General features: G+C 42.3%; 51 protein-coding genes and 1 rRNA gene. 25 read left to right on the forward strand and 27 right to left on the reverse strand.

What is annotated here, in order from left to right:
• Both JZ787_RS16735 and JZ787_RS16740 read right to left on the reverse strand, forming a co-directional pair.
• Positions 1 to 120 (reverse strand): 16S ribosomal RNA (locus tag JZ787_RS16735); the annotation flags it as partial.
• Positions 121 to 547: 427 nt separating this feature from the next.
• Positions 548 to 1117, reverse strand: a complete 570-nt coding sequence (locus tag JZ787_RS16740) for a peptidylprolyl isomerase (protein WP_005402030.1) — start codon at positions 1115 to 1117, stop codon at positions 548 to 550.
• Between the two features lie 96 nt (positions 1118 to 1213).
• Between JZ787_RS16740 and JZ787_RS16745 the strand changes: the two genes are divergently transcribed.
• Positions 1214 to 1882 carry an acetoacetate decarboxylase family protein gene (locus JZ787_RS16745; RefSeq protein ID WP_346312911.1) on the forward strand — a complete coding sequence of 223 codons (669 nt, stop codon included), beginning with the start codon at positions 1214 to 1216 and terminating at the stop codon, positions 1880 to 1882.
• A gap of 47 nt (positions 1883 to 1929) precedes the next feature.
• On the opposite strand, the gene JZ787_RS16750 is transcribed toward JZ787_RS16745, so the two are convergent.
• Positions 1930 to 3003: an alpha/beta hydrolase gene (locus JZ787_RS16750; RefSeq protein WP_218289442.1), complete on the reverse strand. Its 1074-nt coding sequence runs from the start codon at positions 3001 to 3003 to the stop codon at positions 1930 to 1932.
• A 198-nt stretch (positions 3004 to 3201) separates the two neighbouring features.
• Between JZ787_RS16750 and JZ787_RS16755 the strand changes: the two genes are divergently transcribed.
• Positions 3202 to 3729, forward strand: coding sequence for a hypothetical protein (locus JZ787_RS16755; RefSeq protein ID WP_346312912.1), 528 nt, complete (start codon positions 3202 to 3204; stop codon positions 3727 to 3729).
• A gap of 90 nt (positions 3730 to 3819) precedes the next feature.
• On the opposite strand, the gene JZ787_RS16760 is transcribed toward JZ787_RS16755, so the two are convergent.
• On the reverse strand, positions 3820 to 4047 hold the full coding sequence (locus tag JZ787_RS16760; RefSeq protein ID WP_346312913.1) for a hypothetical protein: 228 nt from the start codon (positions 4045 to 4047) through the stop codon (positions 3820 to 3822).
• A gap of 921 nt (positions 4048 to 4968) precedes the next feature.
• On the opposite strand from JZ787_RS16760, the gene grpE reads away from it, so the two are divergent.
• From grpE to JZ787_RS16785, 5 genes are all read left to right on the forward strand, one after another.
• Positions 4969 to 5517 carry a nucleotide exchange factor GrpE gene (gene grpE, locus JZ787_RS16765; protein WP_058951459.1) on the forward strand — a complete coding sequence of 183 codons (549 nt, stop codon included), beginning with the start codon at positions 4969 to 4971 and terminating at the stop codon, positions 5515 to 5517.
• 119 nt (positions 5518 to 5636) lie between these two features.
• Complete coding sequence (dnaK, locus tag JZ787_RS16770; protein ID WP_062031141.1) at positions 5637 to 7577, forward strand: molecular chaperone DnaK; 1941 nt, start codon at positions 5637 to 5639, stop codon at positions 7575 to 7577.
• Positions 7578 to 7691: 114 nt separating this feature from the next.
• Positions 7692 to 8516 carry an OXA-211 family carbapenem-hydrolyzing class D beta-lactamase gene (gene blaOXA / locus JZ787_RS16775; protein ID WP_346312914.1) on the forward strand — a complete coding sequence of 275 codons (825 nt, stop codon included), beginning with the start codon at positions 7692 to 7694 and terminating at the stop codon, positions 8514 to 8516.
• An 82-nt stretch (positions 8517 to 8598) separates the two neighbouring features.
• Complete coding sequence (locus JZ787_RS16780; protein ID WP_346312915.1) at positions 8599 to 9510, forward strand: matrixin family metalloprotease; 912 nt, start codon at positions 8599 to 8601, stop codon at positions 9508 to 9510.
• Between the two features lie 114 nt (positions 9511 to 9624).
• A complete protein-coding gene (locus JZ787_RS16785) occupies positions 9625 to 9999 on the forward strand; it encodes a hypothetical protein (RefSeq protein ID WP_005401765.1) in 375 nt (124 codons plus the stop codon).
• Between the two features lie 60 nt (positions 10000 to 10059).
• On the opposite strand, the gene erpA is transcribed toward JZ787_RS16785, so the two are convergent.
• The 4 genes from erpA to JZ787_RS16805 all read right to left on the reverse strand — a co-directional run bounded on the left by erpA (position 10060) and on the right by JZ787_RS16805 (position 14020).
• Positions 10060 to 10395 (reverse strand): iron-sulfur cluster insertion protein ErpA, encoded by a 336-nt coding sequence (gene erpA / locus JZ787_RS16790; protein ID WP_004697409.1) that lies wholly within the window; start codon positions 10393 to 10395, stop codon positions 10060 to 10062.
• Between the two features lie 118 nt (positions 10396 to 10513).
• On the reverse strand, positions 10514 to 11527 hold the full coding sequence (locus tag JZ787_RS16795; protein ID WP_058870658.1) for a putative solute-binding protein: 1014 nt from the start codon (positions 11525 to 11527) through the stop codon (positions 10514 to 10516).
• Positions 11528 to 11745: 218 nt separating this feature from the next.
• A complete protein-coding gene (locus JZ787_RS16800) occupies positions 11746 to 12756 on the reverse strand; it encodes a putative solute-binding protein (protein ID WP_058951454.1) in 1011 nt (336 codons plus the stop codon).
• Positions 12757 to 13009: 253 nt separating this feature from the next.
• Positions 13010 to 14020: a putative solute-binding protein gene (locus JZ787_RS16805; RefSeq protein WP_346312916.1), complete on the reverse strand. Its 1011-nt coding sequence runs from the start codon at positions 14018 to 14020 to the stop codon at positions 13010 to 13012.
• A 230-nt stretch (positions 14021 to 14250) separates the two neighbouring features.
• On the opposite strand from JZ787_RS16805, the gene JZ787_RS16810 reads away from it, so the two are divergent.
• On the forward strand, positions 14251 to 16191 hold the full coding sequence (locus tag JZ787_RS16810; RefSeq protein WP_346312917.1) for an ATP-binding cassette domain-containing protein: 1941 nt from the start codon (positions 14251 to 14253) through the stop codon (positions 16189 to 16191).
• Positions 16192 to 16827: 636 nt separating this feature from the next.
• On the opposite strand, the gene JZ787_RS16815 is transcribed toward JZ787_RS16810, so the two are convergent.
• The 5 genes from JZ787_RS16815 to dnaA form a co-directional block, all read right to left on the reverse strand.
• Positions 16828 to 17196 (reverse strand): hypothetical protein, encoded by a 369-nt coding sequence (locus tag JZ787_RS16815; RefSeq protein ID WP_346312918.1) that lies wholly within the window; start codon positions 17194 to 17196, stop codon positions 16828 to 16830.
• A 169-nt stretch (positions 17197 to 17365) separates the two neighbouring features.
• Positions 17366 to 19837: a DNA topoisomerase (ATP-hydrolyzing) subunit B gene (gene gyrB / locus JZ787_RS16820; RefSeq protein WP_346312919.1), complete on the reverse strand. Its 2472-nt coding sequence runs from the start codon at positions 19835 to 19837 to the stop codon at positions 17366 to 17368.
• Between the two features lie 52 nt (positions 19838 to 19889).
• Positions 19890 to 20972 carry a DNA replication/repair protein RecF gene (gene recF, locus JZ787_RS16825; protein ID WP_078390109.1) on the reverse strand — a complete coding sequence of 361 codons (1083 nt, stop codon included), beginning with the start codon at positions 20970 to 20972 and terminating at the stop codon, positions 19890 to 19892.
• A 15-nt stretch (positions 20973 to 20987) separates the two neighbouring features.
• The gene (dnaN, locus tag JZ787_RS16830) at positions 20988 to 22136 is read right to left on the reverse strand and encodes a DNA polymerase III subunit beta (RefSeq protein WP_159127930.1); all 1149 of its coding nucleotides are present in this window, start codon (positions 22134 to 22136) and stop codon (positions 20988 to 20990) included.
• A 110-nt stretch (positions 22137 to 22246) separates the two neighbouring features.
• Positions 22247 to 23626 carry a chromosomal replication initiator protein DnaA gene (gene dnaA / locus JZ787_RS16835; RefSeq protein ID WP_004697428.1) on the reverse strand — a complete coding sequence of 460 codons (1380 nt, stop codon included), beginning with the start codon at positions 23624 to 23626 and terminating at the stop codon, positions 22247 to 22249.
• 672 nt (positions 23627 to 24298) lie between these two features.
• Between dnaA and rpmH the strand changes: the two genes are divergently transcribed.
• The 5 genes from rpmH (at position 24299) to mnmE (ending at position 28411) form a co-directional block, all read left to right on the forward strand.
• Entirely contained in the window at positions 24299 to 24433 is a 135-nt protein-coding gene (rpmH, locus tag JZ787_RS16840; protein WP_000831329.1) for a 50S ribosomal protein L34, read from the forward strand.
• 33 nt (positions 24434 to 24466) lie between these two features.
• Positions 24467 to 24856 (forward strand): ribonuclease P protein component, encoded by a 390-nt coding sequence (gene rnpA / locus JZ787_RS16845; RefSeq protein ID WP_039890852.1) that lies wholly within the window; start codon positions 24467 to 24469, stop codon positions 24854 to 24856.
• A gap of 9 nt (positions 24857 to 24865) precedes the next feature.
• Complete coding sequence (gene yidD, locus JZ787_RS16850) at positions 24866 to 25186, forward strand: membrane protein insertion efficiency factor YidD (RefSeq protein WP_004977726.1); 321 nt, start codon at positions 24866 to 24868, stop codon at positions 25184 to 25186.
• 5 nt (positions 25187 to 25191) lie between these two features.
• Complete coding sequence (gene yidC, locus JZ787_RS16855; RefSeq protein WP_004697434.1) at positions 25192 to 26955, forward strand: membrane protein insertase YidC; 1764 nt, start codon at positions 25192 to 25194, stop codon at positions 26953 to 26955.
• Positions 26956 to 27055: 100 nt separating this feature from the next.
• Complete coding sequence (gene mnmE, locus JZ787_RS16860) at positions 27056 to 28411, forward strand: tRNA uridine-5-carboxymethylaminomethyl(34) synthesis GTPase MnmE (protein WP_234950931.1); 1356 nt, start codon at positions 27056 to 27058, stop codon at positions 28409 to 28411.
• Between the two features lie 158 nt (positions 28412 to 28569).
• Here mnmE and JZ787_RS16865 read toward each other — a convergent pair whose 3' ends face one another.
• From JZ787_RS16865 to JZ787_RS16880, 4 genes are all read right to left on the reverse strand, one after another.
• A complete protein-coding gene (locus JZ787_RS16865; protein WP_346312928.1) occupies positions 28570 to 30264 on the reverse strand; it encodes an NAD-dependent malic enzyme in 1695 nt (564 codons plus the stop codon).
• A gap of 213 nt (positions 30265 to 30477) precedes the next feature.
• Entirely contained in the window at positions 30478 to 31086 is a 609-nt protein-coding gene (gene ttdB, locus JZ787_RS16870) for a L(+)-tartrate dehydratase subunit beta (RefSeq protein ID WP_062031160.1), read from the reverse strand.
• Positions 31083 to 31982: a L(+)-tartrate dehydratase subunit alpha gene (ttdA, locus tag JZ787_RS16875; RefSeq protein ID WP_062031161.1), complete on the reverse strand. Its 900-nt coding sequence runs from the start codon at positions 31980 to 31982 to the stop codon at positions 31083 to 31085. The genes ttdB and ttdA overlap by 4 nt, the downstream gene beginning before the upstream one ends.
• A 59-nt stretch (positions 31983 to 32041) precedes the next feature.
• A complete protein-coding gene (locus JZ787_RS16880) occupies positions 32042 to 33343 on the reverse strand; it encodes an MFS transporter (RefSeq protein ID WP_346312920.1) in 1302 nt (433 codons plus the stop codon).
• A 247-nt stretch (positions 33344 to 33590) separates the two neighbouring features.
• On the opposite strand from JZ787_RS16880, the gene JZ787_RS16885 reads away from it, so the two are divergent.
• The gene (locus tag JZ787_RS16885) at positions 33591 to 34514 is read left to right on the forward strand and encodes a LysR substrate-binding domain-containing protein (RefSeq protein WP_159126916.1); all 924 of its coding nucleotides are present in this window, start codon (positions 33591 to 33593) and stop codon (positions 34512 to 34514) included.
• A gap of 74 nt (positions 34515 to 34588) precedes the next feature.
• Here the strand turns inward: JZ787_RS16885 and JZ787_RS16890 are convergent, their stop codons facing one another.
• Together JZ787_RS16890 and JZ787_RS16895 are read right to left on the reverse strand one after the other, a co-directional pair.
• Positions 34589 to 35740, reverse strand: a complete 1152-nt coding sequence (locus JZ787_RS16890) for an MFS transporter (protein WP_346312929.1) — start codon at positions 35738 to 35740, stop codon at positions 34589 to 34591.
• Between the two features lie 166 nt (positions 35741 to 35906).
• Entirely contained in the window at positions 35907 to 36173 is a 267-nt protein-coding gene (locus JZ787_RS16895; protein ID WP_004697473.1) for a metal/formaldehyde-sensitive transcriptional repressor, read from the reverse strand.
• A gap of 56 nt (positions 36174 to 36229) precedes the next feature.
• Here JZ787_RS16895 and dmeF point away from each other — a divergent pair, with 56 nt between their 5' ends.
• Positions 36230 to 37219 carry a CDF family Co(II)/Ni(II) efflux transporter DmeF gene (gene dmeF, locus JZ787_RS16900; protein ID WP_346312921.1) on the forward strand — a complete coding sequence of 330 codons (990 nt, stop codon included), beginning with the start codon at positions 36230 to 36232 and terminating at the stop codon, positions 37217 to 37219.
• A gap of 106 nt (positions 37220 to 37325) precedes the next feature.
• Positions 37326 to 38027: a DsbC family protein gene (locus JZ787_RS16905; protein ID WP_183174401.1), complete on the forward strand. Its 702-nt coding sequence runs from the start codon at positions 37326 to 37328 to the stop codon at positions 38025 to 38027.
• Between the two features lie 57 nt (positions 38028 to 38084).
• On the opposite strand, the gene JZ787_RS16910 is transcribed toward JZ787_RS16905, so the two are convergent.
• The 3 genes from JZ787_RS16910 to guaD all read right to left on the reverse strand — a co-directional run bounded on the left by JZ787_RS16910 (position 38085) and on the right by guaD (position 40578).
• On the reverse strand, positions 38085 to 38336 hold the full coding sequence (locus JZ787_RS16910; protein ID WP_159126918.1) for a GlsB/YeaQ/YmgE family stress response membrane protein: 252 nt from the start codon (positions 38334 to 38336) through the stop codon (positions 38085 to 38087).
• Between the two features lie 172 nt (positions 38337 to 38508).
• Positions 38509 to 39036 carry a hypoxanthine phosphoribosyltransferase gene (gene hpt, locus JZ787_RS16915; protein WP_004697480.1) on the reverse strand — a complete coding sequence of 176 codons (528 nt, stop codon included), beginning with the start codon at positions 39034 to 39036 and terminating at the stop codon, positions 38509 to 38511.
• 225 nt (positions 39037 to 39261) lie between these two features.
• Positions 39262 to 40578: a guanine deaminase gene (guaD, locus tag JZ787_RS16920; RefSeq protein ID WP_062031172.1), complete on the reverse strand. Its 1317-nt coding sequence runs from the start codon at positions 40576 to 40578 to the stop codon at positions 39262 to 39264.
• 328 nt (positions 40579 to 40906) lie between these two features.
• Here guaD and JZ787_RS16925 point away from each other — a divergent pair, with 328 nt between their 5' ends.
• Positions 40907 to 41380, forward strand: a complete 474-nt coding sequence (locus tag JZ787_RS16925; protein WP_346312922.1) for a hypothetical protein — start codon at positions 40907 to 40909, stop codon at positions 41378 to 41380.
• 381 nt (positions 41381 to 41761) lie between these two features.
• On the opposite strand, the gene JZ787_RS16930 is transcribed toward JZ787_RS16925, so the two are convergent.
• The 3 genes from JZ787_RS16930 to JZ787_RS16940 form a co-directional block, all read right to left on the reverse strand.
• On the reverse strand, positions 41762 to 42922 hold the full coding sequence (locus JZ787_RS16930) for a glutathionylspermidine synthase family protein (protein WP_346312923.1): 1161 nt from the start codon (positions 42920 to 42922) through the stop codon (positions 41762 to 41764).
• Positions 42923 to 42925: 3 nt separating this feature from the next.
• Entirely contained in the window at positions 42926 to 43288 is a 363-nt protein-coding gene (locus JZ787_RS16935; RefSeq protein ID WP_346312924.1) for a hypothetical protein, read from the reverse strand.
• Between the two features lie 184 nt (positions 43289 to 43472).
• Positions 43473 to 44438, reverse strand: coding sequence for a TerC family protein (locus JZ787_RS16940; RefSeq protein ID WP_004697489.1), 966 nt, complete (start codon positions 44436 to 44438; stop codon positions 43473 to 43475).
• 398 nt (positions 44439 to 44836) lie between these two features.
• Here JZ787_RS16940 and JZ787_RS16945 point away from each other — a divergent pair, with 398 nt between their 5' ends.
• The 3 genes from JZ787_RS16945 (at position 44837) to JZ787_RS16955 (ending at position 45917) form a co-directional block, all read left to right on the forward strand.
• On the forward strand, positions 44837 to 45121 hold the full coding sequence (locus tag JZ787_RS16945) for a GNAT family N-acetyltransferase (protein ID WP_062031177.1): 285 nt from the start codon (positions 44837 to 44839) through the stop codon (positions 45119 to 45121).
• Between the two features lie 39 nt (positions 45122 to 45160).
• Positions 45161 to 45445: a GNAT family N-acetyltransferase gene (locus JZ787_RS16950; RefSeq protein ID WP_062031180.1), complete on the forward strand. Its 285-nt coding sequence runs from the start codon at positions 45161 to 45163 to the stop codon at positions 45443 to 45445.
• A gap of 94 nt (positions 45446 to 45539) precedes the next feature.
• Complete coding sequence (locus JZ787_RS16955) at positions 45540 to 45917, forward strand: hypothetical protein (protein ID WP_160362281.1); 378 nt, start codon at positions 45540 to 45542, stop codon at positions 45915 to 45917.
• Between the two features lie 57 nt (positions 45918 to 45974).
• On the opposite strand, the gene mpl is transcribed toward JZ787_RS16955, so the two are convergent.
• Positions 45975 to 47342 (reverse strand): UDP-N-acetylmuramate:L-alanyl-gamma-D-glutamyl-meso-diaminopimelate ligase, encoded by a 1368-nt coding sequence (gene mpl, locus JZ787_RS16960; RefSeq protein WP_159126923.1) that lies wholly within the window; start codon positions 47340 to 47342, stop codon positions 45975 to 45977.
• A gap of 255 nt (positions 47343 to 47597) precedes the next feature.
• Here mpl and JZ787_RS16965 point away from each other — a divergent pair, with 255 nt between their 5' ends.
• From JZ787_RS16965 to JZ787_RS16980, 4 genes are all read left to right on the forward strand, one after another.
• Complete coding sequence (locus JZ787_RS16965; protein WP_004977754.1) at positions 47598 to 47936, forward strand: DMT family protein; 339 nt, start codon at positions 47598 to 47600, stop codon at positions 47934 to 47936.
• 192 nt (positions 47937 to 48128) lie between these two features.
• Complete coding sequence (gene purE / locus JZ787_RS16970; RefSeq protein ID WP_004697498.1) at positions 48129 to 48641, forward strand: 5-(carboxyamino)imidazole ribonucleotide mutase; 513 nt, start codon at positions 48129 to 48131, stop codon at positions 48639 to 48641.
• Positions 48642 to 48656: 15 nt separating this feature from the next.
• Positions 48657 to 49778, forward strand: a complete 1122-nt coding sequence (locus tag JZ787_RS16975; protein ID WP_346312925.1) for a 5-(carboxyamino)imidazole ribonucleotide synthase — start codon at positions 48657 to 48659, stop codon at positions 49776 to 49778.
• A gap of 790 nt (positions 49779 to 50568) precedes the next feature.
• The gene (locus tag JZ787_RS16980) at positions 50569 to 51852 is read left to right on the forward strand and encodes a lytic murein transglycosylase (RefSeq protein WP_346312926.1); all 1284 of its coding nucleotides are present in this window, start codon (positions 50569 to 50571) and stop codon (positions 51850 to 51852) included.
• Positions 51853 to 51963: 111 nt separating this feature from the next.
• Here JZ787_RS16980 and JZ787_RS16985 read toward each other — a convergent pair whose 3' ends face one another.
• Positions 51964 to 53091 carry an anhydro-N-acetylmuramic acid kinase gene (locus tag JZ787_RS16985; RefSeq protein ID WP_346312927.1) on the reverse strand — a complete coding sequence of 376 codons (1128 nt, stop codon included), beginning with the start codon at positions 53089 to 53091 and terminating at the stop codon, positions 51964 to 51966.
• A 63-nt stretch (positions 53092 to 53154) separates the two neighbouring features.
• Between JZ787_RS16985 and tyrS the strand changes: the two genes are divergently transcribed.
• Entirely contained in the window at positions 53155 to 54387 is a 1233-nt protein-coding gene (gene tyrS, locus JZ787_RS16990) for a tyrosine--tRNA ligase (RefSeq protein WP_101495492.1), read from the forward strand.
• The last annotated feature ends 1239 nt before the right edge of the window (positions 54388 to 55626 follow it).

Here is a 55626-nt window from a genome sequence, read left to right on the forward strand (position 1 = left end):
TAAGCATTACTCACCCGTCCGCCGCTAGGTCGTATAGCAAGCTATACTTCCCCGCTCGACTTGCATGTGTTAAGCCTGCCGCCAGCGTTCAATCTGAGCCATGATCAAACTCTTCAGTTAAAATCATTAGTAGCTTATGGCTACAAATCTTGGCTCATCAATTTTCTGACAAATATTTCTCAAATAAACTTCGAGTAATTCTTACCATTCAATCAATGAAATATTTTCGATCGATCAATCAGTAAAAATCCACACAAGTTGTTCTTCATAATCTCTTAATGATCTTTCTAACACCTCGTCAGTGCTAGAAGCTGGACTCAATATACTTAACAACTCAGCACTTCGTGCTTCGTTCATTTCCGTCTATCTCGTCGGTATGGGGTGCATTCTAGACCATTACGAAATCTTTGCAAGTGCTTTTAACTGGTTGTTTTATCGAGTGTTGTATTTTTATGCACTAAAAAGGTTCAAAAACAAACAACCATGAACTTAACTCAATAATTTTAAAGCAGAAATATAGATTTAATATTTCTGCTTTCTTTTTTCATTACTTTTGCACTGCTGCTGCTTTAATATTCACACTGAGAATTTTAACAGGTTGTTTCGGTACATCTTGATGTGGCCCTGCACGTCCTGTCGGTACTTTAGTGATCTTATCCACCACATCCATACCTTTAGTGACCTGACCAAAAACCGCATAACCTGCGTTATTGGTACTTCTATCTAGAAAGTTATTATCTACCACATTAATAAAGAACTGACTGGTTGCAGAATGCGGTAAGTTGGTTCGTGCCATCGCCAAAGTGCCACGTTTATTCGATAAACCATTGCTTGATTCATTTTGAATGGCTGGTCGTGTTGGTTTTTCTACCAGGTCAGCAGTCATGCCCCCACCTTGCACCATAAAACCCGGAATGACGCGATGAAAGATCGTGCCGTTATAAAACTTAGCTTTCGTATAGTCTTCAAAGTTTTTTGCTGAGATTGGTGCTTTATCATTAAACAGTTCAATTTCGATGTTGCCCATTGATGTTTTCATTTCAACAATCGTGTTATTTGCCATGACCGCCATACTCATACATGTAGCCGCCACTGCAACTAAACTCTTCTTTAACATTTCGTTACTCACAGCATTCAGATGTTATTAGATTTCGGTATATTAATCGTTCAGTATAAATAAAACACTACTTCTTCTAAGAAAACGAGAATAACGATGAATGAAGCTTTAGCCCTGTCTCAATTGAGTCAATTTCCACCTTGGCATTTACAAGGTGAAGCCTTTATTTTGAATTATTGGATTAGTCCGCAATTTATTCGACAATATAACGCGTTTCGTATCGCCCCGTCCCCGATTGGTCGTGTGGTTCAAGTCATGTTGGTGCGTTATCATCAATCCCCTGTTGGACCTTATGATGAACTACTTTTACTCGACCATCCTTTACTGAGCAAACGGCGTTTAAGTTCGATTCCTAAAATTTATGTGTCTACACAGATTTCAGTTGAACATGGTCAACAACTTTGGGGTATTCCGAAAGAGTTTGCTCAGTTTGACTGGCATACGCAGCACGAAACAACACAATGTCAACTCAGCACTCAAAACCAAACCCTGTGTTTAACACTCACCCAGTGCAAAAAGGCACGTCCGTTTTATATTAATAGTCATCACATTCCACGTTCTATGCTCAAAATACAGCAAGCGTGGCAAGGTCAACGTTATGAGTTTTCTCCACAGTTTCGCGCAAAGCTAATGAAACTGAAAAAATTTGAATGGCAAAACCATACCACTCTCTTTCCAGACTTTGGCCAAGCCAAGGCTCTACAAAGTTTTTATGTCCCGAGCTTTCAGCTCGTTTTTCCAGAAGCCAAAATCCGCTCTAAATAAAAAAAGAATGTTCCACGTGAAACATTCTTTTTAAAATTCATGCTTTTTTATTTGGCATTCTTATCCCAAAATTTTCTAAAATCCTTTGCCATATCTATGGTGATTTTTTTTGCCCGACGAGAAATGATGGTGAAGTTCACAAACCCATGGGGTTGATCTAGATAATTCTGATAATAAACCTTATTGCCCTGCTGCTTTAATTTGATGGCATAAATTTCACCTTCATCATGCAATAAATCATGACCTGCGGTGATGACAAAAGCGGGTGCGACACTTTTTAATACGCCATAAGTCGGCGAAACAATAGGATCATCCAGAGCTACCTGATGTTGTTCAGCATACAACGACGTCACTCTATCGACATCTTGCCCCGTTAAGGTCAGTCCATCTTTATAAGCAAAGAACGATGGATGGCGACTTTTGAAATCGACCACGGGGTAAATTAACAGTTGTGCACTTGGCGCATAAGCTTTTGCAGCAGTTCGCTGCGCCACCACGGCACTGATATTACCACCTGCACTATCGCCAGCCACCGCAATTCGATTTTTCAAAATTTTGAACTGACGACGGTTTTGATAGACCCAAGCCAAAGCATCTTCACAGGATTGAATCAATAAATTCGGACCAACTTCTGGCGCCAAAGGATAGTCAATACTGAGCACCTGCACTTTGGCATGGATTGCAAGTAAGCGACAGACTTCATCATGGCTGTCGAGGCTGCCAACCACGAACCCGCCGCCATGATAAAACACCAACATCGGAAGTTTCTTATTCGGTGCAGGATGATAATGCCGCGCAAATACAGTTCCACTTTGTAAAGGTAGACGTAAATCTTCCACTTGTTTTACCGCGCTGGGTTTCGCGGTCAACATTTGAATTTGATGATCAAACAATTTACGCGAACGATGATAGTCTTCAAAAATAAAGCCCGATTTGCCTTGCTTATATTGAGCTGCCATTAAGCATTTAATAAAGGGATCTAATTGCTCAAACTGGTGAGGATAACCCAGCGCTTTAACCAAGCCTTCTTGTGCTACTGTCGGTAAGCGATCAATCACTCGTGCCGCACTGCCTTGGCCTTGTTCCATCCATTGTTGTAAAGTTTGATTCAACACGCCCATGTCAATAATATCCTTTTATCGTTCTTCATATTCTCTACATGATCAGCACTTACGTGACCATTCTCTTATATAAGTCTTCACATCAAGATACATAGCAATACGCCCTATACGCTAATCTTCTTTTAAGAGCTTGTCATTGACAATTTTTATGCCGATTTAGGAGTGTTTTGCTACTCCGTTTTATGAAGGAGACCTGCCATGACTAAAAAAATGATATTCCTCTCGCTCATCAGCACCTTATTTGTTGGTTGTGTGGCTTTTCCTGAGGATGGCTATTATGACGGACGCTATGACCACCGCTATGATTATGACGATCGACGCTACGACCAGCATAATCGCTATGAACGTGAACGAGACCGCCAACGTTGGGAATACCAACAACGACAAAACCGTATCGAACGCGAACGTCGCGAGGCAGACCGAAACCGCCAAAGACATGCTGAATGGGAACGCCAAAACCGCGAACAAGAACGGCAACGTATTGAAGCTGAGCGCAAACGGATCGCTAACCAACGTCATCAAGACTGGCAACAGAAAAAGCGTGATCAAGAGCGATTAAACCAAGAACGTAAACGTTATGATGCTGAGCGTCAGCAACGACAAAATGCCGAACGCAAACGTCGTGAGCAAGAGCGTCAACGAACTGAAGATCGACGCCGCGATCAAAACAAAGGTTGGGATAACTCACGTCAAGAGCGAGATAATCGTCATCGCACATCAGACTGATGAAATAGATTTACTCCCTAAAAAAGACCTTCACGGCATCCTGTGAAGGTCTTTAACAAAGCGAGTGTAAGAGAAGTTCTCTTTTAAACTTTATTGTTGTGTTGTCGCAGGTGTAGATTGGATGGGTTCAATCTGAGCCTCAGGATCTGCTTGAACCTCGACTCCAGCACTTCCCTCAACGGTTGCTGTTGCATCTGGTGCCGTGGTCACTTGAGCGGACTCTGGTGCAGTACTGGTTTCATTTGAGCTACAGCCCACAATGGCAAATGCTGAACCTAAAAGCGCTAGAGACAATAATGCAGTTTTCTTATTTAACATTCTTTCATTTCCTTTTATGTCATACAAAAATAGCAAAGCCAAACTTTGCCCTGCCTATCTTTGTCAAATCTGAAAACTTTTACACACGTGCTGAGTTGTAGTTTTTGCAGACTCGAGTACAACTTGTGCAATTTTTTATTAATTGCGCACAAATGCCGCCTTAGCACTACATCTCAACAGCAATGCAAGTTAATGTGCTGATTCTGCATTATTTCTTTCTTCGGTGAGCAGCACAAAAGGAAATCCATACTTGGCCCATCAACTCTTCAGCATTGCAGAACTCCTGTATGCTGATACACGATTAAATAATGTTATTTCTAAATTTGAAGCAAAAAAAGCTTAACCCAAGGTGGATTAAGCTCGAAACAGCATACAAAAATAAAGAAACCTCAGCCTTAAAAATCGAATTTTGAGCGCAAAGCTCGAATCATCCTGACAGAATTACACCCTTCCGCTAAATAAAGTACTTTTTGGAGAAGCACTATTCAAAAACCTAAATCTCTAAATTAGGAGGGTTTCCCCAAGCTATCCAAATAGGTCGCAGTCATCATACTTTGCTCTCTCCACAAAGTATGATCACCGCTGATAAATTCATTATGTAGACAATCAAAAATTAGTAAAACAGATAAATTTGATTAAAATAATTCAATGTAACGATTAGACTTTTTCAACATCAAAAAACTAAAGCAGGATTGGAAATGGACCTTCGGACAGAATAAGCGCCAAGAAAGCCTGATTTCAGCAAATTTTTACCAAAAATACATGAATTAATCACTGAAGCCGCTTGAATTTTTGGCTGTTGCCCCGACCTTTTGTAGTAATCCTGAATTCAATAACGCATGGCAGTTCAGATTAACCCAGTTAACACTGATGCCTGAAGGACTGTACATGTTTAAGAACCCATTTAAACGGAGTAAATCAATGGCGACTGAGCACAATCAAGAAGCTCAAGATCTAGGGCAAGAGCAAGCGGATTCACAAACAGCGCAAACTCAAGCTGAAACGGAGCAAGCTGAAGTTTCAGTTGAGGATTTACAAGCTCAAATTACCAATCTTGAAGAAAGCTTAAAACTTGAAAAAGCACGCACTGCAAATGCTGTATACGAAGCACAAAAAAGTGTAGAGCGTATTCAACGTGAATCAGATAAGCATAAAGACACCGTTCTCGAAAAATTCGCAAAAGAGTTACTCGACTCAGTGGATAATTTAGAACGTGCCCTTAGCGCATCGGGTGAAGAAAAAACACCAATGTTTGAAGGTGTGGAACTGACGTTGAAATCGTTACTGACTGCACTGGAAAAATTTGGTGTGGTCGCAGTTGATACAGCAAATGGTTTCAATGCGGACTTGCATCAAGCAGTCGGGATTGATCCAAATGCAAAAGCCAACGAGATCGGAACGGTCTTACAAAAAGGTTATACCTTAAATGGTCGTTTGCTACGTCCAGCAATGGTCATGGTTGGCGCATAAGCCCTATAAATTCGAGTGTTTGTAAAATTTTTTCTTGATTATCACTTGAAAAAAATTGAACGGCTCTCATATCGAATAACAAGCAAAAACATTGCAAAAATTTTTGAGGAATCATCCAAATGGCTAAAATCATTGGTATTGACTTAGGTACAACAAACTCTTGTGTCGCTGTACTTGAAGGCGACAAAGTTAAAGTGATCGACAACGCTGAAGGTGCACGTACAACACCATCGATTATTGCGTATAAAGATGGCGAAATCTTGGTGGGTCAGTCTGCAAAACGTCAAGCAGTGACTAACCCTAAAAACACATTATTCGCGATCAAACGTTTGATCGGTCGTAAGTATCAAGACCAAGCGGTTCAAAAGGACATCGGTCTTGTCCCTTACAAAATCATCAAAGCAGACAATGGCGATGCTTGGGTTGATGTAAACGACAAAAAACTTGCACCACAACAAATCTCTGCTGAAATCTTGAAAAAGATGAAGAAAACAGCAGAAGATTACTTAGGTGAAACGGTTACTGAAGCGGTGATTACTGTTCCTGCTTACTTTAACGATGCGCAGCGTCAAGCAACTAAAGATGCGGGTAAAATCGCAGGTTTAGAAGTTAAACGTATCATCAACGAACCAACGGCTGCTGCACTTGCATTCGGTATGGACAAAAAAGAAGGCGACCGTAAAATCGCGGTTTATGACTTAGGTGGTGGTACTTTTGACGTATCTATCATTGAAATCGCTGACTTAGATGGCGACCAACAAATTGAAGTATTGTCGACTAACGGTGATACCTTCCTTGGCGGTGAAGACTTCGATAATGCTTTAATCGAGTTCTTGGTTGAAGAGTTCAAGAAAGAACAAAACTTCAACTTGAAACAAGATCCACTTGCATTACAACGTTTGAAAGAAGCAGCTGAAAAAGCAAAAATCGAGCTTTCTTCGTCAAATGCAACTGAAATTAACCTTCCGTACATCACGGCTGATGCGACTGGTCCTAAACATTTAGTGATCAACGTAACGCGTGCAAAACTTGAAGGTTTAGTGGCTGATTTGGTTGAACGTACAATCGAACCTTGCCGTATTGCACTTAAAGATGCAGGTCTTTCAACGTCTGAGATTTCTGATGTGATCTTGGTGGGTGGTCAGTCTCGTATGCCACTTGTACAACAAAAAGTACAAGAGTTCTTCGGTCGTGAACCACGTAAAGACGTGAACCCTGATGAAGCGGTAGCAATGGGTGCTGCAATTCAAGGTGCGGTATTGTCTGGTGACAAAACTGACGTACTTCTTCTTGACGTGACTCCGTTGACACTTGGTATCGAAACCATGGGTGGCGTGTTAACAGCAATTATTGAGAAAAACACCACGATTCCTGCGAAGAAGTCTCAAGTGTTCTCAACTGCTGCGGACAACCAACCTGCTGTAGACATTTCTGTGTTCCAAGGTGAACGTAAAATGGCACAGCAAAACAAATTGTTGGGTAACTTCCAATTGGGCGACATTCCACCTGCTCCACGTGGTGTGCCACAAATTGAAGTATCGTTCGACATTAACGCTGACGGTATCTTAAAAGTATCGGCTAAAGATAAGAGCACTGGTAAAGAGCAATCCATCCAGATTAAAGCAAACTCAGGTTTGTCTGATGCTGAAATCGAAGCAATGATCAAAGATGCTGAAGCGAATGCTGAAGAAGACCGTAAGTTCGAAGAACTTGCGAAAGCACGTAACGAAGCGGATGCATTGGTATCTTCTGCTCAAAAAGCAGTAAAAGATCTAGGTGAGCAAGTAACTGCTGACGAAAAAACTGCTGTTGAAACTGCAGTCGCTGAGCTTGAAACTTCGACCAAAGAAAATGATGTAGAAGACATCAAAGCGAAAACTGAAGCACTTCAAAACATCATCATGCCGATCACGCAACGCGCTTATGAAGCTGCGCAAGGTCAAGGCGGTGCTGAAGGTTTCGACCCGAATGCATTTGGCGGTGACGCTGGTCAACAACAAAAAGCGGACGATGGCGTTGTAGATGCTGAGTTCACTGAAGTAAAAGATGACAAAAAATAATTTGTCTCTTTAATAAAAAACCGCGCGAAAGCGCGGTTTTTTATTACCTAAATATTGTTGTTTCACATTCCACTTTTACATTAGGCTGATAAAAAATTTAGATCTCAGCCTTCAATGAAAAATTTACAATTGGGCCTCATCGCCCTCATTACAACCTTCGGTTCCGCATGTACCACAATAAGCCCCTCCGTAGAAACAGCTAAAAACCAACAGCAACAAAGTGTGCAGCAGCAGATCCATCAGGCCTTCAATCAACTCCAAACCACGGGGGTGATTGTCATAAAGGATAAGCATGGCTTACACAGCTACGGCAATGACTTGAGCCGTGCTCAGACACCCTATGTACCTGCCTCTACCTTTAAAATGCTGAATGCCTTAATCGGACTAGAACATGGTAAAGCAACCAACACCGAGGTGTTTAAATGGGATGGTCAAAAGCGCAGCTTCCCTGCTTGGGAAAAAGACATGACTTTAGGGCAAGCCATGCAAGCATCTGCCGTTCCCGTTTATCAGGAGCTAGCACGGCGCATTGGCCTAGATCTAATGAAAAAAGAAGTACAGCGCATTGGATATGGCAATCAACAGATTGGCACCGTTGTCGATAACTTTTGGTTAGTCGGTCCACTGCAAATTACGCCTGTTCAAGAAGTCCTTTTTGTAGAGAAGCTGGCCAATACACAACTAGCTTTTAAACCAGATGTGCAACATGCAGTACAACACATGCTGCTGATTGAACAAAAACCGAATTATAAACTCTACGCCAAATCAGGCTGGGGTATGGACCTAGAACCGCAAGTGGGCTGGTGGACAGGCTGGGTCGAAACAGCAACAGGTGAAAAAGTGTATTTTGCTTTGAATATGCATATGAAAACAGGGATTTCAGCCAGCGTACGTGAGCAACTGGTCAAACAAAGTCTGACAACACTGGGGATAATTTAAGTCCACAGAGAAGACGCATTTTTTATGTTGCAAAGGTATTTTTTACGCTAAAGTAGCTAAAAATAAAGATATATGAAGAAATATGCGTCAAAGTCTCTTGTTTGCTTTACTGGGCTTTTTAGGGTTGATTCTGTATCAAAATATACAACAGCCCCAGCTGCGTCTCAATCCACTGCTGGATCGGCTCACCCATCCTTTCGATCAGCGTATTCGCTATCGTATTGCGGAAGTCGATCCACGTTTTGGTCTTAGTGAACATGAGTTAAAGTACATTAGCCAGCAAGCCACGGATATTTGGAAACAAGGTTTGGGCCAAGACTACTTTGTCTATGACCCCAATGCTCGGCTCAGTATTCGACTCATTTATGACCAGCGTCAAGATGAGTCGGTACAACGCCGTGATCAACTGTCTAAACTGACACAAAATGAACAAGGGCTGAGTCAGAAGAATACTGAACTCAAAGCCATGCAACAAAATCTGGCACGTCACTCAGGGGCTTTAGATGTGCAAAAACAGAGTCTACAGGAACTTAGCCAAAAGTATAATGCCATGATCCGTCAGTATAACCAGCACGGCGGAGTCCCTGCTTCGCAGCAGGCGGCTGTACAACAGAGTTTGGCGCAGCTGCGCCAACAGCAACACGTTTTAGACCAACAAATTGCCAGCTTTAACCTGCAAGTGAATGCCTACAATCAAAAGGTAGATGAACTGAACCGCTTAGATCAAGGCCATAATCGGGCCATCGACCAGTTCAACCAACGCTTCCAACCCCGTCTATTTGATAAAGGACTGTTCAATGGGCGTGAAATTCATATTTATGAGTTTGAGTCCAAAGAAGACTTACGTCTGACTTTAGCGCATGAATTTGGCCATGCCCTCGGAATGAAACATCATAATGATCCGAAAGCCCTGATGTACCCAATGCTAGAAGAGCAAGATATGCAGCATTTCCGTTTACAAAGTGCCGATATTGCATTGTTTAATGCCCGTTGAAATGATGAATTACTAAAAAAATCCCCTAATTTTAATATGTGTATGAAATACAATCACAGCACATCTTGACTCGGGTTCGTGTTATTGTAAATAATTGAATATCCACTAGAAGCTTTGGAGACGAATGTGAGTTACTACCATATCTTAATCGAAGTAAATGACCACATCAGTACGATTGAAGAAACTCGTGATATCGAAATCTTTGATATTGTTGAGATTCAACCTTATCTCCATTCTATTCTATTGCCCTATTTTAACGAGCAGCTGTTAGAACTTGAAGATGAAAATTTAGAGTTTAAGGATGTTTTACACCTGGAAGTGAAACAGACGCTTTTACCGATCAATGACTTGATCGAAGAAGAACAGAAACTGTTACCGAGTGACACCGATGTCACCATTACTGCCTATGAAGTTTTTAATAACCGTGACTTAAGCCAAGATGTCACCACGATTATTTTTGACTTACTCGATGCAATTAAACTCGATTGAAAGTGAATGATTGCACATAAAAAAGCCCTCATCATGAGGGCTTTTTTAATCAGATCAGGCTTAGATCGAGAAAGATGAACCACAACCACAGGTCGTTGTTGCATTTGGGTTTTGCACGATGAAACGTGAACCTTCTAAACCTTCAATATAATCCACCACTGAACCGACCAAATATTGATAACTCAATGAGTCAACCAACATTTTCACATCACCATTGATAAATTCTGCGTCGTCTTCATTTTGGTTTTCAGCAAAGTTAAAACCATAAGAAAAACCTGAACAACCACCGCCCGTGACATATACACGAAGCATTAAATCCTGATTCCCTTCACTGTCACGTAATTGACGTACTTTATTTGCGGCATTGTCGCTTAGTTCAAGTGCTTGGGCATTCATCTTAGATTCCTCAGTTCGGTTCAGCTGTCTTTCAAATCAAAAAGACCATATTTCGAGTATAGCATACTCAATATATGGTCCCTATTTGAATATTTAAAGTCAAATCAGACTAATTTTCTCAAGATTGTTTGTAATTTTCATCCTGTAGTCCACATTCAAAGTTTTTCGCCGCTTGCTTACAACGGAATTGCCATAACAGTTTCATCATTCGCTTATCGTAAATACCGCGGTTGGTAAGATCAATTCGTGCTTCCCGCATCATCTTTTGATAACCGGGTTGATCTGCAGCGGGCACCTGCATCCAATATTTTTGCGGAATTTCAGCTTTCATTTTACCCAAAATACCGAATGCACGCGGCAGCTGGCCTTTGACCCATTCCCGTGATTTTTGCCCATAACCTGCAGGGAATTTATCCGGACGAATGATAATATTGCCTGTGACCTGTAAAATCGGATAATTTACAATCGCCCCTTTCGTCCCCAAGCCTTTATGTAACTCTAAGGGCTTAAAAACCGCTGCAGGCGCACCAATAATGTCGACTTGACCGTTATTGAACTTTGCACCAAAGTTCGTGACATCGGCACTCACAGCTTGCGCACCAATTTGTTGAACCATGACTTTTTGCGCCTGGTCATAGTCTAAAACCGCAATTTTCTTGCCTGCGGCTTTCGCTACTGTATTGATGCTACGGTCATTCACCAATAAAAAGGCGTCCCCCACAGGAATCACACCTGCCACTTCATACTTGCCATTGACCATATGTTTAGCAAAAGTTGGGCTGGCCAAGCCTTGCATCACTTTAACCGCTAAATTGAGATCGGGAATCGCACCAATTGCGTCGAGTGAGCCTGTAAACGAATTAAATTGACGCCCGCGCATGCCTGTAACACTAATGGCATCGCATTTTCCTGCTTTAAAATCCTCAGCAATCACGGCTTCGTTTTGTCCGACCCGCAGTTCAATATCCGCGCCCCAGTTTTTAGCCGCCAACTGATAATCTTTCATCAGGCTATACACATCACCATTTTTACCGACCAAGTCGAATACACAAACCACTTGTTTGGCCTGTGCCATCGCTGTTGCAGAAATGACTAATGTCCCGACACTGAGGCTTTTCATCCACTGTTTCATGTATCTTCCTTTTGACTTATTGTTGTTTATTGTGATGAGCCATTCACTTCTGCTCTTTGTTATTTTTTAATGCCCCGAATGACAATGCACTCGGTTCAAAACCACTCATTTCCTACGCGCTATACAAATTAGCTGCTTCAAATCCATTTAAATCGGTCGGTTAAAAGCAAAAAAGAAAGCTCAATTTAAACTAAGCTTTCTTTGATTACACTCGAAAATTACTCACCGCCCAGTGAGCATTCAAAGTTGGCTTTATCCACCGAGCAACGGGCTTTTTTCAACACTGACATCATTGCTGGATCATAAATGCCTCGTTTGGTCATATCCATCCGACCATCGCGCAGCATTTTTTGATATTTGGTTTTGTCTTCTGCTGTAAGATTCATTTTGTATTTTGCAGGAATGCCTGCTTCTAAACGACCAATCATCGCGATGCTTTTCGGTAGGTTTTTCACAAACCAATCTCGCGATTTTTGTCCAAAGCCTGCGGGGAATTGATCTGGGCGAATCACAAAGTCAGCTGTCACTTGTAGTACAGGGAAGTTAAACATGGCGCCGTTCGTGCCTAAACCTTTATAAATTTCTAAAGGTTTATAAGCATAAGCCGGTGCCCCGACCATATCAACTTGACCATTATTAAACTTCGCCACAAAGTTAGACACATCGGAAATCACAGCTTGCGCACCGACGCGTTGTACCATGATTTTTTGGGCATCGTCATAGCCCAAGACTGCAAACTTTTTACCTGCCGCTTTTTCAATGGAATTAATACTTTTATCGCGCACAAAAATAAAAGCTGAACCTAAAGGTGCAATCCCTGCCACTTCATATTTTTTACCCCCAAGATTGGTCACCATTTTGGTCGCATTACGCTGATCCAATGCAAAAGTAATCGCACGTTGTGCAATAGCATTGCTTGGAGCACCGCCCAATGCATCAATAGAACCGACAAATTTATTGTACTGGCGTGCACGCATAGCGGTCATAAACACGCCATCACACTTGCCTGCTTTAAAGTCGTTGTCGGCAACGGCTTCATCTTGACGAGGGATCAAATTAATTTCAGCTCCCCAGCCTTTTGCCGCCAAAGCCCATTCTTGCGCCATTTGATACGACTCACCAGATTTGCCAAGCAAGTCAAATACACAGATGTCCACTTTAGCCGCTTGTGCTGTCGACGCTACACCCAAAGCAGAAAAAGCAGCGAGTGCGAGGGTTAATTTTTTCATTCTTGTGTCCTTGTTCGTTTTGTTGTTTGACAGGTGTCCATACACATGCAAAATATTAAGCAAGTTAAAATTAAAAAAATAGAGCATTTACTCAAAAATTACTGTCAATTGGGCAAATTTTTTCTTTTCTCTCATTTTTATTTTCACAGGATTATTAAAAGCATTTTAAATTCATCATATTAAAATAAAAACTCTGCATCATCCTTTTTACATGAATGATGCTTAATATTACAAAGAAATACAGATTTTCGCCTTATTCACCGCCCAATGAACATTCAAAATTGGTGCGTTCAACCGTACAACGGGCTTTTTTTAACACGCGCATCATGCCTGGGTCATAGACCCCTTGTTTGGTTAAATCAATGCGCCCTTCCCGTAGCAAGCGCTGATATTTTTCTTTATCTTCTTTGCTGAGCTGCATTTTGATTTTACTGGGAATGGCAGCTTCAAGTCGCTGCACCATAGCAAAGGATTGCGGAATTTTTTGCAAAAACCATTGCCGTGATTGCTCGCCAAATTGAGCAGGAAAACGCTCGGGTCTGACAATTAAATCTGCAGTGACATTGACTACGGGAAAGTTAAGCATAGCCCCTTTAGAGCCTAGACCTTTTTCAATTTCTAAGGGTTTATAGGCATATGCAGGTGCAGCAACCACATCGACTTCGCCCGTATTAAACTTTTTTATAAAGTTGGAAATATCCGACATTACAGGTACAGCACCCACTCGCTCCACCATCACCCGTTGTGCCCGGTCATAATGCAGGATGGCAAATTTTTTACCTTGCGCTTTTTCGATGGTATTCAGACTTCGGTCTTTTACAAAAATATAGGCTGAACCAATCAAGCCAATGCCTGCCACTTCATAGCTCTCCCCTTGTAAGGTGGTGGTCATGCGCTTGGTATTTCTGGGATCGAGTACATATTCCACCGCCTTTTGTGCAATTTTATTGCTCGGCACTCCGCCTAAGGCATCAATCGAACCTGCGAACTTGTTATAGGTGCGCGCGCGCATCGAGGTCATATACACCGCATCGCATTTATCATTTTGGAAGGCTTTATCGGCCAAGTCTTCGTCCTGAAACGAAATCAACTGTATCTGTGCACCCCATTTTTTACTGACCAAAGCCCATTCTTCTAAGAATTTATAGGACTCCCCTGCTTTACCCAGTAAATCAAAGACACACACCTGCTGCTTCGCCTGCACCATACTTGAGAAGCCGCACAGTGCTAGCGTCGATAAAATAAAAAATCCTTTTCTTTTCATTATTATCCCTTCATATTTTTGTTTTACTGGGAAAATATATCTGTGTGCTATTCCTCAATATAGGTCAAAAAAGGTCAACTTTTAGCTTTCCGACCAAAGGTCAAATGGTTTCATCCTCCCCTTATAAAGAAATGCTGAGAGATTTCAGTTCAGATAAATTTTGAATGTTTAGTCTTTTACTGACGCATCCATTAGAATAGGCGCACCTTTTTCTGATATTTGATAGTTCCATGATTCAGCTTGATCAAGTTTCATTGCGCCGTGGTGGACGAGTGTTATTTCAAAAAGCCTCCATGCAAATCCATCCAGGTTGGAAAGTTGGTCTCACTGGTGTCAATGGTGCTGGAAAATCAACCCTGTTTGCTGCGCTCTTAGGCTCGATAGGTCCTGATGATGGCACCCTGAGCCGCCCTGCCGTATGGACGGTGGCACACATGGCACAGGAAGTAAAAGCCTTAGATATGGCTGCGATTGATTTCGTCCTGACCGGTGATGAAGAATATTGGAACATTCAACAACAGCTCAACCATCCTGAACAGTTAACTGACACTGAACTGGCTGATTTACATGGCCGATTCGACGAAATTAACGGTTATTCCGCACCCGCTAAAGCCGCTCAGCTTATGGCGGGTCTCGGTTTTATGGAACATCAAAACCAACTCTTGGTTTCGAGTTTCTCTGGTGGATGGCGAATGCGTTTAAACTTAGCGCGTACTTTGATGAGCCGTTCGGATCTATTATTACTGGATGAACCGACCAACCACTTAGATCTCGATGCTATTTTATGGTTAGAAGATTGGTTAAATGCCTATACGGGCACCCTGATTTTAATTTCGCATGACCGCGATTTCTTAGATGCGATTACCAACCGTATTTTACATATCGAAAATCAAGAACTCACCCTCTATAGTGGCAACTATTCCACCTTTGAAACCACTCGTGCAGAACGTTTAGCACAACAACAACAAGCCTATGAAAAGCAGCTCGAAACACGGGCGCATATTCAAAAATATATTGACCGTTTTAAAGCCCAAGCCACTAAAGCACGTCAAGCACAAAGCCGAATTAAACAATTGGAACGGATGCAGTTACTTGCCCCTGCACATGTCGATACCCCATTTACCTTTAGCTTCCGTGAACCCACCAAAATGAGTTCACCACTGCTGACTTTAGAGCAGGCTGATATTGGTTATGGTGATAAACTGATTGCCACCAATATCAACATACAAATCACCCCGACGAGCCGAATTGGCTTATTGGGGATGAATGGTGCAGGTAAATCAACTTTAATCAAATCCTTGGTCGGTGATTTACCTTTATTGGCAGGACAACGCAAAGCCTCAGAACTGCTGAATATTGGCTATTTTGCACAGCATCAAATGGATTCACTGGATGAATCGGCCAGCCCAATGCTGCAATTAGCACGGATTGCAGATAAAAAAATCAGTGAAGCGACCTTACGTGCCTTTTTAGGCAGTTTCGGCTTTAGTGGCGAGCGAATGGATACCCCTTGCGAGAGCTTCTCTGGTGGTGAACGTGCCCGTTTGGCACTGGCTTTAATCGTATGGTTACGTCCCAATGTCTTGATTCTAGACGAACCGACCAACCATTTAGACTTAGATATGCGCCATGCGCTGACCATGGCTTTACAAGACTATGAAGGTGCTGTGGTCTTGGTTTCGCACGAACGCCAACTGATTGCCAGCGTATGTGATGACCTCATTTTAGTCCATGCTGGAAAATCCACCGAATTTGAAGGCGATCTTCACGATTATGCCAACTGGTTACGCCAAGCGCGCCTAGAAATGATTAAACAAGGTGGAATCGTAGCGCCGATCGTATCGAAAGTCAGCACTCAAAAAACCATCGTTTCTAAAGTTGATAAAGAAGCGCAGCGTAAATTGGCCGCACAACGCCGTGAACAAACGCGCCCGATTCGTAAAAACATCGAAAAATGTGAAAGCCTGCTGGCAAAACACCAGCCACGTTTACTCGACATTGAACATTTACTCGGTGATGCTGGCCTATATGACGCTTCACGCAAAGATGAGCTCATGAAACTGATGAATGAGCAAACCGAACTTAAAAACCAAGTCAGTGAAGCTGAAGAACAAATGCTAGAGCTGATGATGGAACTTGAAGAGCTCGAAAGCTCATTCGAAAACGAATAATCTTTCCTCATACACCCTGCCCGCTCTGTTTATGCATGGCGGGCATTTTTATGTCTTAACGATTGTGATTGATTTACTTTGATGTAATACCAATCGATCTCCCAAAACCTGCCTTTTCGGTCTATATATAAGCCAATAAGACATGCACACGTATAGTCTGAACATTTTAAAATAATTTATAAGTGATTGAAATTAAAATTATTTCTTAATAAATAAAGTGATAAATTAATGGATTTTTTATTATTTAGATATTCTTAAAAAGCAAAAAAAGATTGTTTAATTTAGCTTAATTAATTGAATATTCAACTATATACAACCCTATTTCCGTGAATTTCACAGCATAAAGCCAGACACAACCTTCACAACAGACAGCGAATATCCATCATGTTCAGACATGCATCTTTCAGTACAACAAGTTTTGAATTTAAAAAGAGGGAATAAATTTAAAAGATCGATTTAAATTTAAAAACAAGGCATGGTTTTAAATTTAAAGACCGCACCTAGAACAACTGTGGATAAAATTATACGTATTTTAGCAGCTGATATAAAGTGCTATTTTTATTTATCCACAGGTCAGCGCTGTTTATTTATCCAGTTGTTTTAGGCAAATCCATCCTGTTTTTGCTCTCTTTTTCCTTAATTTAATACGGCTCTTTGCGCCTTTAAAAACCGTAATTCTTGTATTTTCCAACCCTGATCAAAGACCCATGTTTCTTGGATTTGTTGACGATTTTCAACCAAACCAATCAATACCTGACAGCGTGTTTGGTCACGATTAAATTCAAATTCTTCAAATTCGACGTCGGATTTTTGAGGTTTCCAAACGCCATTTTTCACAGCATGTGCGATCTTTTCATAGCGCGTATAGTTACTCTCTACACGATCAGCTTGTTCATAGACCACTTTAAAATGCTCATCTTCATATTGAGCTAAAACTTCATAATTGCCCGTAAAAAAAGCATTCACCCAAATGTCGCGTACTTGTTCTAGTTGGTTATCCATCATAATGACCTCACATTTTGCACTGTGCAAAAGACTTGATACTCACATCATGACATCGCTATAAGTCAGTTTAATAACAGTATGCACTGTTTATATTTTATTCAAAATCATAAAAAATGCTGTAAAAAAAAGCACCCCGTAGGGTGCTTTTATGGCTTATTTTGTAAAGCGCTTAGGCATCAATATCCGCATTCAATGCATTTTCTTCAATGAATGCACGACGTGGCTCCACATCATCACCCATCAAACAAGAGAACATACGATCGGCTTCAATCGCATCCTGAATGGTAACTTGCAACATGTTGCGGTTTTCAGGATCCATGGTGGTTTCCCAAAGCTGGTCCGCATTCATCTCACCCAAGCCTTTATAGCGTTGAATCATCATGCCACGACGGGAATCAGACAAAATATGCTGCCATACCTGATGGAAGCTAGTGACTGCAATTTTGCGATCACCTTTTTGCAGGTAAGCACCGTCTTCAAGCAGCGTGAACCAGCTCTTAGAGTTCTTCAACAAACGTGCATATTCACCAGAACCCAATAAGCCTGCATCTAATAAATAGCTGTGTGGCAGATTGTGTACATAGATGGTGATACGAGGCAAGTAAGTCTCTATTTTTTGACCATCTACTAGTTCTTTTTCAAACGTTTCTAAGCTTAACTCTGGACGCAAGCTCGGTTGAATCTCTGCCACAGCACTGCGCACTTGTTCAGCCCACTGCTCGACATAAGCTCGGTCGTGGTTTTGATCAAGTTTAAAGCCTTCAACTGAAATCAACGCATCTAAGACACTGGCAGGATAACGTACAGTTAAACGCTGTAAGCTCTTCTGAGACGTTTGATAGTCCGCAATCACATTCGCTAAAGCTTCACCACGGATTGCAGGTGCAGCATCGCTGATATGCAATTCAAGCTCATCAATCGCGTTTGAAATTAAATAGGTTTCAAGCGCATCATTATCTTTAAGATACTGCTCTTGTTTGCCTTTTTTCAGCTTATACAGTGGTGGCTGAGCAATATAAATATAACCACGTTCCACTAACTCTGGCATTTGACGGAAGAAGAAGGTCAACAATAAGGTACGAATATGCGAACCATCCACGTCAGCATCGGTCATGATGATGATTTTGTGATAACGCAATTTGTCTGGATTGTACTCTTCACGACCAATACCACAACCCAATGCCGTGATTAGCGTGCCGACTTCTTGAGATGAAATCATCTTGTCAAAACGCGCACGTTCCACGTTTAGGATTTTACCTTTCAACGGTAAAATCGCTTGCATCTTACGGTTACGGCCTTGTTTAGCTGAACCGCCAGCAGAGTCACCCTCGACCAGATACAATTCAGATAATGCAGGGTCTTTTTCTTGGCAATCTGCGAGCTTACCTGGTAAGCCTGCAATATCCAACGCACTTTTACGGCGTGTCATTTCACGCGCTTTACGCGCCGCATCACGGGCACGAGCCGCATCAATGATTTTGCCTGCAATCGATTTTGCAGCTTGCGGGTTTTCAAGCAAATATTCAGAGAATGATTTGTTCATTGCCTGTTCAACCGCAGGTTTCACTTCACTTGAAACCAACTTTTCTTTAGTTTGTGAAGAGAATTTCGGATCAGGCACTTTCACTGAAACAATCGCAGTTAAACCTTCACGTGCATCATCACCAGAAACCGCTACTTTCTCTTTTTTGAGTAAGTTTTCGTTTTCCATGTAGCTGTTTAGACCACGCGTTAATGCCGCACGGAAACCCGCTAAATGCGTTCCACCATCTTTTTGTGGAATGTTGTTGGTAAAGCAACGTACATTTTCTTGATAGGTATCATTCCACTGCAACGCCACTTCAACACCAATGCCATTTTCAGCCTGTACGGTGAAATGGAAAATGTCATTCAGATGGGTTTTGCCTTGGTTAATATATTTCACAAACTCAGACAGACCGCCTTCGTAGTCAAACACATGTTCTGCATGAATACGCTCGTCACGCAAAACAATGCGCACGCCCGCGTTTAAGAAAGACAATTCACGTAAACGACGTGCCAAAATATCGACATTGAAAATGGTTTGGCTAAAAGTTTCAGCACTTGGCCAAAAACGGACAGTTGTCCCTGTGGTATCCGTATCCCCCACAACAGTCAATGGGTAAACAGGATCACCGTGTTTATATTCTTGTTGATGAATATGACCTGCACGATGAATCGTCAGTTCCAACTTACGTGACAAGGCATTCACTACAGATACGCCTACACCATGTAGACCACCTGAAACCTTGTAGCTATTGTCATCAAACTTACCACCTGCGTGCAGAATGGTTAAAATCACTTCTGCGGCAGAAACCCCTTCTTCAGGGTGAATATCGGTCGGAATACCGCGCCCATTGTCCGATACGCTTACAGATTCATCTTCGTGAATCGTCACCAAAATTTCATCACAGTGACCTGCAAGCGCCTCATCGATCGCATTATCCACCACCTCAAACACCATATGGTGTAAGCCCGAACCATCATCCGTATCGCCAATATACATACCCGGACGTTTACGTACTGCGTCCAATCCACGTAATACTTTGATACTAGAGGAATCATAAGCTTTTTCTGTGGTTTGTTCCGTTTGAGAAGCAGCTTGTTGATCTTCTGAACTCATGGTTTCTCCCTAGCGAAAAATAGGTCTATCCCGTGATGGGTAAAATCTAAAATCATTGTGCGACAACTTGAACTTGACCGTTTTCAACACAGAATAATTGATAAGAAATAGATAAATCATGTAAGTGATTTTTGACTGATTCATACTCTAAAGTGGTAATAAAAACTTGACTACCCAGTTGGCTCAATCGCTCAATTAAACGTTGTTGTGCTGTTAAATCTAATTCTGCTGTCAGATCATCTAATAATACCACAGTTTCCTTATTACAAGCATGTAGCATTGCAATCTGTGACAGTTTTAAGGCTATGATTAACAGCTTTTTTTGTCCACGTGACAGCACGACATCGGCATCGCCAAGGCTTGTTTTTAAACGCAAATCTGCCTTGTGTGGACCATACTCGGTATATCGCCGTTCAAGGTCTTTTTGATGATGACTTTGCAGGTCATTCAGTAACCCTAACTCGGTATGAAAGCCAGGGCTATATTCTAACTGAACCTCGATATCTGGCAGCAGGTGTTTTAAATCTTGCTCAAAAAAGCCCTTCCACTGCTCCACAATGCTGACGCGCTGCGAATGCAGCATTTCCCCATAATCACCAAGCATTTTGTTCCACGGCTCCAAATCTGCCAGACTTAGATTCCGTCGTGTTTTCAGTAAACTATTACGCTGTTTTAATGCCCGTGAATAATATTGCCATGCATGATAAAACTCAGGTTCCACGTGGAACATCAGCCAATCTAATAGTTGCCGTCTAGGCTTGGCACCATGATCAATAATATCGGTACTTTGCGGATCAATCAGTTGCAAAGGAAGAATTTTAGCCAACTGACCTTGAGTGGCAATGTTGTCGCCATTGACCTTGATGAGCTGTTCACCAGACAACAGCTTTTGCATCCCTATTTTTTCAGAACTGGATTGGGCAAAGACAATCGCGTCTTGGGTGTCGGTTTGAATATAGTGTTTCGGAATATGGGTCCGAAAGGAACGCCCAGTCGCCAACAGATGAATGGCTTCTAAAATTGAGGTTTTACCTGAACCATTTTGTCCATAAAAAACATTAAACGGTTGCAATCCATGGAGAGCAACCGTTCTGAGATTTCGAACACGTTCGATGTTTAAACGCGTGATTTGCATGCCTGAACCTAGGGCTTAAACACGCATTGGCATGACCACATAGGTCTGATCTTGGTGGGCTGGGTCTTGCACCAGAACCGATTGATTTGCTTCAGTCATCGTCATTGAAACATCATCACCATCCAATGCACCTAAGACTTCCAAGATGTATTGGGCATTAAAAGACATTTCCATTGGCGCATTATTGTATTGAATCGCCAAATCTTCTACAGCTTCATCTTGCTCTGGGTTATTGGCACGTAGCTGCAAAGTGTCTGCGGCAAAGTTTAAGAACACACCACGTAGTTTTTCATTACTTAAAATCGAAACACGTTGTAAAGATTGCTTAAAGACATCATGTGCAATTAACACATTTTTATCCCCACCACGTGGAATCACACGACGATAATCAGGGAATTTACCGTCAATCAGTTTAGTGGTGAAACGAACCGTTGTATCCCCTTGTTCTTTGTCACGGCTGGCAATAGAAATGGTCACATTCAATAGTTCACGACCAATCAACAACGCCAATTGTTCATCTTCAATGCTCAATAAACGCTGTAGTTCACCCACCGCTTTACGTGGAACAATCGCTTGAATCAATTGAGTGGCATTTGAGCTAGCAACAGTTTCACACAGAGCTAAGCGGTGGCCGTCTGTGGTCACTGCACGCAGTTGATTATTATCAATTTCAAGCAAGGTTCCCGTGAGATAAAAACGCACATCCTGCACAGCCATAGCAAATGCAGTTTTTTCAAATAGGCGCTTTAATTCACGCTGTGTCACCGCAACTTGCGTGCCTTGCGTGTTCTCTGTGGTCAATAACGGGTAATCTTCAGCCGGTAAAGTCCCCAACACAAAACGGCTATTACCAGACTTTAAAATACAACGTTGATCTTCAGTAATTTGTAAGTCTATCAGTGCAGCAGTCGGTAAAGATTTACAAATATCCATCAACTTACGTGCAGGAACCGTGGTTTCACCCGCTTGTAAACACGCCCCTTCTGCAAGAGGGGTACTTGCAACCAATTCGACTTCTAAGTCTGAACCTGTGATCGTCAACGACGCTTGGCTTACTTGTACTTTAACATTTGAGAGAATATTTAAAGTATGGCGACGTTCAACCGCTCCTACGACATGTGATAGAACATTAAGTAAGCTTTCTTTCGCGATTTTTAAACGCACGATACATTCCTCGAAAAACTGAAGATAAAATAATAAATAAATGTGTTTTTAGCAGTGTACTATGCGGCAGAACATGCCGCATTGCAAGAATAGAATTTGAGCAATTTTGCTTAACTTTGCAGCAAACGTTGCAAGTTTTTATAGTCCTCATTGAAGATCGGATCTTCATCGCGCAGACTTAAAACTTTTTCACAAGCATGCATGACGGTACTGTGATCTCGGCCGCCAAAAGCCATACCAATTTCAGGGAAACTATCTCCCGTTAGCTCACGTGCCAAACCCATTGCCAATTGGCGCGGACGAGCATAAATACGGGTACGTTTAGGCCCAACCAACTCTTTGAGTGGGATTCTAAAGTACTCACTCACCACACGTTGAATATTTTCAGTACTGATGGTTCGTGCACGAATGGCCAAGACGTCTTTTAATGACTCACGCACAACATCCAAATCAATAGCTGTACCCTTAAAACGTGAAATGGCCACCACTTTATTCAGTGCACCTTCCAATTCACGTACGTTTGCAACCACTTGTTGCGCAATAAATAACGCACAGTTTCTCGGTAATTCCACATCATTGCTTTCTGCTTTTTTCAGCAAAATTTCAATACGGGTTTCAATATCAGGTGGCTCAACCCCAACCGACAAGCCCCAAGAGAAACGTGAAACCAAACGTGGATCCAATTCCGTTAATTCTTTTGGATAGCGATCTGAAGTCAGAATAATTTGCTTAGATTCGTCTAAAAGTGCGTTAAAAGTATAGAAAAACTCAACTAAACTCGCCTCTTTACCCGCCAGCAAATGAATATCATCGACCAACAATAGATCTAAAGATCGGCAATTTTTCTTAAATTCTTCCACTTTGCCTTGTTGTAAAGAACTAACAAAATCTTGAACAAAGCTTTCTGCCGTCATATACATGACACGTGCATTCGGTTTGGCTTGCAACAAGGCATTGCCCACTGCTTGCATTAAGTGTGTTTTACCTAAACCGGTGGGGCCATATAAAAATAAGGGATTGTGCTGAGAAGCACCTAACTGAGTTAAAACTTTACGACACGTTTCAGCAGCCATTTGGTTTGAACGACCTTCCACAAAAAGTGAAAAGGAAAATAAAGGATTTAACTGACGTTTACGGCTGTTTTTAGAATTCCCTTCTTCTTTTTCTTTTTTCGGACGTACAACAGGTGCTGGAGCAGACTCTAAAGCTGCCGTCGTCGTTGCAGGTTGCTCACTCGCAGATAAAATTGCACCTGGACGTGAATCGACTAAAATTTCAACTTTACGTACACGCCCTTCAGAGAGCTGCTCCACTAAAATTGTAATCAGCTCTAGGTGATGTTCTTGAATGTAACGTGTCCAATAGGGATTTGGAGCATAAAGACGTAATGTGTCATTTAACTCTTCTGCAACTAAAGGGCGTATCCACATTGTAAAGACATTCCCAGAGAGCTCTTGTCGCAAGCGAGTTAAGCAGTCCGTCCAAAGCATGTGAAACCCCTATTCATTCCATCGATAATTAATAAAAACACCAAGTACCCACCGAAGCGGGTCGCCATTCTAACTAAGTTATCCACATCTGTCATGGAAAATTCTGCAAATATTGCTCAAAAAGCCTGCTTATGAAAATAAATTTAAATTCAAATATTGGTGTGGATAAGTTTATCCGCAAACTGTGGATAGAATATAGCACAAAGTTATCCACAAACTATTAATTTTATAAAAACAATCTTATCCACACCATATTTTATTGTTTTATAATTAAAAAATCGTCATTTCCACAGAAAAAGACCGCCCTAATAGTAATAAATTTAAATTTATAAATTTGAATTTATTTATAAGAGACCTGTTTTCTGGGGATAACTGGAGATCCAAAATGAATTTAAATTTAAAAACATGCACAGCAAGTGAATTTAAAGACTTGTGGATAATTGTGTGGGTAATCTTGTTGGTAACTTATATCACTTTAATAAACAATAATCTAGGTTGTGTATAAGAAAAAAGTGCAGTTGTTTAAATGTTTTCGAGAAAAGAGCAAGTTCAAGCTGCTGTTACAAATAAAAAGGCTTAATTTCACAAGAAAATCGGTTTTCCATTGACAGCTCAAGCAATGAACACTAAACTCGCGAACCTTCATTGAATGATCATTTTTGGAGTTTCGATATGAAACGTACATTCCAACCATCTGAATTAAAGCGTAAGCGCGTTCATGGTTTCCGTGCTCGTATGGCTACTAAAGCTGGTCGCCAAGTATTAGCTCGTCGTCGTGCAAAAGGTCGTCACAGCTTAACTGTTTAATCAATAGTTAACGCTTAAACGATTTTGGGTGTTATGACTACACTTTATGGCTTCAGCACAGAGGTTCGTATTCGCTGTGCTGCCGATTATAAAAGTGTCTTCGATGGTGCGCTTTTTAAAGTGCATCAGCCCCATTTCTTATTTCTAGCAAAACTGACCGAACAACCTCAAAGTCGTTTGGGTATTGTTGTTGCTAAAAAGAAAGTGCGTCGTGCACACGAAAGAAATAGAGTAAAACGTTTGGCTCGCGAAAGTTTTCGCTTGCATCAACAGCAATTAACTTTAGATATTGTGGTTATGCCTAAAATGGGGATAGAAACAGTGCCTAATGCAGAGTTGCACCAGCAATTACAATTTGCTTGGCAAAAATTACAACGTCTTGCCAAAAAGCATCAAAAAATAGCTCCCTCCCTGCAAAAGTAGAGATGGCCAATGGTCCGGTTACTGCATTGGTTAATTCGATTTTATCAAATTGCGATTAGTCCTTTACTTGGGCCGCGTTGTCGTTATATCCCTACATGTTCTCAATATTCATTGGAAGCAGTCCATACACATGGTGCTGTGCGTGGTGTGTGGTTGGCTACTAAACGTATTTGCCGTTGTCATCCTTGGGGTGGATCGGGGTATGACCCTGTTCCAAACAAAAGGATTCGTTTTATCTCTTTTCAGCAAATAGATTCTCAAAAGCATCTGGTTGCTGTACCCTTTCGTGATTGTTTCTTGAACCAAAATCACTCTAACCACTTGGGGTAATCGATATGCAACAATGGGCCAGGTTTGCCATTCTCGGGGCCATGTTTGTTGTCGCTTATTTGCTCATTTTGGCTTGGCAAAAAGATTATGGACATGCTGAAACTCAGCCACAGCCACAACAGGCTGCAGCAGTTTCACATGAAGTATCTGCAGATTTGCCAAATGCTCAAACGGCTTCAGCAGCGTCTGATATGCCACAAGCAAATATCGCGACTCAGCAACCAGCTACAGAAGCAAAAGCATCTGTAAATCAACAGCTTATTTCAGTACAAACTGACCTTTATCATCTTTGGATTAATCCTAAAGGTGGTGATATTGTTCGTATTGAATTGTTAAACCATGACAAGAGCAAAGACAGTAACGAAGCATTTGTCATGCTTGAAAGTGATGCAAAACGTACTTATGTGGCGCAGTCTGGTTTAATTGGTCTTAATGGTCCAGACAGTAACCGTAGCGGTCGTCCAATGTATGAGATTGAAAAATCTGCTTATACATTGAATGATGCCAAAGCGGTTCAAACTGAAGATGGAAAAAGCATCAAAGTGTTAACTGTACCGATGGTACTGAAAACAGCTGATGGTGTGGAAATCATTAAAACCTTTACCTTTAAGCAAGGTGAATATCCTGTTGTTGTGAACCATAAAGTGGTGAACCGCAGTGGTCAAAACTGGCAGGGTCAAATGTTTGGTCAACTCAAACGTGACAACTCTGATGATCCAGGCAAATCGGATCAAGGTATTTTCACGCTGGGCACTTTCTTAGGTGGTGCTTGGGGTTCGCCTGAAGAACATTATAACAAGCTTAAATTTGCTAACTTCAATGAAGAAAAATTGAATGTTGAAGCGAAAGGCGGCTGGGTTGCTATGGTTCAGCACTACTTTGTGAGTGCTTGGATTCCTGGTGACTTAAAATTGACGCAAGCCAATGGTCAACCTTATGTCGCGAAATTAGAGTCGCGTAAGTCAACGGATGATATGAATATCATTGGTTTTACTTCACCGACGATTACTGTACCTGCTGGTACAGTGGCTGAGATTGACGCGACCTTCTATTCAGGTCCTAAAGTTCAATCTGAGTTAAAAGAGCTTGCAACAGGGTTAAACCAAACTGTTGATTATGGTTGGTTATGGCCAATTGCGAAATTATTGTTCTTGGGTCTTGAGTTCTTCCACGGTTTAGTGGGCAACTGGGGCTGGGCAATTATTTTGTTAACGGTCTTGGTGAAACTGATTCTTTGGCCATTGTCGTCTAAGAGCTATCGCTCAATGGCGAAAATGCGTGTCATTGCACCTGAAATGCAGCGTATGAAAGAAGAGTTCGGTGAAGACCGCATGCGCTTCTCTCAAGAAATGATGGCACTGTATAAACGTGAACAAGTCAATCCGCTTGCGGGTTGTTTGCCATTGTTATTACAAATGCCAATCTTCCTTGCGTTGTACTGGGTGTTGATGGAGTCAGTTGAGCTTCGTCATGCGCCATGGTTACTTTGGATTCAAGATTTGTCAGCGATGGATCCGTGGTTTATTTTACCGCTGTTAATGGGCGCAACAATGTTCATTCAGCAGTCTTTAAATCCCCAACCTGCTGATCCAATGCAAGCGAAAGTTTTCAAAATCATGCCGATTGTTTTCACAGTCTTTATGTTGTTCTTCCCTGCGGGTCTCGTGTTGTACTGGATTGTCAACAACAGTATCACGATTATTCAGCAGACCTTGATCAACAAATCTGTTGAAAAAGACCGCTTGAATAAGGAAAGTGCGTCGAGTTAATCGAGGCAACTTTTCGCGAAAAGCTGAATAAATCCGCTTAAGATGGTAATCTTAGGCGGATTTTTCATTGTGTGACTTTATAAGATTTTAGGTGAATGTTATGTACAACCGAACCACGATTGCTGCCATTGCAACACCACCTGGGCGTGGTGGTGTGGGGGTCATTCGCCTATCTGGTCCCAAGTCTTATGAGATTGCACAGGCCTTGACCCAAAAAGACTTACCGAAAGCGCGTTTTGCTGGTTTTCGCCAGTTTTATGATGCATCTGGCGAAGTGATGGATGAGGGCTTAGCGCTTTGTTTTCCGAACCCGAACTCGTTTACTGGTGAAGATGTGGTTGAGTTGCAAGGTCACGGTGGCCCTGTCATTCAAAATGCTTTACTGGGGCGTTTGTTGGAGCTCGGTGCGATTGCAGCAAAAGCCGGTGAGTTTTCCATGCGTGCTTTTGAAAATGGCAAACTGGATTTGGTACAGGCTGAAGCGATTGCTGACTTAATTGATGCGACGTCTCAAGCCGCTGCACGTTCTGCGGTACGTTCATTACAAGGTGCATTTTCAACTAAAGTAAATCGCGTGTTGGAGCAATTGATTCATCTACGTTTGCATGTGGAAGCTGCGATTGACTTTCCTGAAGAAGAAATTGATTTTCTCGCGGACGGGAAAATTTTAAATCTTTTAGATGGCGTTACGTCTGCTGTGAACCAAGTGCAACAATCGGCTCGTCAAGGACAGTTGCTGCGTGAAGGTTTACAAGTGGTAATTGCAGGAAAACCGAATGCGGGTAAGTCATCACTGCTCAATGCATTAGCGGGCATTGAACGTGCCATTGTGACGGATATTGCAGGTACTACACGAGATGTCTTACATGAAAAAATTACCCTGAATGGTTTACCCATTACCTTAACCGATACTGCGGGTTTACGTGAAACCGGCGATATTGTAGAAAAAGAAGGGATTCGTCGTGCCATTAAAGAAATTGAGCAAGCCGACCTGTTACTTTTAGTCTATGACTTAAGCCAAGGCGAAGACCCACTCAAACTGGCGCAAGAATATTTTGCTGAGCATATTGAACCGAAACGTTTAATGCTGATTGGTAATAAGTGTGATTTGATGGAAACAACATCGCATATCGAAGATTTTAATGGCTTCCGTCATATTATGGTTTCGGCAAAGCAAGAAACTGGCGTTCAAGCACTCATAGAAGCGATTACAGCGCATGCAGGCTTCCAGCCTGAAGAAGATACCTTTATTGCGCGTACACGCCATTTAGACGCAATGAAACGCACTCAGCTTTACCTTGCTGAAGCGCGTGAACAATTGGTGGTGTATAACGCGGGCGAGTTGGTCGCAGAGTCGCTACGTTTGGCGCAAAATGCCCTTGGTGAAATTACAGGGGATTTTAGTGCGGATGATTTGCTTGGGAAAATTTTTGGATCATTCTGTATTGGAAAGTAATGCCGACATTTAGCATCGTGCCTATTTAGGAAGATGGATATAAAAAAGCACTCAGTTTTAAAGGCTGGGTGCTTTTTTATACATAGGATGGCTAGTGCTGCTATTCAGCTTCTCTTTGGCACAAAAGTTTATGAGATTCCTATGCTGTAAGAAGCCAATCAAAAGGTAATTCGGCGGTAATCTCGATATTCGGGTTTCCATACATGTGCCTCAATGGCTTTTTGCAAGCTAGCTTCATCCATCAATGGGGCAACCCCTTCCCGTATCGCGGCAAGCCCTACCTGCAAGGCGATAATTTTAGAGATGTCCTGAATGGCGTCAATACTTGGCAGTAAATCATGGTCTGGGTTTTTCAGCATGGGTGAACAGCTGGCTAGTGCATTACTCGCGGCCATTAGCATTCGGTCGGTCACGCTTTGCGCACCTGCGGCAATGACACCTAGACCAACCCCAGGAAAAATATAAGCATTATTGCACTGAGCAATGGGGTAAATATGGCCTTGATGATGTACTGGTGCAAATGGACTGCCTGTTGCGATTAAGGCTTTACCCTCTGTCCATTGAATAATATCTGCGGGGAGCGCTTCGACCTGAGAGGTGGGATTGGACAAGGGAAAGACGATCGGGCGCTCGCAGTTTTCAGCCAGTGTGCGAATAATCTCTTCACTAAATAAGCCAGTTTGTCCTGAAACTCCGATTAATACTGTGGGTTTGGCATGTTGAATGACTTCGAGCAGAGAAATCTCTGGCGCTACATTTGCCCATGTCTCAATGGCACGCAAAGGCTGAGCCAACTTCCTTTGAAAATCGAGTAAGTTGGGCTGCTGTTCAGTCATTAAACCAAAGCGATCTACCAAATAAAGACGTGAGCGTGCAGCAAGGTCGCTGAGCCCTTCAATTTTCATTTGTGCAATAATTTGTTCCGCAATACCACAGCCTGCTGAACCTGCACCTAAAATAACAATCGTTTGATCTTTTACCTGCTTTTTCACCACATGAGATGCTGCAATCAGGCTAGCTAACGCCACAGCCGCCGTACCTTGAATATCATCATTAAAACAACAGATTTGTTCACGGTAGGTAGTTAGTAAAGGCATGGCATTTTGTTGAGCAAAATCTTCAAACTGAATCAGGGCTTTCGGCCAGCGTCGTTGAATGGCACGAATCACATCATCGATAAATTGATTGTATTCATCGCCACTAATACGGGGGTGGTTCCAACCCAAATACAGCGGATCGTTGCGTAACTGTTGGTTATTGGTCCCAACATCCAGCGTAATAGGCAAAGTATAGGCTGGACTGATGCCGCCACAGGCGGTATAAAGCGACAGTTTACCAATGGGAATCCCCATGCCGCCAATGCCTTGATCCCCAAGACCTAAGATCCGCTCTCCATCGGTCATCACGATAACTTTGACATTTTTGCGGTTCACGTTGTGTAGAATTTCATCAATATGCGCGCGATCTGGGTAGGAAATAAAAATGCCACGATGTCGGCGATAAATATCGGAAAAACGTTGGCAGGCCTCACCCACAGTTGGGGTGTAAATGATCGGCATCATTTCACTTAAGTGATGTTTGAGCAGATGGTAAAACAGAGTTTCGTTGGTATCTTGGATATTGCGTAAATAGATATGTTTGTTGATGTCATCATTAAAAGATAAATACTGCTGATAGGAGCGGCGACTTTGTTCCTCAATGGTTTCGATCACGTGTGGAATTAGGCCGTGTAAATTGAAGGTATTGCGTTCTTGTATTGAAAATGCAGCTCCTTTATTCAACAACGGCAGTTCTAAAAGTGAATGAGCTGCATAGGGAATATAGAGCGGTTTTTTTATGGTTACATGATCCATCATGAGGCTGATCTCGTTACATCGATTGCAATGTCCGTATTCTGCTGAAAGAAGTATGGATTAAACGTCGAGACGTTGTGGTGAATAGGGACACAAGTGAAGAGAAATGCCTGATTTGGCTGTGATGTGTCTGACCAAATGCAGGCTTAGAGTTAAAATAAAGAGAGATAGACAACACCAAACAGGATCGTTTGAGGTGCTGTCTGTAATGCACTATTTAATAAAACTCAGTTCTTTACTAATCCGATCCAGCACTGGTTTCTTTTTGGCTTGGAACTGGGTTTTATTTTGCTGAATAAGATTATTGCCATGGGTATCAATCGAGATGATCAGCGGGCCAAATACCTTGACGCGGTTAATCCATAAAGTTTCAGGCATCCCGAGGTCTTGCCATTCAGCGCCTTCAATTTCCTCGACTTGAGTGGCTGCCAGTACCGCACATCCTCCAGGGAAAATCGCATGGACTGCTTTGTGCTCCTGACAGCCTGCGACAGTCTCAGGGCCCATGCCACCTTTACCCACAATCAGTTTCACCCCAGTTTGTTTGATAAATTCGCGTTCAAATTTTTCCATACGCATACTGGTGGTGGGCCCAATGGAGACCATTTCAAAACCGCCATCATCCTTTTTACGCACGATTGGGCCGGCATGGAAAATCGCACCGCCTTCTAAATTCACGGGAAGTTGTCGACCTTGTTCAATTAAGCGGCGATGTGCCACATCACGACAAGTAACTAAACGTCCAGTTAGATATACCACGTCACCAATTTTAAGATCGGCTAAGTCTTCATCACGTAATGGGGTGGTCAGTACTTTTTTCATAGCACAACTCCTTCGTGTGACAGAATTTCATAAGACATATCAGGGTTAATTTTAATTTTGCCACGGCGGTGTGCCCAGCAACCAGTGTTGACTGCCACGCCAATGGTGGATGGGTGACGAGCCGAAGACTCAATATTGACGCCCATGACGCTGTTATTGCCTGTTAAGCCCTGTGGGCCAATGCCAATTTCATTCAAGCCTTGTTCCAGCAAGTCTTCCATCAGTGCAGCACGGGGGTTATCACTTCTTGAGTCTACAGGGCGCATAATGGCCAGTTTGGACAAGCGTGCAGCGGTTTCAACTGAAGTGGACACCCCGACACCGACCAGTAACGGCGGGCAAGCATTCACACCACGCTCGGTAATCACATCCATCACGAACTCAGCTACACCTTCATAGCCTTGACCTGGCATCAAAACTTTAGCTGCACCTGGCAAGGTACACCCGCCGCCTGCCATATACACATCGATGGTACAGGTATCCTGTTCAGGGACGATGCGCCAGTCTAGCCACGGAATTTGAGTGCCCGTATTGGTGCCTGTGTTTTTCTCATCAAAGGTTTCAACTGCATTGTGGCGCAAGGGGCCTGTACGGGTCGCCTCTTCGGTCGCTTCACGTAAAATTTCCTGCAATTCGCCCAACAGTGGGAAATGTGCACCCGCTTCAACAAAATATTGAATCACGCCGGTGTCTTGGCAGCTGGGACGGTTTAGTCGATCTGCTGCTTCTTGGTTTTCATCCATTGAGTCATAAATTGATTTGGCTAATGGGTTGGTTTCCAAGGTTTTCAGCTCAATCAGTTTGCTTTTGACATCTTTGGGTAAACGTTTGCCAATGTAGGCTGTAAATTTGGCCATGGTGTCCGTGAGGGACTGTACGGCAAGTTCTTTGTCCATGGGAGGCTCCTTGTAAAGCTTTCAATACGCTCGAATATCGAATAAGGTAAAAATGAAGATCATGAATTACTCAATTCAGCCGAATTGGCTTTGTTTTTTTGAGTAAAACTTAAAACGAGGGTCAGGACGGTGGATAAAATCAGCAGACCTGCGACGAAATACAAACCGCCTGCAAAGCTCCCAGTTTGGTCTTTAACCCAACCGATCATGGCTGGACCCGCAAAGCCACCTAAGTTCCCAATCGAGTTAATGGTTGCGATGCCTGTCGCTGCGGCGGCGCCCGATAGAAACATGGTTGGCATGCTCCACAGTGGCGGTTTAGAGCAACTGATGCCGACGTTGACAATGGTTAATGCGGCAATCAGGCCAAACATACTGCCAGTACTGGCTGCAATCGCGAGCCCCACAGCTGCGGTTAAACAAGCCAAAGCCACATGCCATGTGCGCTCATTGGTTTTGTCGGAGTGGCGTGACCACAAAATCATGGCAACCACAGAGATAATAGGAGGAATAGCGTTCAATAGACCGACGGTCATTGAGCTGACACCCAGTTCCTTAATGATTTGAGGTGCCCAAATGCCAAGGGTATACAACCCCGCGGAGGTACCGAAATAAATGAGTGCCAGAGCAAGCACGCGTGGATTGGCGAGTCCGCGTAAAATACTGTGCTGCTGTTGCCCTCCTTTATTGGCATCTTCGGCTTGCATGGTTTTAACCAACCATTCTCGCTCATCGGGTTTTAACCACGCGGCTTTTTCAGGTCGATCTGTCATGTAGAAAAACACTACGGCGCCTAGGATCACCGCAGGAATGGCTTCAATCAGGAACATCCATTGCCAACCGGCTAAGCCCATGATGCCGTGCATTTCCAGTAATGCTGCTGAAATAGGAGAACCAATCGCCGTGGCTATAGGGGCGGCAGCCATAAATAAGGCAATTACCCCTGCTCGGTTTCGTGCAGGGAACCAGTAGCTTAAATACAAAATAATGCCGGGGAAAAAGCCTGCTTCGGCGACACCCAGTAAAAATCGCATCACATAAAAGCTGGTTGAGCTTTCGACAAAGGCCATCCCGCCAGCAATAATGCCCCAAGTCACCATGACCCGTGCAATCCAAATGCGAGCGCCAACTTTGTGCAAAATAATGTTGGAGGGAACTTCAAAGAGGAAATAGCCCAAAAAGAAAATTCCTGCACCAAAACCGAGAATCGAAGCGGTAAAGCCCAAATCTTCTTTCATGGTAATGGCAGCAAAACCAATATTGACCCGATCAATATAGGCAATTAAATATAAAATCATGATAAACGGCACAATACGCCAAGTGATTTTGCGTAGCGTCCGTTTCTCGATATCCATGTCCATGGTTTATCTCCATATCAGTAGCGATTACCTCCCGATTGGGTTGAAGTCACACCGCAATCGAGTTTGGTGAAACAGCTCCCCGTTTGTGCACCGTTGTCCTTACACGGTGGACTTTATGACTCACTCAAGTTTCCTTGCTTGGGTGAGATATGTTGTTTGGGGGGTAACGTGATAGGGATATTAGAGACTTTGCAAAACCGATGAATCGATATAAAGTTAAATCACTCTTGCAAAAAACTGAATAATCATGAGCTCAGATACCGAATTAGCATTTTTTTGTTTACTAATAAAACAGGGCAGTCTGGTTGCAACAGCGCGTGAGTTGAATTTAACGCCCCCTGCCGTGTCCCGACGTCTGACACAAATGGAAGAGCGTTTAGGGGTTCGGTTGTTGAATCGGACCACCAGACGTATCAGTTTGACCAATGAAGGCGAAATTTATTTTGAGAATGCTTCGCGAATCTTGAAAGAAATTGAAGAAATGGAACAGCAAGTGGCGCGGAGTCGCACCACGCCTAAGGGCTTGCTGCGGGTCAATGCCCCGTTTGGTTTTGGTCGAACCTACATTGCTCCTGCGATTTCAGACTTTGCGCGAAAATTTCCAGATATTGAAGTCCAGTTACATCTGACCGATCGTCCGATTCATCTGCCGAATGATGCGATTGATGTCTCGATTCACTTTGGACAGGTACCGGACTCACGACTAATTGCGAAAAAAATTGCGGCCAATCGACGGCTTCTATGTGCTTCTCCGCGTTATTTGGCACACGCTGGGGCACCACTTACGCCACGCGAACTGACCCTGCACCAATGCATTGTGTTAAGACAAAACGATGCGGCATATGCCAACTGGCGTTTAACTCAAGGGGATAAGGAAGAGACAGTTAAAGTGCATGGAAAATTGAGTAGCAATGATGGCCAAGTCACCATTGGTTGGGCACTCGATGGTCATGGTATTTTAATGCGAGCTGAATGGGACGTGGCCAAGTATTTAAAAAGTGGTCGTTTAGTTCAAGTCTTGCAGGACTATGAGACGCCCCCTGCCGATATCTATGCGATTTATATGGATCGGCTCGAGCACTCACCAAGAGTGTCCTATTTTTTAGAACATCTAAGCCAGTATTTAAATGAACATACGGACTTAGCCCATGCCAACAAGAAAAGAACCTAAGTTATAGCAAGGATCGACTGAAAAATGGCATCTGAAGAACGATCTAAATCCAAATGATTTTGACTTCGCTCTTTCTATGCAGAAGCTAGACGTATACTACGCTTATGTGCAAACCACAGATAAAAACACAATAAAGCGATGGCAATGCAAAAGCTAATGACTCCGAAACTTAATCCAAAGTGATCTGCCAAATAACCCACAGCTACAATGGGCACAATCGTACCCAAATAACCAATAAAAAGATAAGTCGACATCACTGCAGCACGATTCTCTAAGCTGGTCATGGCATGAATGAGACCAAAGGAACCAATCAAGGTCAGGCCATGTCCGACACCAACGAGAAAATCACTGATAAAGAAAAATGCACTCAGTTGAAATAGCATACACAGCGCCAAAATGCCTAAGCTTGCAATCAAGGTGATTAAGCCATAGTTGAGACACTTATAAGCGGGAATGCTTCTGGCAAAATACTGCACCACGGCAGAGATAATGAGAATACTGGTAATGGCTGAACCGCTGATGAGGGGGCCGTGCCACGGCAAAATATCCCGCACAAATGAAGGAGATAAGGATGCAAATAAGCTAAATGCGGCAAAGGCACTAAATGCGGTAAATCCAACGATCAAAAACAACTGATGATATTGCACTTCTGGTCGGAGTAGCTTTGGGGCGATACTAAAGGGCTGTGCGGTAAATGTAGGAGACTCAACCCAAAATAAACCAAAGAAACACAGTACAGCGCCAAGAATAACGGGTAGATAAGGACTAACCAACGGATATTCTGAAAATTGAGCTATCAGGCCACCAATCAGCGGGCCTAAGCCAAAGCCTACTGCGGTAATAATCGAACTGAGTTGTGGTGCAATCTGTTGATGGCTTTTGGGCACGGTATACATCAGTCCCAGTAAGGCCGAAGTGGTCATCAAACCAGATGCAATACCAATAATAAAGCGCCCCAAAGATAAAATGAGAGCATCAGAAGCATAAGCGGAAATCACCAACCCGATGCTAATAAACACCAACCCTACTTGTAAGGTGCGTAAATAGCCAATGCTATTACTGGTCCGGCCGAGAAACAGTAAAGTAGCGAGACAACCAAACATATAAGCCACAAAAATATAGGTGATCTGACTCGGCACCAGATGCCATAAGGCTTGATACAGCGGGTAAAGTGGACTGGCTAAGGCAGTCCCCATGGTTCCCATCATTAAGGCGAGGCTGACCATACAAAATGGACGCCAAGAAGTGGTTGTTGTCATGCAAATGCCATGCGGCTCTCTCGGTCAAAACAAGAATATTTTGATGCCCAAGAGAAAAAGGATAGAGAGCAACAGTGTATCGGTTTGTGGAAAAAATGGTCAACTAAAAACTTGAAAAAGAACGCAATGAAACTTAGCCATAGCGTTTCAGCAGTTTTAAGAACTCAGCCAGCTCTTCTTCATTGACCTGTTCAGCTTGTGCTAATACATGATGGCGTAAGTGTGCTTCAACCAGTTCATTCATCAGTCCATTGACCGCACCTTTAATAGCAGCGACTTGCTGTAAAACGTCGATACAACTGGCATCGGGATGTGTGATCGAGAGTTCAACGGCGTTGACCTGTCCTTGTAAGCGTTTCACACGGTTTAAAATTTTTTTATCTTCATGCAAATGACTCAACACATTGCTCCAAAAATAAATATACTAAGGGGGAGTATATTGGTGAATGATTTTAAATGCAAAATACCCCATCACGTCAGCATACGCATCATTTTGATGACGGTAATCCACTGGCACAAAAACGGATTTTAATGGCAACCATTTTAACGGCAGTCATGATGTTATTAGAAGTGATTGGTGGATGGATTTTCCAATCAATGGCTTTGTTGGCGGATGGTTGGCATATGAGTTCGCATATGTTAGCACTGGGTTTGGCTTATTTTGCCTATCGTGCTGCGCGGCATTATGCCCATGATCAGCGCTTTAGTTTCGGTACATGGAAAATTGAAATTCTTGCAGGTTACAGCAGCGCTATTTTGTTGATGGTGGTGGCGGGTTTTATGGCTTTTCACTCGATTCAGCGTCTATTCTCGCCTGTACAAATTCATTATAACGAAGCGATTCCAATTGCGATTTTAGGCTTATTGGTGAATTTAATCTGTGCATGGTTGCTGCATGATGGTCACCATCACCATCACCATCACCATCACCATCACCATCACCATCACCATCACCATCATGATCATGCATCAGAAGTACATAGCCATCATCATGATTTAAATCAGAAAGCTGCATTTATGCATGTAGTGGCAGACGCCGTGACTTCTATTTTCGCGATTATCGCACTGATTTTTGGTAAATATTTGGGCTGGGATTTTCTCGATGCTGCCCTTGGGATCGTGGGGTCAATACTGGTGGCTAAATGGGCATTGAGCTTAATGCAAGAAACGGGAAGAACCTTGTTAGATGCTGAAATGGATCATCATGTGGTGGATGAAATTCGAGAGGTGGTGGCAGAACTACCGCAGACGACCTTGACCGATTTACATGTGTGGAAAGTAGGCAAAGGCAAGTTTTCCTGCATTTTGGCTTTAGAAACGACGGTAGACTTAACTGCGGATCGCGTGCGGGAAATACTCTCGATTCATGAGGAAATTGTTCATGTCTCGGTGGAAATTAATAGTACGGCTCTAACTGTTCCACGTGAAACTTTGGCCAGTTCATAAGCAAGGCGTGTTGGGTTTCGGTAAAGCCGTGGAAAAAATGATTCAATGCTTGAATAATACGCTCTACACTAGCGCCGTGGTTCTCCGATTGAAAGAGCAAAAAGTGATGATAAAAAAACTGGGTTTGGCACTACTCACAAGTGCAATTGCAAGCATGAGTATGGCCAGCGTAGAAAGTGTTCAAGCCAACTTAAAAAAGAATTATCCAAATATTAATGTTCAAAATATTCAAAAAACAGAAATGTCGGGCATTTATAGCGGATCTTTAGATGGCGAAATTGTGTATTTAGGCGAAGCGGCTGAGCATGTGATTGCTGGTTCGATGGTGCGCTTAAAAGATCAGAAAAATTTAAGTGCTGCCTTATATGTGCAACAGAATTCGCTCGATTGGAACAAGCTGCCGCTAAAAGATGCCATTAAAAGCGTTAAAGGCAACGGCAAACGCCAATTGGCGATTTTTTCAGACCCAAACTGTCCTTACTGTAAGCAGTTAGAGGCTGAGCTGAATAAACTAAATGATGTGACCATCTACACCTTTATTTATGCTATTAAGGCGCAATCGATTGCACCGTCGAAACAAGTGTTTTGTGAAGCAGACCCTGCCCTCGCATGGAAAAATTTGATTGCGAAAGGGATTCAGCCGACATCGAAAAAACCGTGTGCCAATCCAATTGAGCGCAACATTGAACTCGGTCGTAGTCTAGGTTTACAAGGGACGCCTGTGGTTATTTTCTCAAATGGCTTTAAAGTGAATGGCGCTGTGCCTTCAACCACTATTGAAAATATGTGGCGTGAACTGGGCTTATAAGAGTTCAAAGATACAGATAAAAAGCACCTGAAACGGTGCTTTTTTTAATGGCTGAGTTTAGGTTTTTTTGGTGACCATGTTGTAGATGAATAAAATAACAATGGCTCCAATAACTGACGCAATAAAGCCTGCCGCAGAACCTTCACTATAGAGACCGAGTAAACGACCACCATAAGTGGCTAAGAGAGAACCTGCAATCCCCAGTAAAGTGGTGACAATAAATCCCGCTTTGTCATCGCCAGGATGGATAGCACGTGCGATGAGACCTGCAATAAAACCAATCACGATTGCAACAATAAGTGACCACATGAGCCAGCTCCTTTTTTATCATGTCTTTGTTTTTACATCATGTGCAAAAATATCATCGGGCATAATGCGACTGTGCAGTAGAGCGAATCTGCTAAAAACTGTATGTTTTATGTACTTAGCTAACAGTAAAAATAAAAAAAGTGGCCTTCGGCCACTCTTTTGTCGATTGATCTTAAAGACCAATTTCACCAATAAATGGCAAATGACGGTACTTTTGGTCGTAGTCTAAGCCATAACCCACAATGAATCGATCTTCGACATTAAAGCCTAAAAACTTCACATCAAGTTCAATTTCACGGCGTGAAGGTTTGCTGACTAAGGTGCACAGTTCAATTGAGTTGGGAGAGCGTGTTTCTAAAATTTCGAGTACTTTGCTCAAGGTGTTGCCTGAGTCGATGATGTCTTCAATGACCAAAACATCTTTACCGCGAATTTCACCGTCTAAATCTTTTAAAATTTTTACATCACGTGAAGATACCGTACCGCCACCGTAGCTCGAAACCGTCATGAAGTCGAGTTCATGGGGTTTTGAAATGGTACGACATAAGTCTGCCATGAAAATGACTGAACCACGTAATAAACCAATCAGTACGAGTTCCTTATCACTGTTTGCATAATGCGCATCGATTTGTGCACCAAGCTCTTTTACTTTCGCTTGAATCTCTTCAGTAGAAATCATTACGCTCATTTGAACGGTCATGGGTAGATACCTAAAAATTAAAAAAAATCAAAAATAAAAAAGGCGTTGACCTGCAACACCTCTATATATGTATTAATTTTAATATATCTCTAAACGAGATGCACCCCCTTTTGCCCGCTGGAAATGTAATCATTTCATTGCAGGCGGGATGCAGCTTGGTTTAGAGGCGAAAATCAAAGTTGTTTCAAAACTCGATTAGCTGCTTAAATTTTCGCTATTTGCTACTTAGTTTTGCACATAGGCTTTCTGACCAAAAATATAAGTCGCATGAATATTACGGTCATCACCCATAGTCATTAGGGCAAATAACGCATCTTCAATCCCTTTTGCACGTTGTTGACGTAATGCTTGCAACGCAGTTGCTTTGAGATCGAGCACCACAAAGTCGGCTTCTTTGCCCAAATTAAAGTTACCGAGTTTATCATCCAAGCTCAGAGCTTTGGCACCGCCCAGCGTAGCGTGGTAGAGCGACTCAAATGCGGACAGTTTATCGCCCTGAAGCTGCTGCACTTTATAAGCTTCATTGAGGGTTTGTAGTTGGTTAAAAGAGGTTCCTGCACCAATGTCTGTACCCAGCCCAACTTTTACCTGTTTTTCCCAAGTCTTATTCAATGGAAATAAACCACTGCCTAAAAATAGGTTGGAAGTCGGACAGAAAGCAATGGCTGAATCCGTCTGGTGCATGCAGTCCCACTCAGCATCTTCTAAGTGCACGCAGTGGGCAAAGACTGAATGCGAACCGGTTAAGCCAAAGTGATGATAGACATCGAGATAACCTTGCTGTTCAGGGAATAAGTCTTTTACCCAAGCGATTTCATTTTTATTTTCACTTAAATGCGTATGCACATATACATCTGGGTATTCAGCTTTGAGCTGGCCTGCTTTAGCCAATTGCTCTGGTGTTGAGGTTGGAGCAAAGCGTGGCGTAATCGCATACAGGTTACGACCCTTGCCATGCCATTTCTCAATCAGTGCCTTAGAGTCTGCATAAGCACTGTCAGGCGTGTCGCACAGGTCTTCAGGTGCATGACGGTCCATCATAACTTTACCTGCGATCAGACGCATCTGGTGCTGCCCTGCTGCTTCAAATAGTGCATCTACCGATTCGGTATGCACAGTACAGAAGACTAAGGCTGTGGTGGTGCCATTTTTCAGCAGTTCTTGCACAAAGAATTGGGCAATCTGGTCGGCATAGGCTTTATCGGAAAATTGTAATTCGGTTGGGAAGGTATAGGTATTGAGCCATTCGAGTAGCTGTTCACCATAGGCCCCCACCATTTCTGTTTGTGGAAAATGAATATGGGTGTCGATAAAACCCGGCACAATCAATTGTTCAGGATAGTGCTGAACCTCGACGCCAACAGGAAGGTGCTGTTGCCCCTCCTGCCAAGATCCAAACCATTGGATTTTGCCATTTTGGCTAATCAGTAAACCATCTTCTACGTAACGCACTTGGTCGTGAATTTCACGCGCTTGGGCAACCGTATTCTGAATATCTAGGAAGCGACCGCGAACCGCCGTCGTTGCAACTACAGAAGACATTTTAAACCTGCGTTTTGACTTTTTTTCGATTGATTGTACCGTAAACTGGATTTTTTTCACGGCTATTTACTGAAGTTTTTATTTGGGTTGTGAACACTAGATTTTAAATGAAAGACTGGAGCAGTATTTTCTAAAAAATTGAACTGTTTTAAGGCCAGACATGTACCTGTGCCATCGATAAGATCATGATTTTTTATGCAATGCATAAGCACAAGCTTTGAGCTTAAATGATTTAATATATTCGCAAAATTTTGTTGAGAAAGTCTTTATCTTTAAATGCTGAGTCAGTACAGTGTCGACATTGATAAAATAAGAGACAATGATCGGCATGTATTTTTGGAATACCAAAGCATTAGCACATGAATTATCTAGCAATACCCTCGATAAAAAGCATTATAAAAATTATTACTTAGTCACCGCCTTATTGGTTTCAGTGGTGTATTACTACGGCATGTATTCACCCTATGGTGATGTCCGTGTGATTGGCGTTGAGGGACTTCTGACTTTATTGATTATGTTTATCGGGATTCAAAGTGCTTATAAAGCCAATGGTGGTGATGAGGGTGAGCATTTCTTAGGTCGAATTACAGCGTTGTCTTTTCCCATTTTGGTACAAACCACTGTGGCTGGTGTTGTATTTGGTGCAGTGTTATTGGGGCTTTATTTTGCTTTTAATCTAGAAGGCACAGCGTTTGATGATTGGTATGAATGGACTATTTCGCTGTTTACCATTTTCCTGCAAATCTTGTTTTTCACGCGTTTAGTGTCTTATATGAAGCGGGTTAAAGCGCATATCATTTAACCTTGAAAAAAATATTGTTTTCGAATGTATGCCTGTCAGTTTTAGAGTTGACAGGCATTTTCTTTTTCAATTTAAACTTTATTTGATACACGGAAGCGTCACCCGCAACCTACGTAGTGTTTGGAGTAGATTATTTTTGCAACACAAATTTTTTAATTATAGAAAGTGAATAGGTTTTGCGGAGGACAAATGCTTTCCTTACGAAGCTTCGCTTCTCATTTGGTGAAACAAAAGAATAATTGAGCTCCCAGTATCGAACTTAAAAAAGATAAGACTCCGTCACAAATAATCTAAAAGTGATGGTGCTCCTACTAAAACGCCTGAACAGACCCGCATTAATCTTTGGACATCTATTTTAAATAGGTGATTTAGAGCGCCACTTTATTCCACAAAATAATGCGCAGCAAAATGCGCATCATTGCCGATCACATCAAACACATCTTCACGCAGTGACATCCCCGCACATTCATCCCCGACCATCCAAAGTCCCAAGGTGGGCAGCATACCTTCATGCAACGGAGTTTTTACCCAGCGCTGCATGACATAACCATATTTGTCGTAGTCATCGAAGTAAAAACTACCTGAGGCTGCGCCGCAATCGACATTGTTTTGTAAGATATGAATATTTGCGCCTTCGCGCGCTAAGATGGGCTTACGTACCCATTTCCCTGCGTAGTGGGCGTGCGCATCATAAGCATGGGTTTCTAACAACAATGGATGATTCGGAAAGCGTTTCCATAGCTCGATCAATAGGGCTTTATTGGAGAGCAGCATTTTCCAACATGGTTCAATCCATTCGGTTTCATGTTTGAGAAACTGTGAAAAACTTTCTTCCCAAATCCATTCCCACGGATACAGCTTAAATAAATGCTGAATCTTTTGCTGATGCAAATCGACAAAGGCTGTGCCATTCCAACCGATGTTTTCCATTGACAGTTCGCTGACATTTAAGCCTGCCTGAAAAGCGGTATCCATGAGGTATTCTAAATTGCCCCAATCTTCACGACCTGCTTCTTGACAGGCTGCAAAATGGACACGGCTACGCGCAGGATAGAGCTGTTTCCAGCGCTCAATCAGCTTTTCATGAATGCTGTTGAACTGATCACGGTTTGCAATATTTTTGACTTGTTCAATCCAATGCCACTGTGCAACAGAGGCTTCGAGTAAACCCGTTGGCGTATCGGCATTGTATTCCAGCATTTTGATGGCTTGACCATCATAGGCAAAATCGAAACGGCCATACAGCATTGGCGCTTGGTTTTTCCATGAGTGCTCAATCAGAGGAATCGCTGCTGGGGGGATTTGAAAATATTCCGGATAATGACCGCGTTGAATCATATCCCCTGCCACTTCAAGGCACATCTGGTGTAATTCGTTCGAGGCATCTTCTAGCTGTTCAATTTGCTTGAGGCTAAACTCATAAGCCACCCCTTCTGACCAATACATTGAACCATCCCGCGACGGCAAGTTGTAGTAGTCAAAACCAATCTCTTGATGTGCCTGTTGCCAGTTTTCACGCTCAGGGAATAGAACTCGTTTCATGTATTAACCTCCGAATGAGCCCCCGCCACGGCCGAAGCCTCCACGAATGGGTTGGGATTTGGCATGGCTAAAAACGTGAGTCGAGATTTTAGGTGTGCTCGTCGAATGACGTCCGCGAGCTTTCAAGACTTGGCCCATGTAACGGACTTTACGGTTGTTCTTATAATATTGTGGGCCGATATAAACCCCAGTAGAGCCACTATAGCTCGATTCACTATTTTCGTTAGCAGGTTCGCACAGTTCAAAATGCCAGTCTTGGTAGCAGTTGTATTGGTTATTGTAAACATCCTGTTGTAGGGTTTTAGAACCGCTACATGCCGTGAGTAAAACGGGCACTACAACAAGAGTTAATTTTTTGGTACGCATGGATGAGCAACCTTCAGGTTCTTTTATTTTTACAGGTAAAACCAAGGGTTTTAAGCCCGCTTATCATAGGGAGCTGTTTGCATAAAGTACAGTGCATTTTCACAGAAAATCATAGGATTAAGTCTCGAGCATACTAAAATTTGGTCATAAAAAAGCCTTCCCAGAGGAAGGCTTTTTTAAAATATTAGAGGGTGGTTTGATGATGTTTCTTACTGTATCGAATCGACAAGATCGCAGTGATGGTCAGCACCAACACAATAAAGCCCAGTGAAATCCAAATTGGCATATGGAACACATCCAACATGAGCATCTTAAAGCCGATGAATACCAAGATAATACCTAAACCATACGGGAGATAATGCATCTTGGTTGCTGCACCAGACAACAAGAAGAACATCGCACGTAGACCCAAAATCGCCATTAAGTTTGCAGTCAACACGATAAACGGATCAGAGGTCACCGCGAAAATTGCAGGAATGGAATCCACCGCAAAAATTACATCCGACGCTTCAACTAAAATCAACACCAAGAACAGTGGTGTTGCCCACAACATCCCGTTTTGACGGACAAAGAACTTATTGCCATGCATTTGCGGAGTAATCCGCATATGTTTGCGCAGCCATTTTAAGATCGCCATATCTTCGATATTGGTTTCTTCTTCGTTTTGCCCTTTGAAGAATTTGAAGCCCGTATATACCAAGAACGCACCGAAGATATACAGAATCCATGAGAACTCTTGTACAAACCACGCGCCAATAAAAATAAAGATGGTACGTAGAATAATCGCGCCCAATACACCATACAGCAATAATTGGCGTTGTAGTGCAGGTGGGATGGCAAAAGCAGCAAAGATCATCAGCCAGACAAAGACGTTGTCGACAGCTAAAGATTTTTCAAGTAAATAACCTGCGAAATACTCCATGACCTTGGTATTGGCCACAGTGACACCTGCAGTTTGTTGTAAATAAAGCCAGAGACCTGCACCAAAGAGTGATGCGACGGAAACCCACGCAATACTCCATAACGCGGCTGTTTTGATTTTAACTTCTTGGCCTTCTTTTTGTTTAAAGCCTAAAAAGTCGATCAGTAGCATCACGGTAACAATGCCGAAAAAAGCAAGGTATAGCCATAAATTGCCGATAGATTCCATGAAATCCTCCACATCCAGCAATCGGCCACAAAAAAACCTTGACCTGCTGCCAGATGAAATAAAACATCTGTGACAACATGATCAAGGTCTTGCCTACATTTTAGCGTATGTATTTTGTGCGCTAAAATGCTCAGATACCGACTTTTTGCAAAGTGTAATGACGATAATCTGACACGTGAAAGTGATGCATAGCATGGATTTTTCACGTTTGGAGGAGGCTACTCCCCTTGTTCAACATAAATTTGGTTTTGGATTTGATCCAAAAGTGAGCTAAGCATCGCATATTTTTATGGTTTGAGCAAATATTAAAGAAAATTGTAGATGAAATATAAATGAGACAAAATTTTGCTTCAATTTATGGCAATCTAAAAAAAACAGTAAACCAAAGAGGAATAATAATGAAAATTCAACATCAAGAAACAGGTAGTAAAGGCGAAGTTTTTGTTGAGCAAGAAAACGAGCGTGTGGCGGAAATGACTTATAGTTGGGCTGGGGATGATAAATTTATCATTGATCACACTTGGGTCAGTGAGTTGCTCCGTGGGCAACATGTGGGGCGTCAGTTATTGGATGTTTTGGTTAACTTTGCCCGTGATAAGGGCGTAAAAATTTTACCTTTGTGCCCTTTTTCCAAATCGGTATTCGACAAAGATCCATCTATTCATGATGTTTTATTCCACTAAGATAGAGAACCATAAATCAATCCATTCAACGAGTGTGCTATGCAATTTCAACATGTAGATCGTGATCAAAAAGGTGAGTTTTTCTTAAATAATTCAGACGGTCAGCGTATTGCTGAAATTAGCTATATTTGGCGGGACGAGACAACCATTGATGCCAACCATACTTGGGTCGATGATTCACTGCGGGGTCAAGGTGTGGCGCGTTTGCTGTTGGATACTCTGGTTGATTTTTCACGTGAGAAAAACCTGAAAATTATCCCGACCTGTTCTTATGTCGATGTGATGTTTCGCCGTGAGAAAAGTTTTGAGGATGTTGCTGCTTAATTGCTCACGCCATTCATTGCAATTCTAAATGTTAAGCTAAAATGAGATCGATATAGCTGCGATTACAGTTCTATTTTGTATTTTGTAGCACTGAATGATGGTGAAATTAAAGTATATGAAGACGCTTTTATCTATTGCCCTATTCTGTTCAGTTGCCCCTTTATTGCATGCTGAAGATTGTGTAAAACTTGAGGAAAAGGCAGAACAAAAAGAAGTCCAGATCATTCCACGTTGGGGCATGAAAGTGATTGCTCCAACCAGAGTATATTTTCATTCAGCACCGAGCAATGCTTGTAAAATCAAAGATCTGTTTATGATTAAAAATGATCATATCACTGCTTATAGCACCTATGATGATGGCCAAGAACAGTGGGTTTCGATCATGTATTTTAGTAAACGCTTGGGAGACACGGTTCAAGGTTGGTCAAAACTAAAAGACTTTGAATATACGGGTACGATGTCTGGTTTTTAATTAGATACGCTTGTAAAAAACCCGCCATATGCGGGTTTTTCTTCTAGTGGGTACCGCTTATTCTGCGTTTAGGGCACTGATTAATTTTTGGTGTAAGCCACCGAAGCCACCATTAGACATGATCACAACCGCATCGCCCTCGCCTGCTTCACTGACGATGGTATGGATAATGTCATCTAATGTACGTGCGACCACGGCCTTGTTGGGTGCAGCTGCAATGACAGGTTGCAAGTCCCAGTCCAAACCTTCTGGTTGATACCAAATCACTTCATCGGCCAAACGTGCAGAGTGTGCGAGTCCATCTTTATGGCTTCCCATGCGCATGGTATTTGAACGAGGCTCAATAATTGCCCACAACTTACGTTCGCCTAAACGCTTACGTGCGCCTTCTAGCGTAGTATCAATTGCGGTTGGGTGATGGGCAAAGTCATCATACACTTCAACGCCACGTACTGTGCCTAAAAGCTCCATACGGCGCTTCACGCCGCCAAAGTTAGACAGTGCTTCGCACGCTGTTTCAATGCTCACGCCGACGTGTTCAGCCGCAGCGATAGTCGCCAAAGCATTGGCTACGCTGTGCTGCCCTGTCATGTTCCATTGCACCGTGCCTTTCACCACGCCGTGTTGGAGTACTTTAAAGTGTGAACCATCCGCACTGAGTTGTTCGGCATACAATTCAGACTTGTCGTGGGCCTCTAAAGAGGTACGAACCACAGGTGTCCAACAGCCCTGCTCTAAAACTTCATCAATATTGCTTTCAGTAATTGGAGCAATGATACGACCCTCACTTGGAATGGTACGAACCAAGTGATGAAATTGTTTTTGAATCGCTGCTAGATCATCAAAAATATCGGCATGGTCAAATTCAAGGTTATTTAAAATGGCTGTTTTAGGGTGGTAATGCACAAACTTCGAACGTTTGTCGAAAAAGGCAGAATCATATTCATCGGCTTCGACACAGAAATATTTACCACCACCTAAACGCGCACTTTCAGAGAAACCTAAAGGTACACCGCCAATCAGGAAACCTGGCTCTAAACCCGCCTGATCCAACACCCAAGCCAACATAGTGGTGGTGGTGGTTTTACCGTGGGTCCCTGCTACACCAAGTACGTGTTTGCCTTGGAGCACATGATCGGCCAAAAATTGTGGGCCTGAAATATACGGTAAGCCTTCATTGAGCATGTATTCAACTGCATCAATCCCGCGTTTCATCGCGTTGCCGACGATGACTAAATCAGGATGCGGTTGTAAATGACTGCGGTCATAACCTTGCATTAAGGTAATGCCTGCATTTTCGAGCTGGGTGGACATGGGAGGATAAACATTTAGATCCGAACCCGTCACTGTGTGGCCAAGATCACGTGCTAAAAGCGCTAAAGACCCCATAAAGGTGCCACAAATACCCAAAATATGCAGATGCATTCCGCCTCACTCCACTGCTTTTATAGACACATCACGTATTGTTGGTGCTGTTGTCGTGATTAATTCGATGTGAAAGCAACCATAGCAAGGCGCTTAGCGAAAAGATAGTGATTCTTGTATCTAATCGTTTAATTATTCTGCGGCTTGAAAAACGCTTTTATTTTGTAAAAAAGCTGGCTGAAAAGTGCAATATTTGCTGAATTTCCTAGCAAAAAACGTAGAATAAAATGCTCCTAAACTCAGCGATTTTGCTTCATGTCCCTGCCCTTTATTTTATTGATTATTGCCAACTGTTTTATGACACTCGCATGGTATGGACATTTAAAATTTTTACCGGGTGTACCGCTTTGGCAAGCCATTTTATTTAGTTGGTTCATTGCCTTGGTAGAATACAGTTTTATGATTCCTGCGACCCGTATGCTGTCGCAGCAAGGCTGGTCGATGGGCGAAATGAAAATCACCCAAGAAGTGGTGACTTTATTGGTTTTTGTGCCCTTTATGCTTTTCTTATTTAAACAGCCCTTTAAGCTTGATTATTTGTGGGCGGGACTGTGTTTATTTGGTTGTGTGTATTTTGTTTTTCGCAGTCAATAAATTAAAAAATGAAGCTACAGTCCTCTTTTTATTTAAGTTTTATGCTTTAGCCTAAAAAAACAAGAAAAATCTGCATTTAGTTGTACGGTTAAATTTTGGAGAGCTGAAAAATCAGTCTATAATACGGGGCTCTTATTAAAGCTTGGCGCTAGTCGAGATTTATCTCTCTTAACTATCTCTGGAAACATTGCAATGAATGCGGCCGCTTCACAAGACACTCCTCTCGTTGGAATTATCATGGGTTCTCAATCAGATTGGGCCACTCTCGAACACACTGCCAATATGCTTAAGCAACTTGGTGTCCCATTTGAAGCGGAAGTTGTGTCTGCGCACCGTACGCCAGATCGTCTTTTTGAATATGCAGAGCAAGCACGTGACCGTGGTATCCAAGTGATTATTGCGGGTGCAGGCGGTGCGGCGCATTTACCAGGAATGTGTGCGGCGAAAACTGATTTGCCTGTACTGGGTGTGCCAGTGAAGTCTTCGATTTTAAACGGTGTCGATTCACTGTTATCGATTGTGCAAATGCCAGCAGGTATTGCAGTGGGTACTTTGGCGATTGGTCCAGCAGGCGCAACCAATGCCGCGATTATGGCAGCACAAATTTTAGGTCTGACACGTCCTGAAATTGCAAAAAATGTAGCCGATTTCCGTGCTGCACAAACCGACAAAGTCGCAAGCAACAATATTCCAGGCCAAGCTTAATACGGGGCATTCCTCATGAATAAAACCATCGGTATTTTTGGTGGTGGGCAGCTGGGTCGCATGATGGCGCAAGCGGCTTTGCCACTAAATATTCAATGTACGTTCTTTGATGTGAGTACAGACTGCCCTTCAGCGGCTTTAGGAACCGTGATTTCAAGCAAAACTGAAAATGGTTTACAAGACTTTATTGCCAGTGCAGATGTCTTCAGTCTTGAGTTTGAAAATACACCTTTGTCAGATGTTGATGTTTTGACCAAGCAAAAAGATATGCATCCGCCGCGTCAGGCTTTAGCCATTGCACAGCATCGCTTGTCTGAAAAAGCGTTATTTGATGAGCTTGAGATTCCTGTTGCGCCTTATAAAGCGGTAGATTCACTAGAAAGCTTAAGCGCTGCGGTTGCTGAGCTAGGTTTACCGATTGTGCTGAAGACAGCCACAGGTGGCTATGATGGCAAAGGTCAATTTGTATTGCGCTCTGAACAACAAATTGAACATGCATGGGCTGAATTAGGCCCTGCTGGAAGTTTAATTGCAGAAAGCTTTGTGACCTTCTCGCGGGAAGTTTCGATCATTGCGGTACGTGGTCAAAATGGCGATGTGAAAACGTGGCCATTGGCTGAAAACCATCACCATCATGGTATTTTGTCGCATTCGATTGTCCCAGCACCGAATAGTGCGGACTTACAACCCGTTGCACAAGACTATATCACTCGCCTATTGAATCATTTGAATTATGTTGGCGTGTTGACCTTAGAACTGTTTGTCACAGACAAAGGTTTGTATGCCAATGAAATGGCGCCACGTGTGCATAACTCAGGACACTGGTCGATTGAAGGCGCAGTATGCTCTCAGTTTGAAAACCATATTCGTGCAGTCGCAGGCTTACCCTTGGGTTCAACTGAAGTGGTTCGCCCTACGGTCATGATCAATATTATTGGTCAGTATCCACAGTCTGAACAAGTCTTGGCCTTAGAAGGTGTACATCTACATCTTTATAATAAGGAAGAACGTGAAGGTCGTAAGATTGGTCACCTGACTTTAATGCCGAATGATACAGCTCAACTCACGACGCTATGTCGTCAGTTGGCGAAAATTTTACCAAATCCATTGGCACTGAGCGAAGATATGACCATCTAAAGCTTCAGTTGTTGTTAAAAAAGGCGATCACAAGAGTGGTCGCTTTTTTATTTAGATTCATTCAGGCATGATTGCGCCTCTTCGAAAAAAGTGACCGTTAATCGGATCAAAATTAAAATAAATTGCGTGTTTTTTATCCGTTTAGATAAAATTAGCGCATAAAAAAATAAACTGAAAGCAAAATAAAGCGAGTTTTGTACAGAGATGCACGTTTTAAAACAGAGCCCACAATTGAATGTGACACAGGTTTTCACCTAAAAAAGTGAAACAGCAGAGATCTCTATCAACCTGGGTGTGTGGATATCTTTTTAAGTCTATTTTGAATTTAAAAAATAGAAGTAAAATTTTGAATTCAAAAGTGAGTTTTAAATTTAAATCGGGCGTTTAAATTTGAAATGAATTTAAAAGTTTTGATGTTGTTTGAATTTAAATTCAAAACAATAAATTTAAAGACTGCTGAATGAATTTAAAGTTTTGAATTTAAAAATATTGAGCTTTAGTTGTGGTGGTTGATTCTCTATATATTATTGATTATTAATGTTAAATAAAATTTGTGGATAAATGAATTTAAAACAAGATGATTGAATTTAAATTATATGCTGAGTCCGAGGTTGCTTTTGAATTCAAAAGCTGAGATTTGTGGTGCTGTGGATAAGTGGTTTTAAATTTAAAAGATAGTTTTGAATTCAAACCAGAATGAATATTCATTTACGTTTTGATTCAGAAAAGTGAAATCGAAAGTGTTAAGGTAAAAAGCATAATTTAGAGATAAAGAATCATTAGGGATTTTATGCACCGTTTTGCTTTTCTTTTAGGTTCATTTTTTTTAGCGGCGACTCAGGCGAATGCTGAGCTCATTATTAATGGTCAAAAAATTACAGGCAGTTCAAATGTCGCAACTTCCGATTATAGTCCTCAGAATTCATTTCAACGCTGTATTGCCAATTTAAAAAGCCAAGCGATTTCGAATGGTGTGTCTGCGTCCACTTATGATCGCTACACGCAAAATTTAGCGCCTGATTATTCTGTGATTGAAAAATTAAATTACCAACCTGAATTTTCCACGCCGATTTGGGATTATTTGTCAGGATTGGTGGATGATGAGCGTGTTGCAGTAGGTCGGCAAAAATTGGTTCAGCATCGTGAAGTGTTGAATCGCGTTGCGGCAGCGTATGGTGTGCCTGCCGAGACCGTGGTTGCAGTGTGGGGTGTTGAAAGTAATTTTGGCGATATTTCAGGTAAATATCCATTATTACAAGCGCTAGGCACATTGAGCTGTGAAGGGCGCCGCCAAAGCTATTTCCGTGGAGAGTTTTTTGCCGCTATGCGTATTTTACAGCGAGGCGATTTAACTGAATCACAACTGAAAGGCTCGTGGGCAGGTGCGTTTGGCCATACCCAGTTTATGCCATCAACGTATGAAGAGTTGGCCGTCGACTTTGATGGTGATGGACGTCGTGATTTGGTGTCGAGTACCACAGATGCTTTGGCATCAACAGCCAATTTCCTCAAAAAACGCGGTTGGCAAACTGGGCAACCTTGGGGATTTGAAGTGAAAAATCCGCAAGCGATCTCTCTGAGTGGTGAAAGTCGTCGCAATAAGAAGTCCTTATCTTACTGGGTGCAGAATGGCTTGGTACGCGCAGATGGTTCAGCATTAATTCAAGGCAATTTATCTTCTAGCTCTCAAGCGGGGCTGATGGCACCTGCTGGTGAAAATGGTCCACTGTTTTTAGTGTTTAAAAACTTTGATGCAATCTATAGTTATAACGCAGCAGAAAGTTATGCATTAGCGATTGCGCATTTGTCAGACCGTTTACAAGGGCAAGGTGGGTTTAGTACAGCTTGGCCAACCGATGATGCAGGCACTTCACGTTCTGAACGTCGTGAAATTCAGCAGTTTTTACTGAATCGTGGCTATGATATTGGCGCGGTGGATGGTTTGATTGGTGATAAAACTCGTCAAGCGATTCGACAGGAGCAAATCCGTTTAGGTTTAAGTCCGACGGGACGAGCGGGACAGCAAATTTTAAAAGCCTTTCGGCAGGAAAATGCCAAGTTGATGATGCGTTAACATTAACAGCAAAAAATCGCTGAGATAGATAAAAAGCCAGTTGGTTATTCACTTGACTGGCTTTTTTGATTTGCTCGGGTTGCGTCTAAAAGACCAGAAGCACTTTGATGTTTAAACCGCGGTAATCGTCCCGAGAATACGGTTACCTTGTGCGCCTGTCACTGTCGGTAAGTTGCCGCTGAGTTGATGGATAAAGCGCATAGCCAACCAAGCAAAGGCGGTTGCTTCTACCCACGTTGGAGCTAAGCCAATGGCGGAGGTGGTTTGTACAGACCAATTGTGTTTACGTAAGCGCCAGCGTAATTGTTCTAAAAGATGCGAGTTATACGCACCACCGCCGCAGACGTAGACTTCACCAGTATCCATATCGGAGCGATAGATGGCTTTTTTAATGGCGCGCGTGGTGAGCTTCATTAAGGTGGCCTGAACATTTTCAGGACTATCTTCAAGCTCGTCATATTCAAGGTCATTGCGCCAGTCTGCAATTTGTTCATCTAACCATTCGAGGTTAAAGTCTTCACGGCCAGTGCTTTTTGGTGGTTCTTTAGAAAAATACTCATGTGCTTGGAGCCGATCGAGCAAACTGCGAATCGGATGGCCGTAGGCTGCCCAATTGCCATTTTCATCATAGGGCTGTCCAGTAAAGCGTTCACACCAAGCGTCCATTAAAATGTTGGCTGGGCCTGTATCAAAACCGTAGACCTGATCAGGTTGGCCTGCGGGTAACATACTGACATTGGCAATGCCGCCTAGGTTTAAGATGACGCGATGAATGCTTTCATGTTGGAACATATCTTGGTGAAAAGCAGGAACCAACGGGGCACCTTGTCCACCTGCGGCCATATCACGACGTCGAAAATCTGAAATCACAGGAATTTGGGTGATTTCAGTGATGATGTTTGGGTCACCAATTTGCAGGGTAAAGCCATGCTCTGGGCGGTGGCGAATGGTTTGTCCATGTGAGCCAATCGCTTTGATTTGACTACGATCTAAATGACTTTGCTCAATCAGTTGATTGATGCCTTCGCCAATCATCTTTGCTAAAGCCACATCTGCCTTGCCCATACGGTCGATTTCGTTGTCACCGGGCAAGGTGAGTGCCATCAGTTCATCGCGTAAATCTGGGTCGAAAGAAAGAGTGAGGGTGGCGTGAAGCTGCAATGGATCAAAAGAAGCAGCAACAATATCAACACCATCCATGCTGGTGCCGGTCATTACCCCAATATAGATCGCTGTCATGATTATTCTAAAGCCTGCAATGTGCTGAAAAAGTGTTAGTATATCGCACAAATTGAATAACTGATGTGTTTGGGTTTTGTGATGTCAAATTTCCTGCCGGCTGAAGAACAACTTGCTCTCATTCAACGAGGCACGCATGAAATTATTTCTGAAGAAGATCTTCTGAAGAAATTAAAAGAAAATCGTCCTTTAAAAATTAAAGCGGGCTTTGACCCGACTGCGCCTGACTTGCACTTGGGGCATACGGTTTTAATTAATAAATTGAAAACTTTCCAAGACTTGGGTCATGACGTGACCTTCTTGATTGGGGACTACACCGCGATGATCGGTGACCCGACTGGAAAAAGTGCAACACGCCCACCATTGTCGCGTGAGCAAGTGCTTGAAAATGCAAAAACGTATCAAGAACAGGTGTTTAAAATTCTTGATCCAAATAAAACCAAAGTGCGTTTTAACTCTGAATGGTTTGCCGAAAAAACGGCTGCTGACTTGATTCAATTGGCCTCACAGCAAACGGTTGCACGTATGCTTGAGCGTGATGACTTCACCAAGCGTTATAACAACCATCAACCGATTGCAATTCATGAGTTTTTGTATCCATTGGTTCAAGGCTATGACTCGATTGCCCTTGAGGCGGATGTTGAATTAGGCGGTACAGACCAAACCTTTAACTTATTGATGGGGCGTACACTTCAAGGTCGTTATGATCAAGAAGCACAAGTGTGCATTACTGTACCAATCCTTGAAGGTTTAGACGGTGTGAACAAAATGTCTAAGTCTTTGGGTAACTATATTGGCGTATTTGATGCACCAGGCGCGATGTATCAAAAAGTCCTTTCGATGCCAGATGCATTAATTGAACGCTATTTCGATTTACTCAGCTTTAAATCCGTTGAAGACATTAAAGTCCTGCTAAACGAAATTGCTGAAGGGCGTAATCCACAAGAAGTGAAAAAGATTCTTGCGCTTGAGTTGGTAGAGCGTTTCCATGGTGCAGAAGCGGCAGAAAATGCACATAAAGGTGCAGGCAATCTGATTACTGAGGGTGAGTTACCCGAAGGAACACCTGAAGTGACAATTTCACGTGCAGAATTTGGTGGCGAGTTGTTTATTGCAACAATTCTTCGCGTAGCCGGTTTAAACCCAAATGCTGCAGCGGCAAAAGATGCCGTGGGTCGTGGTGCGGTCAAAGTCGATTGGAACGTGGTCGATATGAGTTTCTCTGTTAAAGAAAATGTCACTTTAATTATCCAGTCGGGTAAAAAAGCCATTGCGAAAGTCACTTTTACAGACTAAGTCAGTGCATATATATGCTTTAAGTCATTGATATAAAAGCAGGCTTCGGCCTGCTTTTTATTTTTTAATCTTTATAAAAAAATCAAATAAATAAATTCAAAAAAAACCTTATAAAAACAATGCTTAATTTTTTCCAAAAATATTGCAATTTAAAATGAGTGTGTATAAGATTTCAACGTCTAGTTGATGTTTTTAACATCGCTAGAAGGGTCAATAAGAATAACTCTCCACAGTTTTCAAGTCTCTTCCCTAAGGGGCTTTTTAAGATAACTACAATAATGACATCTATGGATCAGATAACGATCTAACTCCGAGGAAGAGGTTTTGGGAGAGATCTCTTCCTTTTTTATTGGCAAAAATTTAGTTTTTAAAATCAGTTTCTCGCAGACAAATAACGAGTTGTCATAAAAGTTAGGTGCAACAGACTTTTCAATAAAGATGGTCATTACCTTACAGTATATAGCACAGCGTTTTCTACTTATATCCAGATGCTCTGTATCATTAAGCTTTATCGTGGCTGTTATTTCAGCTCTGTCTTGAATTATTTTGATTGAGATGTGCATAGAAGAGGGTTTTGCTATTTATGCGAATGAAATAAAAACAGACTAAGCACTCCATTCTTGTTAAATAATTAGGTGCCTTTGTAGCGATGTGGCAGTTTTTCAGCTTAGGCATGTATCAAATATAAAAGAACTACGTCTTTAGAAAGATGATTTATCAAAAATACAGAGATGAACGGAATACAGAGTGATTTTAAGTCTGAAAACAACGTTGCTAGAAGATTGGTAAGACTCTGCTGAAAGAAAAAATAAATGCTAAGGCTTAAATTTCAAGCTTAAAAGACTTTTAAAGATTGGAAATGAAATGCTCATGTTGAAAGAAATAAGAGAAAAAATGATAAATATGATCAAAAAATAGATGAAAAATACGATTTTTCTTAAGTTTTGTAGAAAAAACCAACGCCCGTTTCAAATAAGTGAATTTGGGGGTTGCAAAGCTTTAGAAATCCTCTAGAATGCACCCCATACCGACGAGATAGACGGAAATGAACGAAGCACGAAGTGCTGAGTTGTTAAGTATATTGAGTCCGGCTTCTAGCACTGACGAGGTGTTGGAAAGATCATTAAGAGATTATGAAGAACAACTTGTGTGGATTTTTACTGATTGATCGATCGAAAATATTTCATTGATTGATGGTAAGAATTACTCGAAGTTTATTTGAGAAATATTTGTCAGAAA

Origin of the sequence: Acinetobacter sp. BWR-L5 (assembly GCF_039655985.1) — a bacterium.
In the GTDB taxonomy this organism is placed as follows: domain Bacteria; phylum Pseudomonadota; class Gammaproteobacteria; order Pseudomonadales; family Moraxellaceae; genus Acinetobacter; species Acinetobacter johnsonii.

Bases quoted from the DNA above. Each gene is read 5' to 3' on its own strand.
- JZ787_RS16740 (WP_005402030.1), bottom strand. From the start codon at position 1,117: ATGTTAAAGAAGAGTTTAGTTGCAGTGGCGGCTACATGTATGAGTATG.
- JZ787_RS16745 (WP_346312911.1), top strand. From the start codon at position 1,214: ATGAATGAAGCTTTAGCCCTGTCTCAATTGAGTCAATTTCCACCTTGG.
- JZ787_RS16750 (WP_218289442.1), bottom strand. From the start codon at position 3,003: ATGGGCGTGTTGAATCAAACTTTACAACAATGGATGGAACAAGGCCAA.
- JZ787_RS16755 (WP_346312912.1), top strand. From the start codon at position 3,202: ATGACTAAAAAAATGATATTCCTCTCGCTCATCAGCACCTTATTTGTT.
- JZ787_RS16760 (WP_346312913.1), bottom strand. From the start codon at position 4,047: ATGTTAAATAAGAAAACTGCATTATTGTCTCTAGCGCTTTTAGGTTCA.
- grpE (WP_058951459.1), top strand. From the start codon at position 4,969: ATGGCGACTGAGCACAATCAAGAAGCTCAAGATCTAGGGCAAGAGCAA.
- dnaK (WP_062031141.1), top strand. From the start codon at position 5,637: ATGGCTAAAATCATTGGTATTGACTTAGGTACAACAAACTCTTGTGTC.
- blaOXA (WP_346312914.1), top strand. From the start codon at position 7,692: ATGAAAAATTTACAATTGGGCCTCATCGCCCTCATTACAACCTTCGGT.
- JZ787_RS16780 (WP_346312915.1), top strand. From the start codon at position 8,599: ATGCGTCAAAGTCTCTTGTTTGCTTTACTGGGCTTTTTAGGGTTGATT.
- erpA (WP_004697409.1), bottom strand. From the start codon at position 10,395: ATGAATGCCCAAGCACTTGAACTAAGCGACAATGCCGCAAATAAAGTA.
- JZ787_RS16795 (WP_058870658.1), bottom strand. From the start codon at position 11,527: ATGAAACAGTGGATGAAAAGCCTCAGTGTCGGGACATTAGTCATTTCT.
- JZ787_RS16800 (WP_058951454.1), bottom strand. From the start codon at position 12,756: ATGAAAAAATTAACCCTCGCACTCGCTGCTTTTTCTGCTTTGGGTGTA.
- JZ787_RS16805 (WP_346312916.1), bottom strand. From the start codon at position 14,020: ATGAAAAGAAAAGGATTTTTTATTTTATCGACGCTAGCACTGTGCGGC.
- JZ787_RS16810 (WP_346312917.1), top strand. From the start codon at position 14,251: ATGATTCAGCTTGATCAAGTTTCATTGCGCCGTGGTGGACGAGTGTTA.
- JZ787_RS16815 (WP_346312918.1), bottom strand. From the start codon at position 17,196: ATGATGGATAACCAACTAGAACAAGTACGCGACATTTGGGTGAATGCT.
- gyrB (WP_346312919.1), bottom strand. From the start codon at position 19,837: ATGAGTTCAGAAGATCAACAAGCTGCTTCTCAAACGGAACAAACCACA.
- recF (WP_078390109.1), bottom strand. From the start codon at position 20,972: ATGCAAATCACGCGTTTAAACATCGAACGTGTTCGAAATCTCAGAACG.
- dnaA (WP_004697428.1), bottom strand. From the start codon at position 23,626: ATGCTTTGGACGGACTGCTTAACTCGCTTGCGACAAGAGCTCTCTGGG.
- rpmH (WP_000831329.1), top strand. From the start codon at position 24,299: ATGAAACGTACATTCCAACCATCTGAATTAAAGCGTAAGCGCGTTCAT.
- rnpA (WP_039890852.1), top strand. From the start codon at position 24,467: ATGACTACACTTTATGGCTTCAGCACAGAGGTTCGTATTCGCTGTGCT.
- yidD (WP_004977726.1), top strand. From the start codon at position 24,866: ATGGTCCGGTTACTGCATTGGTTAATTCGATTTTATCAAATTGCGATT.
- yidC (WP_004697434.1), top strand. From the start codon at position 25,192: ATGCAACAATGGGCCAGGTTTGCCATTCTCGGGGCCATGTTTGTTGTC.
- mnmE (WP_234950931.1), top strand. From the start codon at position 27,056: ATGTACAACCGAACCACGATTGCTGCCATTGCAACACCACCTGGGCGT.
- JZ787_RS16865 (WP_346312928.1), bottom strand. From the start codon at position 30,264: ATGGATCATGTAACCATAAAAAAACCGCTCTATATTCCCTATGCAGCT.
- ttdB (WP_062031160.1), bottom strand. From the start codon at position 31,086: ATGAAAAAAGTACTGACCACCCCATTACGTGATGAAGACTTAGCCGAT.
- ttdA (WP_062031161.1), bottom strand. From the start codon at position 31,982: ATGGACAAAGAACTTGCCGTACAGTCCCTCACGGACACCATGGCCAAA.
- JZ787_RS16880 (WP_346312920.1), bottom strand. From the start codon at position 33,343: ATGGACATGGATATCGAGAAACGGACGCTACGCAAAATCACTTGGCGT.
- JZ787_RS16885 (WP_159126916.1), top strand. From the start codon at position 33,591: ATGAGCTCAGATACCGAATTAGCATTTTTTTGTTTACTAATAAAACAG.
- JZ787_RS16890 (WP_346312929.1), bottom strand. From the start codon at position 35,740: ATGGTCAGCCTCGCCTTAATGATGGGAACCATGGGGACTGCCTTAGCC.
- dmeF (WP_346312921.1), top strand. From the start codon at position 36,230: ATGCAAAATACCCCATCACGTCAGCATACGCATCATTTTGATGACGGT.
- JZ787_RS16905 (WP_183174401.1), top strand. From the start codon at position 37,326: ATGATAAAAAAACTGGGTTTGGCACTACTCACAAGTGCAATTGCAAGC.
- JZ787_RS16910 (WP_159126918.1), bottom strand. From the start codon at position 38,336: ATGTGGTCACTTATTGTTGCAATCGTGATTGGTTTTATTGCAGGTCTC.
- hpt (WP_004697480.1), bottom strand. From the start codon at position 39,036: ATGACCGTTCAAATGAGCGTAATGATTTCTACTGAAGAGATTCAAGCG.
- guaD (WP_062031172.1), bottom strand. From the start codon at position 40,578: ATGTCTTCTGTAGTTGCAACGACGGCGGTTCGCGGTCGCTTCCTAGAT.
- JZ787_RS16925 (WP_346312922.1), top strand. From the start codon at position 40,907: ATGTATTTTTGGAATACCAAAGCATTAGCACATGAATTATCTAGCAAT.
- JZ787_RS16930 (WP_346312923.1), bottom strand. From the start codon at position 42,922: ATGAAACGAGTTCTATTCCCTGAGCGTGAAAACTGGCAACAGGCACAT.
- JZ787_RS16935 (WP_346312924.1), bottom strand. From the start codon at position 43,288: ATGCGTACCAAAAAATTAACTCTTGTTGTAGTGCCCGTTTTACTCACG.
- JZ787_RS16940 (WP_004697489.1), bottom strand. From the start codon at position 44,438: ATGGAATCTATCGGCAATTTATGGCTATACCTTGCTTTTTTCGGCATT.
- JZ787_RS16945 (WP_062031177.1), top strand. From the start codon at position 44,837: ATGAAAATTCAACATCAAGAAACAGGTAGTAAAGGCGAAGTTTTTGTT.
- JZ787_RS16950 (WP_062031180.1), top strand. From the start codon at position 45,161: ATGCAATTTCAACATGTAGATCGTGATCAAAAAGGTGAGTTTTTCTTA.
- JZ787_RS16955 (WP_160362281.1), top strand. From the start codon at position 45,540: ATGATGGTGAAATTAAAGTATATGAAGACGCTTTTATCTATTGCCCTA.
- mpl (WP_159126923.1), bottom strand. From the start codon at position 47,342: ATGCATCTGCATATTTTGGGTATTTGTGGCACCTTTATGGGGTCTTTA.
- JZ787_RS16965 (WP_004977754.1), top strand. From the start codon at position 47,598: ATGTCCCTGCCCTTTATTTTATTGATTATTGCCAACTGTTTTATGACA.
- purE (WP_004697498.1), top strand. From the start codon at position 48,129: ATGAATGCGGCCGCTTCACAAGACACTCCTCTCGTTGGAATTATCATG.
- JZ787_RS16975 (WP_346312925.1), top strand. From the start codon at position 48,657: ATGAATAAAACCATCGGTATTTTTGGTGGTGGGCAGCTGGGTCGCATG.
- JZ787_RS16980 (WP_346312926.1), top strand. From the start codon at position 50,569: ATGCACCGTTTTGCTTTTCTTTTAGGTTCATTTTTTTTAGCGGCGACT.
- JZ787_RS16985 (WP_346312927.1), bottom strand. From the start codon at position 53,091: ATGACAGCGATCTATATTGGGGTAATGACCGGCACCAGCATGGATGGT.
- tyrS (WP_101495492.1), top strand. From the start codon at position 53,155: ATGTGTTTGGGTTTTGTGATGTCAAATTTCCTGCCGGCTGAAGAACAA.